The sequence below is a fragment of the Chromatium okenii genome (assembly GCF_016583745.1).
GTDB lineage: Bacteria > Pseudomonadota > Gammaproteobacteria > Chromatiales > Chromatiaceae > Chromatium > Chromatium okenii.
On sequence record NZ_NRRQ01000004.1, the window covers coordinates 1 to 57671 of the forward strand.

Below are 57671 nucleotides of genomic sequence, written 5' to 3' on the forward strand. Positions count from 1 at the left end.
CCCTCTCGCCCCGCCACCCCGCCGACGCCCAGCCCCTGCCGCTGCCCGAGCGTGTAAAACGCCAGCCCCTGATGTTCGCCCAGCGGCAACCCCTCCGGCGTTTCAATCGGCCCCGGAGTCATCGGCAGATACGCCGCGAGAAACTCCCGAAACCGCCGCTCCCCGATGAAACAAATACCGGTACTGTCTTTTTTAGCCGCCGGCTGCAATCCCAACTGCCGCGCCAGCGCCCGCACCTCCGGCTTCGTCAGCGCCGCCAGCGGAAACAGCGCCCGCCCCAGTTGCGCCTGATTCAGCAGATGCAGGAAATACGTCTGATCTTTCGCCGCATCGGCCGCCAGACGCAGGTGAAAACCGCTCGCATCGTGGGTGATCCGCGCATAGTGACCGGTCGCCATCGCGTCCGCGCCCAGCGCCAGCGCATGGTCAAGAAAGGCAGAAAACTTAATCTCACGATTGCACAACACATCCGGGTTAGGCGTCCGCAACGCCTTGTATTCTTGAAGAAAATTTTCAAACACCCGCTCCCAGTATTCGCTGGAAAAATTCACCGTATGCAGCCGAATGCCCAGCCGATCCGCCACCGCCTGCGCGTCCGCCAAATCCTCCGCCGCCGCGCAATAGCCAGCGCGATCATCCTCCTCCCAATTTTTCATAAACAGCGCCTCCACCTGCAGACCCTGCTCCAGCAACAGATGCGCCGCCACCGCCGAATCCACCCCACCCGACAGCCCCACCATCACCCGCTGCGGCGCGTCAACCAAAGGAGAAAGACCGCCCTGCGCGGCGGTGAAAGTCGATGTTAGGATGTTCACTTTAATGATGATTTCCGAGAAAAAGAGCCAATGAGCGACGACAAAATCCAACTACCCAGCAGCGGCGAACCCATTCAAGTCAACGCCGACTACACACTTAACGTACCCGATCAGCCGATTATTCCCTACATTGAAGGCGACGGCATTGGCATCGACATCACCCCCGTCATGCGCCGCGTCGTTGACGCCGCCGTCGCCAAGGCTTACGGCACCCGCCAGATTCAATGGCTAGAAGTCTATGCCGGCGAAAAAGCCACCCAAGTGTACGGCCCCGACGTCTGGCTGCCGCCTGAGACCATGACCGCCCTGCGCGACTACGTCGTCTCCATCAAAGGCCCCTTAACCACCCCGATAGGCGGCGGCATCCGCTCCCTCAACGTCGCCCTCCGCCAAGAGCTTGATTTATACGTCTGTCTGCGCCCCGTGCGCTATTTCAGCGGCACCCCCAGCCCGCTCAAAGAACCGCAACACACCGACATGGTCATCTTCCGTGAAAACTCCGAAGACATTTATGCCGGCATTGAATGGGCAGCCGAAACGCCCGAAGCGCAACGTGTCATTGCATTTTTACGCGAAGAAATGGGCGTCACCAAAATTCGCTTCCCCGCCACCTCCGGCATCGGCATCAAACCCGTCTCCCGCGACGGCACCGAACGTCTCGTCCGCAAAGCCATTCAATACGCCATTGACAACCACCGCTCCTCAGTAACGCTGGTACACAAAGGCAACATCATGAAATTCACCGAAGGCGCATTTAAGCAATGGGGCTACGACCTTGCGAAAAAAGAATTCGGCGCAATTGAAATTGGCGGCGGCCCTTGGTGCAGCTTCAAACACCCGCAGACCGGAGCCGAGATCATCATTAAAGACGTGATTGCCGACGCCTTTTTGCAACAAATTTTACTGCGTCCCACAGATTACTCCGTGATCGCCACCTTAAATCTCAACGGCGATTACATTTCCGACGCCTTAGCCGCACAAGTTGGCGGCATTGGCATGGCACCCGGCGCAAACTTATCCGACTCCATCGCCATGTTTGAAGCCACGCACGGCACCGCGCCTAAATATGCCGGCAAAGATCAAGTCAACCCCAGCTCCTTGATTTTATCGGCAGAAATGATGCTACGGCATTTAGGTTGGACAGAAGCAGCCGACCTGATTATTAAAGGCGTCGAAGGCGCAATTAACGCCAAAACCGTCACCTACGATTTAGCGCGAATGTTAGACGGAGCCACCAAAGTCAGTTGTTCCGGCTTTGGCACAGCAATCATCAACCACATGTAATCCGCGCTGGCGGAGCGCATATTTTGAAGAGTGACGCAGTAATAAAAGCAGCGCCTACTGGCGTAATCAGATGACACACATCTTCATCACTGCCAACTGTTTTTAACCGCGTCACTCCCAATAACTTTAACGCAGTGCGCCACTGATTTTTTAGGAAAACCGGATGAGTCACCACCATAAAGATGAACCTGATTCCGGGGTAGCCGTGCAAACCGCCCGCCCGCAATTACGGCGCCCGCCCTTATTTAAGGTGCTGTTATTAAATGACGACTACACCCCAATGGATTTCGTCGTATTGATTTTGCAGAAATTTTTTGGAATGCCGATGGAAACCGCCACACAAATCATGCTTCACATTCATACACGAGGCGTAGGTGTCTGCGGTGTATTTCCCAAAGACATCGCCGAAACCAAGGTCGCCCGCGTCAACGATTACGCCCGCAGCCACCACCACCCGCTGCTGTGTACGATGGAAGAAATGTGAGCGCATTTAACCGCCACTCGTGATTTTTTTAACTCTTCGCCGGGGACAGGCTGATGTTGAACAAAGAACTTGAGCTATCGCTAAATAACACTTTCAAAGAGGCTCGCGCCAAAAAATATGAATACATCACTGTCGAGCACATGCTGTTATCTTTGCTCGACAATTCCAGCGCATTCAAAGTACTTCGCGCCTGCGGCGTTGATGCTGACCGGCTGCGCCGCGAAGTCACCACCTTCATTGACGAAACCACCCCGCGCTTAACTCCCAGCGACGAACGCGAAACGCAACCCACGCTCGGTTTTCAACGCGTGCTGCAACGCGCCGTCTTTCATGTGCAATCCGCTGGGCGCAAAGAAGTCAGCGGCGCCAACGTACTGGTCGCGTTATTTAGCGAACAGGATTCGCAAGCAGTGTTTTTATTAAATCAACAAAATATCACCCGGCTAGATGTCATTAACTACATGTCGCACGGCATTTCTAAAGTGCCCGGCGAAACACTAGATGATGACGCGCAGGGTGACGGCGACGACGCCCGCGCCGATGAAAAAGACGGCGCAACGCCCAGCCCGCTGGATCGGTTTACCTCCAATCTCAACGAATTAGCGCGACAGGGACGAATTGATCCGTTGATTGGACGCACCGCCGAAGTGGAACGCACCCTGCAAATTTTGTGTCGCCGCCGTAAAAATAACCCGCTATATGTTGGCGAGGCTGGCGTTGGTAAAACCGCAATTGCAGAAGGGTTAGCGCGGATGATCGTCGCTGGACAAGTTCCAGAAGTATTGAGCGATGCCGTGATTTACGCGCTTGATCTCGGCGGCTTAGTAGCCGGCACCAAATATCGCGGCGATTTTGAAAAGCGCCTAAAAATGGTTTTAGCGCAATTAAAACGCCAGCCGCACGCGATTTTATTTATTGATGAAATCCACACGATTATTGGCGCGGGTTCAGCATCAGGTGGCGTCATGGATGTATCCAACCTGATTAAACCCGTGTTGGCGTCGGGTGATTTACGCTGCATTGGTTCAACCACATATCAGGAATATCGCGGTATTTTTGAGAAAGATCGGGCACTGGCACGGCGTTTCCAAAAAATCGACGTGGAAGCGCCATCGGTAGAAGAAACGGTTGAGATTCTTAAAGGCTTGAAATCGCGCTTTGAACAGCATCATCAAGTCAGTTACACCAATCCAGCACTCCGCGCTGCTGCCGAATTATCCAACCGTTATATCAATGATCGTCATTTGCCCGACAAAGCGATTGACGTGATTGATGAAGCCGGGGCGCATGTGCAATTAAAAAGTGCGTCGAAACGTAAAAAGCGGATTGATGTCGCTGATGTGGAAGCAATTGTAGCGAAGATGGCGCGGATTCCATCCAAGCGCGTCTCCGTTTCAGATACCGAATCACTCAAAAATTTGGATCGTGATCTCAAATTAGTGGTTTATGGACAAGATACCGCAATTGATGCGCTCACTGCCGCAATTCGGATGAATCGCTCTGGGCTGGGCAATGACGGTAAACCGATTGGCTCCTTTTTATTTACAGGCCCGACCGGCGTCGGTAAAACCGAAGTCACGCGCCAACTCGCCCGCATTCTCGGCATGGAATTACTGCGCTTTGACATGTCCGAATATATGGAACGCCACACCGTTTCGCGGTTAATTGGTGCGCCGCCCGGATATGTTGGTTTTGACCAAGGCGGATTATTGACCGAACAAATCAATAAACATCCGCACTCGGTGTTATTACTGGACGAGATTGAAAAAGCGCATCCCGATGTTTTTAATTTGCTGTTGCAAGTGATGGATCACGGCACGCTAACGGATAACAACGGGCGCAAAGCAGATTTTCGCAGCGTGGTGTTAGTAATGACAACGAATGCAGGCGCAGAAGAAACAGCGCGGCGTTCCATTGGATTTACAGAACAGGATCACGCAACTGATGGTTTAGAGGCGCTGAAGCGTTATTTTTCGCCAGAATTCCGCAATCGTTTAGATGTGGTGGTGCAATTCGGGGCGCTTGATGCCGATACGATTCGCAGCGTGGTGGATAAATTCGTCTTTGAATTGGAACAGCAATTGGAGGAGAAAAAGGTCAGCTTGAGTATTGATGCCGCAGTGCGAGAATGGCTGGCGCTGAAAGGCTACGATCCCAAAATGGGTGCGCGTCCGATGGCGCGGGTGATTCAAAATCACATTAAAAAGCCGCTGGCAAATGAATTGCTATTTGGTGAATTAGTTGGCGGCGGCTCGGTGCAAATCACGGTTGAAAATGACGCGCTGGCGTTTGCAATTAACGGACAACCGTTGGTTTAATCCCTGATGTCGTAAATCCCCAACCCTTCCTGATTTCATAAATCCCCCCAACCCCCCTTTTGCAAAGGGGGGCTTTTGAATGAGATTGTTATGACCGCACAACTTCTTGATGGCAAAACCATTGCCGCAACGATTCGTCTCGATATTAAAGAAAAGATCGCCAATCGCCGCGCTGCCGGTGAACGTGCGCCGGGTTTGGCGGTGATTATGGTTGGCGATAATCCCGCCTCAGAGGTTTATGTGCGTAATAAACAAATGGCTTGCGCGGAAGTCGGTTTTCATTCCGAGTTATATGCACTGCCGGCTACCACTGCGCAAAGCGATTTATTAGCGTTGATTGATCATCTCAATACTGATCCATTGCTGGACGGGATTTTGGTGCAATTGCCGCTGCCGCCGCAGATGGATGAAGAAGCGGTAATTGAACGCATCGCGCCCACCAAAGATGTCGATGGCTTTCATCCGTATAACGTGGGGCGATTGGTGCTGCGGATGCCGCTGCTGCGCCCGTGTACGCCGAAAGGCGTGATGACGCTGCTGGCGCACACCGGGCGCGATCTGAGCGGTTTAGATGCGGTGGTGATTGGACAATCCAACATCGTCGGGCGTCCGATGGCGCTGGAATTGCTGGCGGCGCGTTGCACCGTGACCATTTGCCACAGCCGCACCAAAGACTTAGCGGCAAAGGTGCAAGCGGCAGATGTGCTGGTGGCGGCGGTGGGGCGAGCGCAATTTGTGCCGGGCGCGTGGATCAAACCCGGGGCGCTGGTGATTGATGTCGGCATCAATCGCGGCGCGGATGGCAAGTTGGTTGGCGATGTCGATTTTGCAAGCTGCGCGGAGCGGGCGGCGTGGATCACGCCGGTGCCGGGCGGAGTCGGGCCGATGACGATTGCGAGTTTATTAGAAAATACCTTGCAAGCCGCAGAATTACACGCGCAACACTAATCACCGAGCGCAGAAATGGTTAATAAAAAAGCGGCTGATATGAGCCGCTTTTTTTCATTCATTCGTTTGTCAAAAAGAATACAGTTGCCGGTGAATCATTTAATGGTTTTGAATTCAACTGCCAACTGACAACGCGATTCAAACCACCGTCAACCATTCTGGATGCGTGTCCCGCCGCCCGTGTACCTGATCGAAATACAACGTCTGCAACCGTTCGGTAATTGGGCCGCGAGTGCCGCTGCCAATAGCGCGTCCGTCCACCTCGCGGATCGGCGTCACCTCCGCCGCAGTGCCGGTGAAAAACGCCTCATCAGCGATATACACCTCATCGCGGGTGATGCGCTTCTCGACCACCGCCAAACCCAATTCCGCGCACAAGCCAATCACGGTGCGGCGCGTGATCCCGTCAAGCGCCGAGGTCAAATCGGGCGTGTATAAAACGCCATCGCGGACGATGAAGATATTTTCGCCGCTGCCTTCCATCACGTAGCCAGACGCATCCAACAACAGCGCCTCGTCATACCCATCGCGCAGCGCCTCTTGCAGCGCCAGCATCGAATTCATGTAGTTACCGTTCGCCTTAGCGCGGCACATGGTGATATTGACGTGATGACGGGTGAACGAGGAGACGCGGATGCGAATCCCGTTGCGCATATTCTCCTCACCGAGATACGCGCCCCACGCCCACGCCGCCACCATGCAATGCACCTGCAAATTGTCCGCTCGCAGCCCCATTCCTTCCGCGCCGTAAAAACACATCGGGCGGATATAAGCGGAATCCAGCTTGTTCTCGCGCACCACCGCGCAGTGCGCCGCATTGAGCGTCGCCTGATCCCAAGGAATGCTCATGCCCAAAATGTGCGCGGAGTTAAACAGGCGCTGCGTGTGCTCGGCCAAGCGGAAAATCGCCGCACCTTGCGCCGTCTGATATGCCCGCACCCCTTCAAACACGCCCATGCCGTAATGCAGCGTGTGGGTGAGGACGTGCGTTTTCGCCTCGCGCCAAGGCACCATTGCGCCATCTAACCAAATCAGACCGTCGCGGTCTTCCATCGTCGCCATCGTTCAACTCCGCAAGAAAATCAATGATCTAATGATCGCCATCCAGCAATGCTCGCCACAGTTCCCGCACCTGCTCGCGTTCGACCAGCAGGTGATCGGCAGCAATCAGTTGTGGCTGTTGCGCCAACGTGTGGCGATGGTAAACCGCCCGCAGTGTTTTATAAGCCTCAGCAAGTTGATGCGCCGTCTGCCCCGGCAACAGCCCCAACGCCGCCAACGTGTCCAGCAGCCGAATGTTGTCCGTCCACGCCGTCAACTCTGGATAATCCGCCGCCCAGCGCAAGACCGCGTATTGAACCATGAACTCAATATCGGCAATACCGCCCACACCCTGCTTGAGATCAAACGCTTGCGCGGTGCTTTTATCCAAAGTGCTGCGCATTTTCTCGCGCATCTCGCGCACCGCCCGCTGCAATTGCTCAGGATCGCGCCGCCGCTGTAACACCGCGTGACGAATTGCCGCGAACTGCTGCGCCAGCACCGGATCACCCGCCACCGGACGCGCTCGCACCAACGCCTGATGTTCCCAAGTCCACGCCTCCTGCTCCTGATATGCCGCAAAAGCAGTCAGCGAGCGCACCAGCAGCCCTTTATTTCCGTCCGGGCGCAGCCGCGTGTCGATGTCATACAGCGCCCCCGACAAGGTGCGCGTGGTTAGCATGTGAATCATCCGCTGCCCCAGTCGCGCATAAAACTGCACATTGCTCACCGACTTCGCACCGTCCGTCAGCGCCAGCACGTCCGCACTGCCGTGTACAAACACCAAGTCCAAATCCGAGCCATAGCCCAATTCAATCCCGCCGAGCTTGCCGTAACCGATCACCAAAAACCCGCTATCCGCGCCGCTGATCGCCGTCGGTCGCCCGTGTTGCTGATACAGATGCGCGGCTGCCACCCGCAGCACTCGCGCCAGCGCCACCTCCGCAATCTCAGTCAGATAATCACTGACCACCATCAGCGGAATCACCGCCGTCAAATCCGCCGCCGCCACCCGCAGCACATTGCCCTGCACGAATTGATGCAGCCGCGCCATCTGCTGCTCCAAATCTTCCACCGCCACCGGCTGCAACAGCGCATCCAATTCGGCTTCCAATTCCTCCCGCCGCAGCGGTGCATATAACCGGCGCGGATCAATCAACTCATCCAGCAACAGCGGCTGCCGCCCAATTTGATCGGTAAACCACGCGCTCATCGCCGCCAGTCGCACCAGTTGCGCCAAAATCTCCGGCGCTTCCAGCAACATCGCCAAATACGCAGTGCGCTGCGCGATGGTTTCCAACACCCGCAACACTCGCGTCAACGTCAGCAACGGCGCGGCAGTGCTGGCGCTGAGGCGCACCGCCAGCGGCAACACCTGCGCCAAACGGTCGCGCCCTTTTTCGCTCAAACCTTTACGCGCCGTCGCGTCGCGGAATTGCGCCAGCACCGTGCGCACCGCCTCCGCCTCGGCAAAACCGAGTTGCGCCAACGTCGCCACTTCCTGCGCGGCATCCGCAGCGCCCAATCCCAGCAACTGCGCCCCGTCATCGCCCGTTGCTGGCGCTTCGGACAAAGCAAACACCTGATCGAAATGCTGCTGCACCCGCTGGCGATGCGCATTTAACGCGGCAGAGAAGCTGTCCCAATCAGCGCAGTTCATCGCCCGCGCCAGCCGCTCGCGTCCGGCGTCATCATCGGGCAACAGATGGGTTTGTTTATCGCGGTAAGCCTGCAAACGGTTTTCCACCAAACGCAAAAATTCATACGCCGCATCCAGTTCCGCCACCGCCGCCGCTGGCAACAACTGTTTCCGCGCCAATTGCGCCAATACCTGCCGAATGGGGCGCACCTGCAATTCAGGATCACGCCCACCGCGTACCAATTGAAAAGCCTGCCCGATGAATTCAATTTCACGAATACCGCCGGGCCCCAATTTGATATTGGCATCCATGCCACGCCGATATAATTCTTTGGCAATCATCCGTTTTAATTCACGCAATGAATCAAATGCGCCAAAGTCCAAATAACGCCGATACACAAATGGCCGCAGCATCGCCATCAATTGCGCGATGTCAGCGGGATCGCCCGTGACCGGACGCGCTTTAATCATCGCGTAGCGTTCCCATTCCCGCGCTTGTGATTGGTAATACGCCTCAAGTGCTTGAAAATTCATCGCCAACGGGCCCGCTTCGCCAAACGGACGCAGCCGCGTATCGACCCGAAACACAAAGCCGTCGGCGGTTTGATTGGCGAGCGTTTGCACCAGCCGCCGCGCCAGCCGCACAAAAAATTGCTCATGCGTCAGCGGACGGCTGCCGCCCGTCACCTCGCCGGCCTGCGGAAAGGCAAAAATCAAATCAATATCGGAGCTGAGATTGAGTTCTCGCGCCCCCAATTTACCCATCGCCAGCACGATCATCTGCATCTCGCGCTCGGCGCTGGCGCGAGGCGTACCGAATTCGGCGCACGTCCAACCGTGAAGTAAATCAAGGGCTTGGCAAATGCAGACATCCGCCAGCTCCGACAACTCCTCCAGCGTTTCTGGCAACGTCGCCCAGCCCGCCAGATCGCGCCAAATAATTCGCACCATTTCGCGGCGCCGGAACTGGCGCAGCGCCCGCTGCAAACTCGCGTCATCGCTGACGGTAGCGAGCGCAGCAGCGAGCCGCTGCGCCAATTCAGCGGCTTGATACGGTCGCATCAGCACTGCGTCGGCGACTAATTCAGCAAATTCAAGCGGATGCCGCGCTACCGAGGTGGCGACGAATTCACTTGCCGCCCACACTCGCGCCCGCGCTTCCGCAAAGGCGGTGGTCGCCGGCACAGTCACTGCGTGTGCCGCCGCCCATTGCAACCACTCATCCCACAACACTTCGTGCAATTGTGCAGTTTGCGCGGATTGACCACCGCCATTTGCTGAATTCATGGCGCGAGCAACTCAATACGATATTCTGCGCCAATGTGCGCTTCTGCTTGCGGTAAAATCTCAATCACTTCTGACGCAGTGTTGACCGTTTCGACACAAATAAACCGCAAATAATCACGATCATCTAAATCATCCATCGCGTGCGCCGTCTCTACCCAAGGATTCCAAACCACGCAAGTATTGCTATGCGCACCATCAATAATAATGCGGCGATTTAATACTGGGTCTTCAAGCTGCAATTGCGCCGGCACCTGTTCATAAATGCGATTGACTTCACCAGCGACCGTCACTGCGCCCTGTTGCAGAATAGGTGCCTCTTTTGCGCCTACCGCTTTATCAAGATAATGACAGCCATCTAATCCCACGACGCGCACCTGTGTTGCATCACCGACTTTGAAATAAGTATGCAATCCTTGGGTGATTTGCAGTGGTTCCGTACTCAAATTGCGTGTGGTGAGCGTCACTGCCAACGTCGCGCCCACTGTGATTTCCAACGTCAAATCAAATGCCGCTGGCCAAATTGCGCGGCTCTCATCGTCATCCGTTAAACCAAGCGTGATGCGCGATGCGCCATGCGGCAGCGTCTCACAATTGCGCACCGCCCACGCCCAAGCGCGGACAAAACCATGTCCACCGCGCCCTTTTTTCTCTGGATCAGCACCAAACCACGGCCAACAAATTGGAATTCCGCCTTTAATTGCTTTACCTGCTGTGTAATACGCCCGCTCACTCACAAATAGCAATTCATCGGGAGCATTGTGCGGACGATACGCCAATACTTGTCCGGCATACGGTGAAATGGTCGCCGTTGCCAAGTCATTATGAATTTCAATCATCATCAGCCCGCCGCGTCCCTCGCTGAATTGCACACTGCCGGGGACGCCAAACCGAGCGTTAATTGCTGCAATATCCATACTTCATGCCTCTTTGTGGGTGGTTAAACTGCGGTGAAAATTAGGGAATCCCTAATAATTTATGCGTTTGTAAACTTAACCGCCATTGCGGATGTGCTTGGCAATATGCAATCGCTTGCGCAGTGTGGGCGGCGCAATTGACATCAGCTAACGGTTGCAATGAAAAATGTTGAAACGGTAAATGAGAAAACTGTTCTGGCGGTGCGCCCACTTGCGGATAAACCAATTTCAATTCATCGCCGCTGGTTTGGCGCAGCGGTGCGCCAGCTTTGGGGCTGACGCAAAGCCAATCCAATCCAGCCGGCGCGGGCAAGGTGCCGTTGGTTTCGACGGCGACGGCGCAGCCGCGCTGCTGCAATGCCGCAATCAATGCCGCGTCCAGTTGCAGCAAGGGTTCGCCACCGGTACACACGACCCACGGCCGCACTGCCGGTGCTGGCCATAACGCGCTGATTTGGTTCACTAACGCGCTGGCGCTGGAATACCGTCCGCCGCCGCTGCCGTTGGTGCCGCGAAAATCAGTGTCGCAAAAACGGCAGCGAGCGTGAGCGCGGTCAACGTCGCGCCCCGACCATAAATTGCAGCCCGTAAAGCGGCAAAAGATCGCGGGGCGACCGCTGTGAACGCCCTCGCCTTGTAAGCTATAAAAGAGTTCTTTAATGTAATAAGTCATTGCTGATTGTGCGCCAAATGAATAGCATCTAGCTGTATTAAATACGCGCTTGATATTGGAGTAAATGCTCTGTTACAGCATCATTGCGATGTTGTCATTTAATCTATTCAATGTGGAATTCAAACCAAGTTGGTGAGTTGGCGTATTGCGTCCAGCCAGTCGCTATTGTCGTGCAATTGCTGCCAATTCAATGCGCCAGCGCGTCCGTGCAATGCGATGGTGCGGGGGATGGCGGGGTGCGCATTGAACGCGGCGACGATCTGCGCGGCAGCGGGACGATTGTTGCAAATTAAGAGCAGATCGCAACCGGCAGCCGCTGCCGCTTGCGCCCGTGCGACATAATCACCGCCGGCGCTGGCGGCCGCCATGTTGAGATCATCGCTAAAAATGATCCCTTTGAAATTCAACTGGTTGCGTAAAATCTCGCGCAGCCAGATTGCCGAAAAACCAGCGGGCTGCGCGTCGATTTGCGGGTACACGACATGCGCGGGCATCACCGCTTCTAGCCCGTGCGCGATCAGGTGTTGAAACGGGAGCAGATCGTGCTGCGCCAGCGCCAGCAGCGGGCGGTCGTCAATGGGCAGCGCGAGATGCGAATCGGCGGCGACGCTGCCATGTCCGGGAAAATGTTTGCCCACTGCGATCATGCCGGCTCGCTGCACGCCGCGCCGCCATGCCATTGCTAACGCGCTCACCGCCGTCGGATGGTCTGCGAAACCGCGATCACCGATCACTTGGCTGATGCCGCACTCCACGTCGAGCACCGGCGCAAAGCTGAAATCAACGCCGACTGCGCGTAATTCGGCTGCCATCACCCAGCCGGCACTCTCGCACTGCGCCAGCGCGGCTTGCGGATCGTGAGCATAAATCTGACCGAAGTGGGCGGCGGCAGGCAGGCGGGTGAAGCCGTCACGACAGCGTTGCACCCGTCCGCCTTCTTGATCGACTGCGATCAATAACGGCGGTTCGCGCAGCGCGGCTATCTCTGCCGTCAGCGCGGCGAGTTGCGCGGGATCGGCGTAATTGCGGGCAAATAAAATTACCCCGGCGACGGCGGGCTGGCGCAGCAAGTCGCGGTCTTCAGCGGTCAACGCCGTTCCCGCACAATCAACCATGATGGAACCGAGAGACATCAGCAGGTGCCGTTCAATTAAGGTTCAAAACAGGCGCAAGGATAACGGGTTTGCTGCAATCAGCGCGGCGCTATTGCACTGACCGCCCGTAATGCCAATCTCCGGTACACTCAACCCGGTAAGCCAAATTCTTGGCTGTTTGCTTGGTTCTGACGCGCTCCCGCGTCGTTTCAATTGATGAGTCACGAGGCCCGTTTGCGGTATGAATTCTAAAATTTTGCAAGTTTTTCTGTGGGTTGGCGTCAGCATCTGGCTGGCGATGACGGTCAATAATTTATTTTTCGCCAACAAGCTCGACATCCGGCCGCTGAGTTACAGCCAGTTTTTGCGCGAAATCAACGACGGCGCGATTCAGGAGGTGACGATTCAGGATCAAACCGTGCTGGGCGTGCGTACCGACGGCTCGCGCTTTGAAACCTATGATCCGGGCGATCCGGGCTTGGTCAGCGACCTGCTCAAGCACGGCGTCACCATCCGCGCCGAGCCACCTGCCGAGCCGGGCGTGATCATGCAACTGCTCGCCGCGTGGCTGCCGTTCATCGTGTTGGCGGGAGTGTGGATTTGGCTGCTGCGGCGCGGCGGTGGCGCGGGTGGCAGCGGCGGGCTGTTTAATTTCGGCAAAAGTCGCGCCCGTCAACACGCGGAAGGTGATGTCAAGGTGACGCTGCGCGATGTCGCCGGCGTGGACGAGGCGAAGGAGGAAGTCGGCGAATTGGTTGATTTTCTGCGCAGCCCGCAAAAATTCACCAATCTCGGCGGGCGCATTCCGCGTGGCGTGTTGATGGTGGGGCCGCCCGGCACGGGTAAAACGCTGCTGGCGCGAGCGATTGCGGGCGAGGCGAAGGTGCCGTTTTTCAGCATTTCTGGCTCTGATTTCGTGGAAATGTTTGTCGGCGTGGGCGCGTCACGGGTGCGCGATCTGTTTGAACAAGCGAAGAAAAGTGCGCCGTGCATCATTTTTATTGATGAGATCGACGCGGTCGGGCGCAAACGCGGTGCCGGTCTCGGCGGCGGTCACGATGAACGCGAGCAGACCTTGAATCAGTTGCTGGTGGAAATGGACGGCTTTACTGGCAACGAGGGCGTGATCGTGATTGCGGCGACAAATCGCTCCGATGTGCTTGATCCGGCGCTGCTGCGGCCGGGACGTTTTGATCGGCAGGTGGTGGTGGGCTTGCCGGATTTGGCGGGGCGGGCGGCAATTCTGGAAGTTCACATGCGCAAGGTGCCGCTGGCAGCGGATGTGGATGCCAAGACGATTGCGCGGGGAACGCCGGGCTTTTCGGGCGCTGATCTCGCCAATTTAGTCAATGAAGCGGCGCTGTTTGCGGCACGAAGTGATGAGTCAGAAGTGTCGATGGCGTTGTTTGAAAAGGCAAAAGACAAAATTATGATGGGCGCGGAGCGGCGCAGTCTGGTGATGTCGGAAGCGGAGCGCAAGCTGACTGCGTATCACGAAGCCGGGCATGTGATCGTCGGGCGCTCGGTGCCGGAACACGATCCGGTGCATAAAGTCAGCATCATTCCGCGTGGGCGGGCGCTGGGGGTGACGTTGTTTTTGCCGGAGCGTGATCGTTACAGCATGAGCAAGCGCCAGCTCGAAAGTCAGATTTCCAGCTTATTTGGCGGGCGGTTGGCGGAAGAGATGATTTTTGGGGTGGAGCAGGTCACGACGGGCGCATCCAATGACATCGAGCGGGCAACGGAAATCGCTCGCAATATGGTGACGCGCTTTGGCTTGTCGGATGGGCTGGGGCCGTTGGCGTATGCCGAGGATGAAGGCGAGGTGTTTTTGGGACGCTCGGTGACGCAGCATCGACATGTGTCGCCGGAAACGGCGCTGACGATTGACAAGGAAGTGCGGATCATCATTGATCGTAACTATCAGCGGGCACAGCACATTTTGGAAGAACATCTCGACAAGCTGCACGTCATGGCTGAGGCGCTGCTGCGATTTGAGACCATCGCCCGCGATCAAATCGACGACATCATGGCGGGGCGACCGATGCGCGAACCAGAAGATGCGTTTGGAGTGGTGCCGCCAAAGTCGGGTGGCGCGGCGCTGGTCAGTGCTGGCGCGGCGGTGGCGACAGATGGAATCACGACATGACCAAACGGGTGCTGATTTTGGGGGGCACAACTGAGGCCTACGCGCTGGCAGCGGCACTTGTGCCGCGTGTTGGTTTGCAGGTCATCACGTCGTTGGCGGGGCGCACTGCCGCGCCGCGCCAGCCAGCGGGAGAGCTGCGGGTGGGCGGCTTTGGTGGCGTGCCGGGACTCGTCAGCTATCTCATTGAAAAACAAATTGATGCGGTGATTGATGCCACGCATCCGTTCGCAGCGGGCATGGCGTGGAATGCGGAGGCGGCGTGCCGGGAGACGATGTTGCCGCTGCTGCGGTTGGAGCGCCCGGCGTGGACGCCGGAGCCAGAAGATCGCTGGGAATTCGTGGAGCATTGGGAGCAGGCGCTGGCGGCGTTGGTGCGCGATGGGGCGCAGCGGGTTTTTCTGGCAATGGGGCGACAGGAATTAGCGCCTTTTGCGGGGATTGAACGGCTGTGGTTTTTAATTCGCGTCGTCACCGCACCGGAGCCGACGTTGCATTTTCCGGCGTCACAACTGCTGCTGGCGCGGGGGCCGTTTGATCTCGCCAGTGAGCGGGCGTTGTTGGCGGAACATGCGATTGACACCATCGTCTGTAAAAACAGCGGCGGGACGGCAACCGCCGCCAAGTTGATTGCAGCGCGTGAGCGCGGGATTCGCGTCATTTTGCGCCAGCGCCCGCTGCGACCGACGGTGCCGCTGGCAATTACGCTGGCGGAAGCGGTGGCGTGGAGTGATGAATTGTTGGCGACGGCTTGATGCGTGACGAATTGCGCCAAGGGACGTTGTTTTCGCGGCTCGAACCGGCGCAATTGACGCGGATCAGTCGTCATGCCAGCCGCGTGACGCTGGCTGCCGAGCAGTTGTTATTCAGTCAGGGCGAGGCGGCGACGCGGTTTTATTTGCTGCTCGCCGGGCAGATGCGGCTCTTTCGCCTGTCTGCCGATGGCGCAGAAAAGGTGATTGAGATCGTCAATCCGGGGCAAACGTTCGCCGAGGCGCTGGTATTTCTCAACGCTCCGCGCTATCCGGTCTGCGCCGCTGCGTTGGTGCCATCGCGCTTGATCGCCATTGATGGCGCGGATTTTGCGCAGATGCTGCGCGAGTCGGTGGACACCTGTTTTCAACTGCTCGGCGTGTTGAGCCAGCGCCTGCGCGGGTTGATCGGCGAGATTGACGAGTTGACGCTGCACACCGCGACCAGCCGCGTGGCGCGGTATCTGGTCAGCAAACGGACGCTGCCGCAGATGGTGATCGATTTGGAAGTGCGGAAAGCGGTGCTGGCCTCGCGGCTGTCGGTGCAGCCGGAGACGCTGTCACGCGTGATGAAAGCGTTGAGCGAGCAGGGCGTGATTCAAGTGCAGGGAACGCAGGTGCAGGTGCTTGATATAAAACAGTTATTGGAACTCGCAGAATTAGACCCGCCGCTGACCACTTAAATAGCCCGCCCCCACACTGCATAAATTGGATCCGACAACGCCATTTGCCCCGCATATTTATCATCATCTGGACGCAGCAGCCCGCGCAAACTGTAGGTTTCCAATTCAGTAAAACCACCAGCGGCGAGAAAATACTCCAGCACCAAACCCGGGCGCTCGAATTCGTGAATGCCCTCCCACAATTGAATGGTTTTGGTGGGAAACCAGCGATTAGAAAATCCAATCACGCACAACCCACCCGCTTTCAGAACTCGCGCCACTTCGCGCAATACCGCAATTGGTTCAACCAGATATTCAATTGACAAACTGCAAATCACCGCATCAAATTGTCCATCTGCAAATGGCAATTGCGGCACCGCATTAAGATCATGCACCACGCGCTCAGTTAAACGCGGATTGGCGTCCAATTCGACCTGATTTAATCCCAATCCCACCAGCGCCGCCACTTCCAATTCAGCCGGCAGATGCGTCTGCCAACTGCTCATTAAATCAAGCACTTGACTCCCTGATGCGAGCAATTGTCCGTGCAACGCCGCCAATTCATCCTGCGCCGTTTGATCGAGATGCGCGATCAAGCGCGGCTGCTCATAAAACGCCAGATCAGAGCGACAATCGCGGCGCACAAACGGCATATCTGACCAAAAATCAGTCGCTTGCTCGCGCCAGCGGGTCTGCATTCCCGGACCGTTGTCAGTCAACAACGCCGCGACATCCTGACTGCGCCCGCCGCGCTGCTCGCCTTGCTCCCACAAGCCGGTAATTGTCACTTGCAAATCAAGGGGATAGCTTGCCAGCGGATGATTCAAATCGGCATAAAATTTCGTTTTTGTATCCGCATCCGCAATTAAACGAAACGGATGGCGATCTTCCGCAAAAATCGTGGACAATTCCTGCAACATGCCGCGTGGATAAAAACGTCCATTGCGTTTTTCAATCCAATTCTTATTATCAAAGCGGTGATTAAATTGATGCGATTTCAAACGAAAACACTTGCGCTCATCCCGCGCTTCCAATAATTCACCGGCTGCAAAGGAATAATGCCGCGTGTCATGTAACGAGCGTCCATCTAAATCACTTTCTAGCGCCTGCGGAAAAAAATCGCGCCATAAATTGAGTCGCGCCGTGCTAAAACAATCACAGTGTTTTGCAATCGCGCTGCGCCACCGCAATTCACAACGCAACCGCGCCAAGGTTTTCTGATTCATTTGCACCATATCAAACCTCTCACTCAGCGCCGGCATCAATTGCGGTGGTGAATTCAATTGTTTTGCCTTTCAAAATACGCTCCACCGTTGCGGCATTGCGCACTAAATAAAAAGTGAGTTCGTCCATGCCGGTCTCCGATAGTTCTCGCGCAATCCCTTCAGCGCGGAGCAATTGCGCCAGCCGTTCGGCATTTTCCAACATGCGATCAAACGCATCAGCAGCTTTTTTATCTTGAGTGCGCAAGCGTTCCGCTCCGTGATGATCTTTCACAATATATTCAATTTCAATCATGTGATGCGTCTTTTAAGTGGTCAGTTGACAATGGCGCGGCGGGCGCTAATAACGCCAGATCGCGGACGTTCTTTTGTACCGCAACCGCAGCAAATAGGCTTAATACAAACGACATGGCATAGAAGCCTTTTTCACTTGCTGCCAGCGTTGCATTCCATAACCCAACGGCTAATAACAAAATCGACATTCCCAATGATAGCCAACATAAACCGAAATATAAGCCGGTGACGGGAATGCCTTCGAGCCGGTCGCGTACTGATTTTTGTAAAGAGACAGCGGCAAATAAACCATATAACAATAACGTGAGATAATAGCCTTTTTCATTCAGTGGCATTGCCGCATTCCACAATCCCGCCAGATAAGTCAATGCGCCAATGAATAGCGCCAGCCACGATGCGCCAATAAAAGCGCCAGTCGGTCGTGCAGTTGCTGTTGGTAGGTTCATTGCGCCAGCTCCGCGTCACACTGCAATTGACAGTGTGACGTTTAGAAATTGCCGTTAATGCGGGGTTTGATCGTCGTTCGCAACGCCGTTGGCGCATTGTTCTGATTCGTACCACATGACGTTAATGATGCCGAATGCCAGCGCCAATAACACGCCTAATAACCAAGCGAAATACCACATTGTTTGCTTCCTCTTTGTTGCGCTGAATGCGTTTCGACGCTAAAACGCAATTAGTGTCTTGCGGCACCAATTGCGCTTTTTTTAATACGCGAGATGATCCTGTGCTTGGATTTCTTCCACTGTGACGCGCCGCCACATCATTACATAAGTCCAGGTGGTATACAGTAAAATCAACGGAATGAAGATCACCGCTGCCCAAAACATCACGCTCAGGGTTAAATGACTGGATACAGCATCCCATGCAATTAAACTGCTATTCGGATGCGTCGTTGAGGGCATAATGAACGGAAACATCGCTGCGCCCGCTGTCATAATAATCCCAGTTAATCCCAAACTACTGGCAACTAACCCCCAACCCGGGCGGTCATTTAATGAACCGACAATGCTTAATCCTAAACCCGCAAATCCCAATAATGGGAATAGCAGCGTTAATGGATAAGTGCCATAGTTTGATAACCACGCATGAGCTTCTTGTATCACTTCTTTGGTTAAAGGATTGGGCGTGGCATTCGGAATGTGCTCGGATACAACGCGGAATCCGTCAATACCAGTCGCTAACCAGATGCCAGCCAATGCGAATGCGGCGATGGTGGCTAATCCAATCTGTTTGGTGACTGCTTTTGCGCGTTCGGCAATTGGTTCAGCGGTGCGTAATTGCAGCCAAATTGCGCCGTGCAAAGTCAACATTCCCAAGCTGATAAAGCCAGCCAGCAGCGCAAATGGATTGAGTAAGCCTAAAAAGCTGCCGCTGTAATACGGACGCAGGAAATCATCGAGATGAAACGGGACGCCTTGCAATAAATTGCCGAATGCAATCCCGAATACGAGCGCGGGCACTGCGCCGCCGATGAATAAGCCCCAATCCCACGCATTGCGCCAATGTTTATTGGCGATTTTGCTGCGATAATCAAATCCGACCGGGCGGAAAAATAACCCGAATAACGCCAATAACATGGCGAAATAAAAGCCGGAAAATGCTGCGGCATAAACCAGCGGCCACGCTGCGAAAATCGCGCCGCCAGCAGTAATTAACCACACCTGATTACCGTCCCAATGCGGGCCAATGGTGTTAATGATGACGCGGCGTTCGTCGTCGGTTTTGCCCAAAAATGGCAGCAAGGTGCCGACGCCCATGTCCATTCCGTCGGTGACGGCAAAGCCAATCAGCAGGATGCCGACTAAAAGCCACCACACCACTTTCAGCGTTTCATAATCAAGAATCATCGTTGCTACTCCGGCTATTCGACTGGTTTTTGCGGCGCGGTGGCTGGCGTCATCCCGCCGGCGTGACCGCTCTGTTCGTGATGGTAGCGCCCGGTGTGGAGCGAACTCGGCCCCAGCCGCGCAAACTTCACCATCAGGAACATTTCGATCATAAACAACGTGGTATAGAAGATCAGGAACCCGGATATGCTGATGATGAGATCGTTCGCAGTCAGGCTAGAAGCGGCGATGCTGGTCGGCAGCACTTCACCAATCGCCCACGGTTGGCGACCGAATTCCGCGACAAACCAGCCGGTTTCCACTGCAATCCAAGGCATCGGAATGCTGAATAAAAACAGCCACAGCAGCCAGCGTTGCTGTTGAATCACGCGCTTGGCGTTGAAATAAAATCCCAGCACCAGCAGCAGCAACATCCACACACCCGCGCCCACCATCACGCGAAATGCCCAGAAAATCGGCGCGACTTCGGGAATCGAATCCTTGACCGCCAGTTGGATTTGCTCCTCGCTGGCTTGTGCGGGATTCTCGACATAGGTTTTGAGCAGTAGCCCGTAGCCTAAATCCGCCTTGTGCTTTTCAAATGCGGTGCGATTCTCCGGCGTGTCCGCGCCGCCGCGCAGCAATTCCAAATACTCGTACGCAATCATGCCGTTACGAATCCGCACCTCGTGCTCCGCCATCAAATCTTTCAAACCTTTGACTTCGGTGTCGAGCGAGCGGGTGGCGATCAAACCCAGCAGCCACGGGATTTTGATCGCGTCGTGGGTTTCGCGGTCGTCGTTATTGGGATTGCCGTACACGGTGAACGCCGCTGGTGCGGGTTCGGTTTCCCATTCCGCTTCAATCGCCGCCAATTTCACCCGTTGAATGTCGCCGACCTCATAACCGGATTCATCGCCGAGCAAAATCACCGACAAAATCGACGCCATGCCAAAGCCGACGGCGACGGAAAACGAGCGTTTGGCAAAGGCGAGATCGCGCCCTTTCAACATGTACCACGCGCTGATGCCGAGCACGAACATCGACGCAGTGACATAACCGGCAGCGACGGTGTGGACGAATTTGACCTGCGCGACCGGATTCGTGACCAATTCGGCAAAGCTGGTCATTTCCATGCGCATGGTTTCAAAGCTGAATTCTGCGCCGACCGGATTTTGCATCCAGCCGTTGGCGATCAAAATCCACAGCGCCGACAGGTTGGAGCCGAACGCCATTAAAAAGGTGACGCCCAGATGCTGGCGCTTGCTCAGGCGTTCCCAGCCGAGGAAAAACAAGCCAATGAAGGTCGATTCCAAAAAGAACGCCATCAAGCCTTCAATTGCCAAGGGAGCGCCAAACACGTCGCCAACATAATGGCTGTAATACGCCCAATTGGTGCCGAATTGGAATTCCATCGTTAAGCCGGTGGTGACACCGAGCGCGAAGTTAATTCCGAATAATTTGCCCCAAAACTTGACCATATCGCGGTAAATCTCGCGCCCAGTCATCACATACACGCTTTCCATGATGACCAAAATCCACGACAAACCGAGCGTCAACGGAACAAACAAAAAGTGATACAGCGCCGTGCTGGCAAACTGCCAGCGCGAGAGTTCAATCATGGAGCTATCGAGCATGAGCCAGTCTCCTCATTTGCAATGAAATCAAGCAATACACGCACTTCTTAGCTGACGGCAGCGGACGCGATGGAGCTGGAACGCTCGTCAACTGTGACGCAGATTGGTGCGACAGATCAGCGATGAAAGGGATCGTGCTGCTGTCTGGGGCAATCATATCAGGAAGGGCTGCGCCCCCGCGCCGGTCGCTCGCGCCCGCCAAAAAGCTGCCAGACCCCAGAAGCAGACTGCAAAAAAATACTGATTTTTATCACATAATTGACAAATGACCGATAAAGTCAACAGTCGCACCCTTACACTCACGGGAATAAAATCAGCGCCAATTTACCGCTGCACCCGTTGTTTTAGCGAAAACTGATAAACTAATGAACTGCACGATCCGCTAACCACCGCGCTGAAAGTGCTTTTTTTAATGTTTACCCTCATTAAAACTCACCACTTTATCGTGATTCAATCTATTGTACTTGCCTTTTAGCAGCAAGGTTTTATATGGAGCATTACATGAAGAATATGCGTTTGAGCGTCAAGTTAATCGTCAGTTTTTTATCAGTAGCAATGATCGTATTGGTCGTCGGTTTAATTGGAATAAAAGGCGAAATAGATATGCGCAATCATATCGAAATGATCGGACAAACGCGCTTACCTGCAATTATTGAATTAGATCGGATGAACATCGAACGCTTACAGGTTCGCACCCAAACCCGTACCATCATGGCGCATGTGAATTGGACTGCCGAAACAGCGGCAGCATTAGAGTTGATTTCTCGGCAACGCTTGGCATCGTGGAAAATTGTTGAAGACGCTATTGCAGCGTATGAAAAATTACCAAAAAGTAGCGATGAAAAAGCGGTCAATCAGGTGTTTAAGACCGAATATTCAGCATGGCGAGCAAACTATATTCCCGTCGATCAACTGCTCTTGAAAATGGCACAAGCGCCAACTGCGGAATCCTACGCACCATTGTATGAAGAATTTATTAGCTTAGTGAAAAAAATGACGCAGGTATCCGACCGAGTTGGCGTACTCATTGATACAATGATTGCATTTAATAATCAAAGCACTCACGCCGCCGTTGAGCTGGCATTAAAAGAATCTGGACAAATGTTTCAATGGATGAGCGTTGGCATTGTATTCGCGTTGAGTTTAGCGGTTGGTTTAGGCTTATTTATTACCCGCGACACCTTGCGACATATTGGCGGCGAGCCAGCGGTGGTAGTCAATATCGTCAATCGCGTTACTGCCGGTGATTTCACCACACCAATTGCATTACGCCCTGATGATACCGATAGTTTATTAGCCGCTTTTGCGCACATGGTGACAAATATGCGGCGCGTATTAAATGAAGTGACGACAGCCAGTGTGCAGGTTGCCGCAGCAGCAGAACAATTGTCAGCAACCAGTGAACAAATGCGCGAACAAGTGCGTTTAGAACAATCTGAAACCGATCAAGTCGTCACTGCCATGAATGAAATGAGTACGACGGTAGAAGAAGTTGCGCGTCATGCTGCTGCTGCCGCAACTGCTGCGCGTGAAACGGATCAAGAAACCGAAGCCGGCAGCAAGGTTGTGATGCGAACGGTTGCCGCTATTGAAGCATTAGCGCAAGAAGTGGAAGCCGCCGGCGCAGTGATTGCGCAATTGTCCGTTGATAGTACTGAAATTGGTGCGGTATTAGATGTCATTCGTGGCGTAGCAGAACAAACCAATTTATTAGCATTGAATGCCGCAATTGAAGCGGCGCGAGCGGGTGAACAAGGACGCGGATTTGCGGTAGTTGCAGCAGAAGTACGCACGCTGGCAAGTCGCACACAATCATCAATTTTAGATATTCAAGCGAAAATTGAACGGGTGCAAAATAGTTCAGCCGGTGCTGTACAGGTGATGGAAAAAGGGCAAGTGAAAGCGCGAGAAAGTGTCGCTCAAGCGCGACAAGCTGGCGAATCATTACATGTGATTAGCGTGTCAATTACGAGCATCAATGATATGAACCGCCAAATTGCTAGTGCGGCGGAAGAACAAAGCGCCGTTGCAGAAGAAATCAATCGCAATATCCATACGATTTCTGGCACGGTGGATCAAACGGCTACTGGTTCAGCGCATATTGCAACGGCAAGTGAAGAATTGGCACGCTTGGCTGCGCAATTACAAGAGCGGCTGGCGCAATTTAATATCTAAATGATTGCTCACGATCTGAATATAGAGATTTCCAATGCGTATCATTGTAATTGAAGATGATGCCTCAACTGGCGCACTTTTGGTGCAATTGGTAAAACGATTATGGACAAACACCAGTGTTTATTTAGCGTCTGATGCTGCTTCCGGTTTGGAGCAATGGCGCGATCATGGCGCTGATCTCATTCTCTTAGATTGGGCTTTGCCGGGCATGAGCGGCATTGAGATTTTGAAGCAAATCAGACGCGCTGATACGACAGTAAAATGCGTGATGATTTCTGGTCACGCCGAGCGCGATGTCATTCTGTCAGCTCGCGCTTATCAAGTCGATGCGTTTATTGTAAAACCGTTTAATGCCAAGCAAGTGATGGCACGACTTGGCGAAATAATGGCGCTGCCGGAACCATCTTCACCTTCACCCGCTACCGGTCATTTTGAAAGTTTTGAGGATTTTATTCATTTTCAGATGAATAAAGGCACGCTAGGATTGCCAATTGATCCGGCATTGGTGAATTCGATTGAAGGAATGCGCACCGCTACGGCTGGAGAGCGTGTGCGGGTTTTGCGGCGCTGCCAATTTCATCCCGCGTTGGTGTTTCGGCTATTAAGTTTAGCGAATAGCGGTCAATACGTTCAAGGCATGGAATCAGTTGAAACTTTTGAAAACGCAATTCAAGCTGTCGGTTTAGATGGATTTATTAATTTGGCAGTGGAAATGTCGTTGCATCCCGGTAGTCATTTGCGCCAAGAGTTTCTCATTGCCCACCAGAATAAATATCAACGCGACGGCTTGGCATTAGCAGAAGTGATTATGAAATTGTCGGCAACGTTGAGTTTCAGTTTTAATGCGGCGCGTTCGGCGTGTATGTTGTATCGGGTGGGCGAATTGTCGTTATTGCAAGTGATGCAGGCGTGGCTTGATTTGGGTTATTCATTGAGTGAAGAAGATTGCACCGCAACTCTGAAAGCCTATTCTGCTGCCACTGGAAATCGGATTAAAACGCAATGGAATATCCCCAATACTATTCGCGGGCGCATCGGTGCCGCTCATTTATTGCCGTCGGGTACGGTAAAAATTGATGCGCTGGTGATGCGCATTGCGCACCTGTTATTAACCAATGATACTCAACACGAATTGCCGCGTTTAGTAGCGCGGGTCGGTTTAACTGAAACGCAATTGGATCAGTACCGCCCCAACGCTATTAAAGATGAACGCCTCAATGAAGCGGTTGTGGATGATGAATCAAGCGCGGAGTGATGACGCGCTAATCGCTCAATGCGAGGTCTGCACCGGGGCGGACAAATTCAGCAATCAATGTTTCTAGTTGTGCCGCTGCCATTGGTTTGCCAATTAAATACCCTTGAATTTCATGAACACCCAACGCTTCAATAAAATCACATTGCCGCAGCGTTTCGACGCCTTCTGCAATCACGCTTAATCCCATTGTTTGCCCAATTGCGGTCACGGCTCGCACGATCACGCGGTCGGCTTGGGCGTGAGTGATATTGGTGACAAAGGTGCGATCAATTTTAATGGTATCAATGGGAAAGCGAAGTAAGTATTCCAGCGAGGAGTGACCAATGCCAAAATCATCAATAGCAATCTTTAATCCAATAGCGCGGAGGCGTCCTAATAATGCAATGGCGCTGGTGGGGTCTTGCATTGCTAAACTTTCAGTGATTTCTAGTTCTAAATGCGCTGGCTGTACTCCAGTTTTGGCAATGACCTGTTGAATGGTGGCGAATAAATTAGGCTCCAAAAATTGGCGCGGCGATAAGTTAATTCCGACGCGCAAATTCAATCCGGCGCTTTCCCAGCGTTGCGCTTGCCGACAGGCTTCTTCTAAAACCCATTGTCCAACTGTGGCAATTAAACCGAGATTTTCTAATAACGGGATGAACCGCACCGGCGACACCATTCCTAACGTGGGATGTTGCCAGCGCAGCAGCGCCTCCGCGCCGACGATGGTGCCGGTGCGCAGTTCCATTTGCGGTTGATATACGAGAAAAAATTCGTCGCGTTCGAGCGCCGTGTGCAGCGCCCGTTCCACTGCCAAGGTTTCGGTGAAGCGTGATTGCGAGGGCGGCAGCGGCGTGGCAACCAGCACGGCTCGCGCTTGACTCCGCGCCAGCCGTTGCGCGTCCTGCGCGAGCATGAGCAGTTGATTGGGGTCGGTGCCGTGTTCTGGTGCGACTGCGACGCCGACGCTGAACGTCAAAATGGTTTCGTCAGCGGCGAGATGAAGATGAAAAGGACGTCGCAGTTGCACCAAGATTGATTCGAGTCGATCCAAACCGGCGGCGAGCGTGGCGGCGCGGATCAACAGGGCAAATTCATCGCCGCCAACTCGTGCCAAGGCGTCCTGCACCACCACTAAACGGCGCAGGCGTCGTGCCAGTCGTGTCAACAGCAGATCGCCGCCAGCTTCGCCGAGGGCTTCGTTGTGGCGATGAAAGCGGGCGATGTCGAGCCAGATAATCAGCAGCACTTCGTCATCATCCAAATCAAGCGTGCTCAACACTTCGGCGCTGCGGCGCAGGAAGAGCCGTCGATTGGGGAGGTCGGTGAGATCGTCGTGCAGGGCGAGATAATCGACCAGCGCCTCGGTTTGGCGCAGCGCGGTGACATCTTGCACGGCACCAAACACGACGGCTTGATCTGCGCCTTGCACGCCGCGTTCGCCCACCAAGCGCACCAAACGTTCGATGCCGGCGGTGTGGACGCGCAGCTCCAGTTCCAACGGCGTATTGGCTTGGCGGGTCAAGGTCAATAAGCGTTGGGCGCGGGTGCGGTCGTCAGGATGAACCAGCGCCAGCAGTTCTCCCAGCCAGCCCACCGCCGGGCTGGCCACGCCGAGCACAGCGTGGAGATCGTCTGACCAATGGAGGGAATCGTCACTCAAGCGCCATTCCCAAAAAGCGAGCTTGGCGATGCGACAGGCGGAGAGTTGACGCAAATGGCTGCGGCGCACTTCGCGCCCCAATTGCCCGCTGCGCAGGGCGTAGCGCACCCGCTGCGTTAGCAACGTCCAGTTAATTGGCTTGGTAATAAAATCAGTGGCACCGGCGCTAAACGCATGATCAATCGCTTTCAAATCATTGGCACCGGTCAACATGATCAGCGGGGTGCCGGCATCTTGATCAAGCGCACGCATTTGTACGCAGGTGGCAAAACCATCAAGCACTGGCATCATCACATCTAATAACACCAGCGCCGGGTGATGTTGTGCGAACAGCGCCACCGCTTCCATTCCATCGCTGGCTTCAATCACCACAAAACCTTGACGACTCAACACGCCGCGTAACAACAAGCGCGTCGGTGTGTCATCATCAACGATCAACAACACTTCACCGGTTGGCAATAATTCGGCAGGCGCAGATGGAACTGGGGACATTGTATTCAGCGGAGGCGGCGGATCAGATTGCACGGTTATGACTCACTATTATTCGAGACCGCAGTGGACAATGGTGACCACTGTATTAAAAAGAAACATCAGATATAAAGGAGACACGCGGCATGATGTATTTAGATGATGAAGTGCTCAATGAATTGTTAGAGATTTTAGGCGAAGAGGATTTATGTGCCATTACGACCAGTTTTGTTGAACAATTGACGCAACAATTGACCGATTTGGCGACGTATTGCGCCCAAGCCGAACTCGCAGAAACTGCCCGCATTGCCCATTCTCTCAAAGGTGGGGCTGGCAATCTGGGAGCCAATGCGCTGTCTGATGCGGCGGCGGTATTGGAGCGGCAGGCACGGGCGGGAGCGGCAGAACAGGTGCTGGCGGCGATGCAGGCGTTGCCCGATGTTGCTCACCAAACGGTCGCTGCGCTGCGCGAGCGTGGTTATTTACCACCGGATTCTGCTGCCTGAGTCGGGTCATTTTGAAGTTGTCAGTTGTCAGTTGACAAATGAATTTAACAACATCAATTACTTAAATTTTTCACTGCGTCGTGCCTTCCCAGACTCAGTTGGATTTACTGCTCATCACCATCTGACCACTCACAACAAACCCATGACCATTCACACAGCCCCCACACACGACCGCTCACACATTGTGCTTGGCATTGGCGGCGGTATCTCCGCGTACAAATCCGTTGATCTCGTGCGGCGTTTGAAAGAACGCGGCTTTGAGGTGCGCGTCGTGATGACGCAAGCCGCCACTGCGTTAGTGACGCCGCTGACATTTCAAGCTGTGTCCGGGCATCCGGTGCGCACGAGCCTGCTTGATCCCGGCGCTGAGGCGGGCATGAATCATATCGAGCTGGCGCGGTGGGCAGATTGGCTGCTGATTGCGCCAGCGACAGCGGATTTGATGGCGCGTCTCGCCGCTGGCATTGCCGATGATCTGCTGACGACGCTGGCGCTGGCGACTAACGCGCCACTGTGTCTCGCGCCGGCGATGAATCAACACATGTGGCGACATCCGGCGACGCAGGAAAATCTGCAAACGTTGCGCGAGCGCGGGGCGCGGATTCTCGGCCCGGCGGAAGGCGATCAGGCCTGCGGGGACAGCGGGCCGGGGCGGATGCTGGAGCCAGCCGAGTTGGCGGAGGCGATGCGTCCACAAGCGGAACGGCGTTTGATCGGCGTGCGGACGGTGCTCACTGCCGGCCCGACGCGAGAACCGTTGGACCCGGTGCGTTATCTCAGCAATCGCAGTTCGGGGCGGATGGGTTATGCGCTGGCGGCGGCGCTGACGCATCGCGGGGCGCAGGTGACGCTCATCACTGGACCGTCGGCGCTGCCGGTGCCGACGGTGGCGGAGGTGGTGCAGGTGGAAACGGCGCTGGAGATGCACGCAGCGGTGCTGGCGCGAATGGCTGACTGTGAGTTGTTTGTGGCGACGGCGGCGGTCGCGGATTATCGCCCGCTGGAGTGCGCGGCGCAGAAGCGCAAAAAGGATGCCGAGCTGCTGACGCTGCAATTGGTGCGTAATCCCGACATTCTCGCGGAGGTGGCAGCGCGGGAGTCGCCGCCGTTCACGGTCGGATTTGCGGCGGAGACGGAGCAACTTGAAATCCATGCGCGGGCGAAGTTGGCGCATAAAAAAGTCAACCTGATTGCTGCCAATCAGGTCGGCGGGGCGGTTGGTGGTTTTGACCGTGAAGACAACGCGCTGACGGTGTTTTGGGAGGGCGGCAGCCGGGCGTTGCCGTTGATGTCAAAACCCAGTTTGGCGCGAGAACTGGCTGATTTAATTGCAGAACATTATCGAGGTGCGGATGCTACAGCAACTTGAGGTCAAAATTCTCGATGCCCGTTTGGGCTGTGATTTTCCGTTGCCGCATTACGCGACCACCGGATCGGCGGGGCTGGATTTGCGGGCGATGTTGGATGCGCCGTTGGATTTGCAGCCCGGCGAGTGTGAGCTGGTGCCGACGGGGTTGGCGATTCATATCGGCACGCAAGGCGTGGCGGGGTTGGTGATGCCGCGCTCCGGGCTGGGACATCGTCACGGCATCGTGCTCGGCAATCTGGTGGGCTTGATTGACTCTGACTATCAAGGGCCGTTGCTGGTGTCGTGTTGGAACCGCAGCGACACCGCATTTCGGATCACGGTGGGCGAGTGGATTGCGCAATTGGTGCTGGTGCCGGTGCTGATGGCGAAACTGGTGGTGGTTGATGCGTTTCCACCGTCCGAGCGCGGCGCGGGTGGCTTTGGACATACGGGGCTGGGACTGCCGACGCCGCCGCCGCGTTGAGGGTGTCAGTTGTCAGTTGAAAAGCTAAAAAAGTTGGTTATTTGTTGTCAATCTTTTTTAATCAGCGGATTAAAAAAGATTGACAACTCAATAAAAAACTGCTCACAACATTGGGTTTTCCCATGTCAATTCCATCTCTTGCCGCATTCCGCGATCCGACGCTGGCGCGACGTTTAGCAGCAACCATTGCCGCCACAATTGATCCCACCCGCAAATATCGGTTCATGGAATTTTGTGGCGGTCATACCCACGCCATTTTTCGCTATGGTCTCGCTCAACTCCTGCCGCCACAAGTGCAATTCATTCACGGGCCCGGCTGTCCAATTTGCGTATTACCCATTAGCCGTTTAGATCATGCCATCGCTTTAGCAACGCAACACGAGATCACGCTGTGCAGCTACGGCGATGCGCTGCGCGTGCCCGCCAGTCACCGCCGCAGTTTATTGACCGCCAAAGCAGACGGCGCGGACATCCGCGTCATCTATTCCACGCAAGATGCCGTGCAACTGGCGCGAACCCAGCCAGAACGTCATATCGTATTGTTTGCAATCGGTTTTGAAACCACCACGCCCCCGACGGCAGTCGCGCTGCATCTGGCTCGCGCCGAACATCTGCACAACTTTTCCGTCTTTTCCAATCACGTTCTCACCCCGGCGGCGCTGCGCTGTATTCTCAGCGCCCCCGCGCCCCAACGCCTTGAATTAGATGGCATTCTGGCGCCTTCGCACGTCAGCACCATCATTGGCACGCAACCCTATACCTTTGTTGCTGAAGAATTCCAAATACCAATTGTCGTCGCCGGATTTGAACCATTAGATGTGCTGCAATCCGTATTGCGTTTAGTACAACAATGCAATCGCGGAATATGCGCAGTTGACAATCAATACACTCGCGCCGTGACCGCAGCGGGTAATCGTAAAGCACAAGCATTGATGGCGAGTGCATTTGCGATTCGCCCCACCTTTGAATGGCGCGGGCTGGGGCAATTGCCGCAGAGTGGATTAAAAATAGCAGCAGAATTCGCCGAGTTTGATGCAGAATTGCGTTTTTCAGTCACACTGAACGCCACCAAAGAAGTCAGCGGTTGTGCGTGTCCCGACATTTTGCGCGGAATAAAACAACCGCCAGAATGCCAATTATTTGGCAAGCCATGTTGTCCAGAAAATCCGTTAGGTGCCTGCATGGTATCCGCCGAAGGTGCTTGTGCCGCGTATTGGCAATACCGCACCGCAACACGGACAACTTCATTAAAATAATGTGATCTTTAACACTAACAATTAGAGAAAAACGCCATGTTCTTAAAGCACATATTCCAACTGCAATGCTGGATGGTTTGCGTGTGTTGCCTGCTTGATTTATCTATCGGTGCTGCGTACAGCCAAACAATTGATACGATCCAGTACACGCCTGCCGACAGCGTAACTGATGTTGATACCACCGCTTCTGAAAGCGTGTTGCCAACGGGCAATGATGATTCTGTATTAAACCGCTGTTGGACGCCAACACAATTACAGAGCACCGCCAAAGAACGTGTTATTCATCTGCAAAAACCAGCCGATCACAGTCCGCCCCAAGGAAATAGTGACGTTGATTTAGATAACACACAAAACCGCGCTTTTTCCACTGCAATTGCTGCGCGTTCCATTCGCTCAGTCATTCCCGCGCATGGTGAAAAAATCATCGCGCTTACTTTTGATTTGTGTGAACAAGCAGATGAAATTGCCGGTTATGATGGCGCAATTGTTGACTTATTGCGAGCTGAAAAAGTGAATGCGACTTTTTATGCTGGCGGTAAATGGATGCGTTCACATCCTGAACGCACGTTGCAATTGATGGCAGACCCATTATTTGAAGTGGGCAATCATGCGTGGACACATGGCAATTTGCGCGTTTTGCGCGGCGTGGAATTAACCGCACAAATTCTCTGGCCGCAAATACAGTATCAACAATTAAAAGAACAGCTCAACTCGCGCTCATGTGCCGCATCAATACCGGATTCTATTCCAGATCAACCCACAACTTTTCGGTTTCCGTATGGCACCTGTGATGCAGTTGCATTACAAGAAGTTGCTGCTGCCGGTTTATATCCAGTGCAATGGGATATTGTCACTGGCGATCCAAGTAAAAAACAAACGGCACAACACATTATTGATACGGTATTAAAACAGATTCATCCCGGCGCAATTATTATCGCACACGGCAACGGACGCGGTTGGCACACCCATGAAGCCTTAAAAACACTGATTCCTGCATTAAAAAAACAGGGCTATCAATTCGTGACAGTCACCACCTTACTTCAATCTGGAAAACACGTTACTACGGCGAATTGTTATGAAACAAAACCAAATGACAATCTCCGTTATGACAAATTGTTTGGACGCGGAACCGAATGAGCAGCCACCAGCCACCATTGACGCAGACGCATTATCAATTAACGCCAACAGTGAGTTTACAGTTATTGCTGCCAGAAGCAGCGCCGCCGCTTGCGGCACAATTGATAATGATGGAGCCTTGGCAATCATTAGAGTTTACGCTGCCGCAACTAATCAAGTATCTCACTCGTGCTGACCCTTGCCTGCATCGCTTTCAATGCTGTTATCAACAGCAGAATGCGGGCATTATTGCTGTGCGTGAACCTTGGCTGCGCGGTGTTTTTTTGGAATTATTGGCGGTGTTTACGTCCCAACAGCGGCAAGGCATTGGCGAGCACATCATGCGCTGGTTAATTCAAGAAACGACGTTGTGCAGCAACAATCTGTGGACAACGGTATCTGATTTTAATACCAGCGCCCAACACTTCTATGCTCGTCATGAATTCACACCAATTGGCAGAATTCCTGATCTGATTCAAGTGGGACATGAAGAAATTTTATTGCGTCGCCGTCTCAACTGAAGAATGCTTTTCTCGCAACAAAATATGAGCCAGCAGTTATTGGAAACGCGCTTGGAGAATTTGTGAGCACTGCTGAGACGTAGATAATGCCGTCTCAGCATGAATCACGAGAATTACACTTGCAATAACAAACGCGCTGGGTCTTCCAACGCATCTTTAATAGCCACTAAAAACTGCACCGCGTCGCGCCCGTCAATAATGCGATGATCGTAAGTCAGGGCTAAATACATCATCGGTGCAATCACGATCTGACCATTTTCTACAATCGGGCGCTCTTGGATTTTGTGCATTCCTAAAATGGCGCTTTGCGGTGGATTGAGAATTGGCGTTGATAAAAGTGAGCCAAAAACACCGCCGTTGGTGATTGAAAAGGTGCCGCCCGTGAGTTCTTCAAAACTCAAACTGCCGTCTTTTGCTTTCTGACCAAATTGTGCAATACCGCGCTCAATATCTGCCATGTTTAATTGCTGGCAATTGCGCAGAATGGGCACCACTAATCCTCGCGGGGAACTCACGGCAATACCAAGATCGCAATAGTCGTGATAAATGATGTCATCGCCATCGACGCTGGCATTGAGAATTGGAAACTGTTGTAACGCGGCAACCGCTGCGGTAACAAAAAACGACATAAATCCTAAACGCGCTCCATGCCGCGCTTCAAATTGCGTTTTATAGCGTTCGCGCAACGTCATTACCGCCCGCAAATTCACTTCATTAAACGTGGTTAATAATGCAGCTTGCTGTTGCGCCGCTACCAGCCGCTCGGCAATTCGCGCCCGCAGCCGCGTCATCGGCACGCGCTGTTCAGAACGATCCGCCTCGCCACTGCGCTCCGGCGCAGCCGCTTCCGGCAGCGGCTCCGTCAAGGTCAGCGCGTCAGGATCGCGTTCCGGCGCAGCGCGTTCGCGTTGGTCGAGCCACGCGACAACATCCGCTTTGTGAATCCGCCCATCTTTGCCGCTGCCGCGAATGTGCTGCGGATCAAGGTTCATTTCTGCGATGAGGCGGCGGGCAGCGGGCGCGAGCAAGTTGGCAGGCGAGTTGTCAGTTGGCGGTTGAGTGGTTGGCGACGCAGCGGCAGTTGTTTCACTGCTAACTGCCAACTTCTCCCCCTCCACCAACTCCTCAATCCGCGCCAGCACCGCCTCCGCCTGCACCACGTCGCCAATCTGGGCGAGCTGCGCGGCGAGAATCCCCGCTGCCGGTGCGGGCACCTCTAAAATGACTTTATCTGTTTCTAAATCAACGAGATTGTCACCTTTTTGCACCATCTCGCCGGGCTGCTTGTGCCATGCCGCGACGGTGGCGTCAGCAACCGATTCGGGCAAAATGGGAACGCGGACATCGTGACTCATTGCGGTGGAATCCTTTTATTCATCATAGGGTTAAAGTGGCCAGTCAGCGCCTCGGCGAGAAGACGCTCCTGTTGTTCAAGATGGGTGCTGCGATGCCCAACCGCTGGCGCAGCGGCCGCCGGTCGTCCGACGTAATGCGGGCGCTTGCCAGCTTGGATGAGATAGTGAAAGCGATGTTTGATCTGATCCCAAGCGCCTTGATTTTGCGCCTCTTCTTGGCACCAGATCACGTCGTGGGTCGCAGCGTACTGGTCGATCACCGCCGCAAATGCCGCTTTCGGGAACGGATATAACTGCTCAATGCGCACGATGGCGACGTTGGTCAGACCTTGCGCCCGTCGCGCTTCCAGCAACTCGAAATACACCTTGCCGGAACAAAAAATCAGCCGCTCAATGCCCGCCGGATCAAGCGCATCAACTTCTGGCAGCAGCGGCTGAAATTGCCACTGCGCCAGCGCGTCCAGCGCCGATACCGCCAACGGATGCCGCAGCAAACTTTTGGGCGTCATCACAATCAAGGGCTTGCGATAATCGCGCAGCACTTGTCGGCGCAGCAGATGAAACAGTTGCGCCGGCGTGGTCGGCGCACAGACTTGAATGTTGTGCTCGGCGCACAATTGCAAAAACCGCTCCAGCCGCGCCGATGAATGCTCCGCGCCCTGCCCTTCCAAACCGTGCGGCAACAGCAGCACCAGCCCGCAATCCAAGCCCCATTTGCTGCCGCCGGAGGTGATGAATTGGTCAATCACCACCTGCGCTCCGTTGGCAAAATCGCCAAATTGCGCTTCCCACAACGTCAGCGCGTGCGGCTCGGCAGTGGCAAATCCGTACTCATAACCGAGCACCGCCTCCTCCGACAAAATCGAATCAATGGCGATAAACGCGCCCTGTTGCGGATGTAACCGTTGCAGGGGCGTGAGCGCAGTGCCGGTGCGTTGATCGTGAATTTTGGCGTGGCGATGCGAAAAAGTGCTGCGCCCCGCATCTTGTCCCGACAGCCGCACTGCGATTCCGCTATCCAACAAACTGGCGTAGGCAAGCGTTTCCGCCATGCCCCAATTGAGCGGTTGCTCACCCAGCCCCATGCGCCGCCGTTCTTGCCAGAGCTTTTCAACTCGCGGATGCAGCTCAAACGCGGGTGGCAACCGCAGCAGCGCCTCGGTCAACTGGTGCAGCTTGGTGAGCGGCACTCCGGTCGGCGCGTCTTGATCCCAATGGGTGCCGCGACAAAAGTCCCAACTGGCGCGATGCGGTTGATTCAGCCCGCACAGCACCGGTCGCGCAATCACCACACCTTGGGCGATGGCGTCGCGGTAAGCCGTCAACAGCGCGTCTGCCGCCTCGCGCTCGATCACACCAGCAGCAATCAGGCGCTCGGCGTACACGGTGCGCGGCGTCGGATGATTGCGGATTTTTTGATACATCAACGGCTGCGTCACTGCCGGTTCATCGGCTTCGTTGTGACCGAGGCGGCGATAGCAGACCAGATCAATAATCACGTCTTTATGAAACTGGTTGCGGAAATCCAACGCCATCCGCGTCACAAAAATCACCGCTTCGGGATCATCGCCGTTGACGTGAAACACCGGCGCAGCCACCAATTTGCCCACGTCGCTGCAATAGGCGCTGGATCGCGCATCCAGCGGATGGCTGGTGGTGAAGCCGATTTGATTGTTGATGATGATGTGAACGGTGCCGCCGGTGTTGTAACTGCGGGTTTGCGACAGTTGCAGCGTTTCCATCACCACGCCCTGACCGGCAAATGCCGCATCGCCGTGAATCAACACCGGCAGCACCTGCTCACCGTTGCGATCACCGCGCCGCCGCTGCCGCGCCCGCACCGAGCCTTCAATCACCGGATTGATGATTTCGAGATGGGACGGATTGAAGCCGAGCGCCAGATGCACCGCGCCGCCCGGGGTGTCCAGATCAGTGGCAAAACCCATGTGATATTTCACATCGCCTGCCAAGGTTTGACAGGCGCTGGCGCGAGTCACGCGCCCCTCAAATTCATCAAATATCTCCTGCGGTGGTTTGCCGAAGATGTTGGTGAGCACGTTGAGACGGCCGCGATGCGCCATGCCGATGACGATTTCCTGCTGACCTTTGCGCCCAGCGCGTTGAATCAGCTCATCAAGCAGCGGAATCAACGCATCGCCGCCTTCCAGCGAAAAGCGTTTTTGCCCCACGAAACGCTGGTGCAAGTAGGTTTCAAAGCCTTCGGCAGCACTCAACAATTTCAGCAGCCAGTGCCGATCAGCGGTTTCCAGCTCCGGCGTGGCGCGATAGCCCTCCAGCCGCTTCTGAATCCAGCGCCGTTCCAGCGTGTTGGTGATGTGGAGATATTCGGAGCCGACGGTGCCGCAATAGGTTTGCGCGACGATGGCGATGATCTCGCGCAGCGGCAGGCGGTCGGGCGCATACAGCGAGCCGGTATGAAACACGCGGTCAAGATCAGCCGGTTCTAAACCGTGATAAGCGGGATCGAGATCGACGATGTCTGGCGTGTCGCGCAATTTGATCGGATCAAGATTGGCGACCTGATGCCCGCGATAGCGATAGCCGGTGATCAGCGCGAGCACGGCGGATTGTTTTTCGGCGGCGCGAGCGGCGGCGGGGAAGTTGTCAGTTGGCGGTTGCGGCGCGAGACGGGCAGCAACTGCTGGCGCGGGGTGCGGCGCGTGAGTTGATGCGCCAGCACCACCTGCCAACTGCTCACTCAACTCGTCAAAGCGCCGCCGCCACAGCGGATCAATGCTGGCGGGATCAAGAAGATAACGCTCATAAATGTCTTCAATAAATGCGGCGTTGTCGCCGTGCAGCACTTCGGAAAGCGAGATAACATTCATATTGGTTTCTTTTTTTTCAATCCTTATTGGTTTGTTGTTTGTTTATTTATTTCAATCCTTGTTGTAGTGGATCAATAAATGCGCCGTTTCCAATGCCGGGTTTCAATCCTTGTTGTATTGGATTAATAATTGCTGCGCCGTCCCCAATGCCGGTAAATAATCATAATTGTGCAGTTGTTTTTCCAGCCGCAGCGCGGCATCGCCAAACGCTGCGACTAAAAGATCGCGCTCGTTTTCAAACACCGTATTGGCATCGGTGTCGTCGCGGGCGAGTAAATGCACCAATTCCAGCACCACCGCCTGCACCCGTTCCCAATCAATCTGTGGTGTGACAACCGGCGCTTCGGCAAGCGTCAATAACGGCGTCGCAGTGTGCGCAAACTCCGCCAGCGCGACTGCTAATTGATTGATGTGATGGGTTAAATTGTCGCCCCCACTCTTTGGAAAAGGCACACCTTCATCTCCCCCCTTTGGAAAAGGGGGGCAGGGGGGGATTGGTGAGATCGGGCTTGTTGCATCAAATCCCCCCAACCCCCCTTTTCCAAAGGGGGGCTCAGGGGCGTTGAGATGTTTTGCGCCGCGCTCCACCGCCGCCGCTAAATCCGCCAAGTGCGTCAAGCCCAGCGTTGCTGCCGCGCCTTTCAACGCATGAGCACGCAAGCGCACCGCGCCCAGCTCGTGCGCCGCCAACTGCGCGGCGAGTTGTTGCCCATCGGCTGCATGATTGTCGATAAATTGCCCCAGCAACCGCCGCAAGCGCGGCACATCACCGCGCACACTGCGCAGACCTTGCGCCACATTCAGCCCGGCGATGTATTCTAAATCCGGCACTCGCGGCACCGGCTGCGGCGCAACGGTGCTGACGATTGGCAAAAATTCTGGCTCAAACTGCCGCACCGCCGTCGTCGGATCAATCTGCGTCGGCGCCAGCCAGCGCACCAAACTTTGATACAAGCGCGTCGGCTCCAACGGTTTGGCGACGTGATCGTTCATGCCCACCTGCAAACAGCGATGCCGATCTTCATCAAACGCATTTGCCGTCATCGCCAAAATCGGCACATCGCTATACGCGGGCAATTGTCGAATCGCCTGCGTCGCCGCCAGCCCGTCCATCACCGGCATTTGAATATCCATTAAAATCAAATCGTAGCGCGTCACCTGCGCCATGTGCAGCGCGATCAAACCGTTATCCGCCAAACTGACCTGCATCCCGACCGCTTCCAGCAATTGACACGTCACTTCTTGATTGATCGCGTTGTCTTCAACCAGCAGCAACAGTGCGCCTTGTCGCCGCTCCAACTCCCGCGCCAGCGTGATCGGCACCACCGGCGGCTCGCCGCTGGTGTGACGCTGCAACGCCGCCGCCAGCGCATCGTGCAGCACCGACGGCGTGACGGGTTTGGTGAGAATGTGGGAAATGCCGGCGCGTGCGGCTTCATCGTGCGGCAGATGATCGCCGTAAGCCGTAACCATCAAAAACTCCGGTGGCGCAGTGAGCGCCAAGGCTTGCAGCTTGAGCGCCGTGTCGATGCCGTCCACGCTCGGCATCTTCCAATCAATCATCAGCAGTCGGAACGGATCACCAGCGCGGTCGGCCGCCAACACTGCCGCCAATCCCGCCTCGCCGGATGCGGCGGCGTCCACCCGCATTCCCAATTCCTGCAACAAGCTGGCGAGAATATCGCGGGCGTCGGCGTGGTCATCAATCACCAACACGCGCATTCCACGAAAGGGCGCGAGCGTGAGCTGGCGCTGGGCGGCGTTGTGGGCGGCGATCACAAAGGGAATTTCTAACCAAAACAGGCTGCCTTGCCCGGGTTGACTGATTGCGCCGAGCTGTCCGCCCATCAATTCGGTTAAACGTTTGCTGATGGCCAAGCCCAAGCCGGTGCCACCGAAACGGCGGGTGGTGGATTCGTCGGCTTGTTCAAAGGCACGAAACAGGCGCTGCATCTGCGCGTCGGTGATGCCGATGCCGGAATCTTGGACTTCAATGCGGAGAGTGAACGGGGCTGAGTTGTCAGTGGGATTTACCGCCCGCGCCCGAATCGCAATCCGCCCCGTCTCGGTGAATTTCACTGCGTTGCTGACCAGATTGAGCAAAATCTGCCCCAGCCGATTGCCATCGCCCCGCAGCAGCAGCGGCACCTGCTCCAAGTCCACCAGCACATCTAAATTCTTGTTGGCAATGTGATCCGCCAGCAGTTGGCACACATGATCAATCACCCGCGCCAGCTCAAAATCCTGCGCCTCCAGCGTCATCTTGCTGGCTTCGATTTTCGATAAGTCCAAAATATCGTTGATAATTTGCAGCAGATGCCGCGCTGAAGTGGTGAGCTTGTCGAGCTGATCGTGCTGGCGCGGCGTCAACGGATCGCGCCGCAGCAAATGCGCATAACCGATCACCGCATTCATCGGCGTGCGAATTTCGTGGCTCATATTCGACAAAAAGGCGCTTTTTGCCTGATTCGCCGCTTCCGCTGCCGCCTTCGCCATTTCCAACTCAGCGGTGCGCGACGCCACCAAATCCTCTAAATGCAGCCGGTGGTCTTCCAACTCGCGGGCAGTCGTCACCCGCTCGGTGATGTCCTGCACAATGCCCATCCCAAACAGCGGACGACCATTGCCATCAAATTCAATTTCCGCCCGCTCCTCAACCCAGCGCACGGTCTCACCCACCATAATTCGATGCGTCACCCGATACGGCTGACCCAGCAACGCCTGATCCCAAGCGACCAGCACTGCCGGTCGATCATCGGGATGGACGCAGTTCATAAACACCTCCAGCGTCAACGACGGATTCCGCGTCAAACCAAAGATGCGATAGGTTTCATCCGACCACAGCAGCCGATCTTGCAAAATATCAAGCCGCCAATGTCCGGTCTGCGACACCGCCTGCGCCCGATTCAAAAACAGCTCGCTCTCACGCAGCGCCCGCACCACCTCCAACCGTTCCCGATGCAGCAATGCCATTCCCACTTGATCGGCAATCTGGCACCCAAACACCACCTCATCCTCACACCAGTGATGCGCGTGCCCCACTTGCTCAAAACACACCACCCCGCGTGGCAGCCCACCCGACATCACGCAGCAATCCAGCATCGACACGATGCCCAGCGGCTGCAAATACGCCTCCGCATAACCGGCAGTGCGCGGATCAGTCAGCGCGTCGCTGGCGTCTACATAACGATGCGCGATCAACCAATCCAGCTCAAAACGATACGCAGCAAACGCCATCTGCATTCCTGCCGTGTGGCTTTCGCGCGTTAATTCATATAAATCAATGCACTCCAACTGCGTCAGCGCCGCATCAAACAGCCACACCGACATCCGCGCCACCCGCAGCATTCGGCTTAAACACGCGGTGATCTCACGCGCAAACGCCACCACGTCGCCGTTGATGCCAGAATCTAAATGGCTGATTTCGTGAATTAAATGGGTATGCAATTCCAGCCGCGCCGTCCGCGCCAGATGTTCGCGCTCGCGCAGCTTTTGCTCATCAATGTTGCGCCACACCGCCGACACCAACGGCTGCCCGTCGTGATAAAGCGTGCGAAAAGTGATCGCAACTTCTTGAATGGTGCCGTTTTTTGCGCGATGGCGGGTTTCAAAACCCGTGATCGCGCCAGTAAAAATCGCGTTGGTATTCATGGCGATTTGTTCTGGCGAATGCTCGGCTTGAATATCTGGCACTGACAGCGCCGCAAATTCCTCGCGGGTATATCCCAAACCTTCGTGCGCCGCCGTGTTGAATTGAATGAAGCACTGCGTGATCGGATTCAATAACAAAATCGCATCGGTCGTCTGGCTAAACATCGTCTCCACCAACGTCTCGTGTTCATGCAGCACTCGCGCCGCCTGCCGCCGATTGAGCACTTCCACAAGGCGATACAACACCGCCTGCACCAAGCGCACCTTTTCCGGCACAAAACTCGGCGCTCCGAATGCACGCGGCGGCGCGGAGCGATACGCCAACGTCAATCGCAACGGCTCGTCTAACTTGGTGCGCTCCTCCATCGCCAGCACCCAATCCGTCAGCGCAAAGCCGGGCGTGAGATAATGATTGCCACCCCAATCGAGCCGCGCCGTCGCCAACTCCGGGTCTTGCAGCCCGGTCAACATCTCCGCCACCACCTGCTGCAACAGCGTCGTGAGCGGCAACGCCAAATCTTCCGACAAGCGAAAGACTTCGTATAAACACCGCTGTTCTTTCACCCGCTCCGCGAGCAATTGCTGCTCACGGCGCAACTGCGTTTCCGCCTGTTTTCGCGCCGTGATGTCCCGCACGATGACGATGCAGCCTTGCCCAGCCGGTAGTCGCCGCAGCCGCGCATCAAAATAACCCTCGCCCAGCGGCAGCGGCAGGTGGTACTCAAACACCACCAATTCATCCGTGCCCAGCGCCAGCGCCAACTGGTGATTGAATTGCGCGGCGATCTCCGGCGGCAACACCTCATCAAAGTGGCGTCCGAGAAAAAACGCGGGCGGCACATACAGCGTCGAATGCTCACGAGCGCGGTAATCCAGCAGCGTCCCGTCGGCATCCACCAAAAAATACAGATCGGGAATCGTCAGGCTGACGTCCATCACCAGCGGCTGCAACGCAGCGCGACGACTGGCGAGATGCGCAAGATCAACGTCCGATAACGCCGCAAGATCAGTCATTTAGGTGCTGCTCACGCCGGATCACTGAACCGCTGCGCCACGTCAGCAAATTCGGCTTCAATGGCACTAAACGCCGTCACCAGCAACGGATCAAAATGTCGTCCCGCTTGTTCGCGGATGTAATGCGCGGCCGCACTGGGCGTCCACGGTTCCTTGTAAACCCGTCGCATCGTCAGCGCGTCATACACATCCGCCAGCGCCATCAATCGCGCCGCCAGCGGAATCGCATCGCCCGCCAAGCCTTGCGGATAACCGCTGCCATCCCATTTTTCGTGATGACTCGCGGCAATCGCCTGCGCCACCTCCAGAATCGCCAACGCTTCCGGGCACGCATCGGCGGCAGTGCGTTGATTTAATTGCAGAGATTTTTCAATCGCCCGCCGCAGCGCGTCCGCACCGAGCTGGCTGTGGGTCTGCATAATTGCCCACTCCGAAGCGTCGAGCTTGCCGGGTTTAAGCAAAATGCAGTCGGGAATCCCGATTTTGCCGATGTCGTGCAGCGGAGCCGCCTTCACGACCCGCGATAAGCGCGGCTCCGCCAACAGCGCCGCCAATTGCGGTTGATGCTGCTGCAATTGCCGTCCGAGCAGCTCAACATAAGTTTGGGTGCGCAAAATGTGATTGCCGGTTTCATTGTCGCGGGTTTCCGCCAATTCCAGCACCACGCTGAGGCTCACATCCTGAATTAACAGCGTTTCGCGGGTGCGCCGCGCCACTTCTAATTCCAGCCAATCGTTTTGCTGCGCCAGCCGATCTCGCGCCTGCTTGATTTCCAAATGACTGCGCACCCGCGCCAACATGATCGCCGGTCGCACCGGCTTGACCAGATAATCCACCGCGCCGAGCGCCAGCCCCTTTTCTTCATCAAGATCGTCACTCAACGCCGTGACAAAAATCACCGGAATATCCCGCGTCGCCGCATCCTCGCGCAGCCGGGTCAACACCTCATAACCATCCATGCCCGGCATCATCACATCCAATAAAATTAAATCCGGGCGCGGTGCAGAATGCGCCGCCAGCAAGGCTTGCGCCCCCGTTTTGCAGGCACGCACCTGATAGTTTGGACTGAGCAATTTGACAAAAATCGACAAATTGCTTGGCTCGTCATCAACGATTAGCAGGGTAAACGTTCGCATCGTAGGTTCAGCAAGTCTCATCGCAGCACGAATTGTCATAGCATAGGATTGGCGCGACGGCGCTGGACGTCAAACTGGATACTGGTGCTGCCACGCCGCCTGAGCCGCACGAGCCGTCCGCGCTAATTGCGACAACTCCGCCAAAGTCGGGCGTTCATTCTGCGCCAATCGTTGCTCCCAACTCTGGAGTTCCAACGCCAAAAACTCCAACAATTTTAACGCGCACTGCTGACAATCGCCGCTGCACTCCAGCGCCGGCGGTGCATCCAATGGGATGGCAGCACGAATATCTGCAATCAATATCCGCATTGCAGTCGCGCTATCGGGTTTACGCGCTGATGAATGAGATTGTGTCACCATATGATGCACTCTGAAATCAATAACCAATACAGCGATGCCGACCAGAAAACCTGTCATGCCGTCGGATCAACAACGCAATCACTCTCGCGCACATTCCATTTTTACTGATGGACGATCATGTTAAACAAACTCAATATCAAAACAAAACTATTTCTATTGGTAGGCATCCCCAGTTTAGCACTGGCGTGCATGATGCTGTTTTTAATTCTGCAAATGGTGCGGGATTTATACAGCATTCAACACGGGCAAGCACTGGGGCAATTAGTGGTCGCGCTGGGCGAAGTCGCCCACGAATTACAAAAAGAACGCGGCATGAGCGCCGGTTTTCTATCGAGTAAAGGGAGCAAATTTGCAGATCGCCTGCCACCGCAACGCCAAGCCAGCGACGTTGCCATTGCCCAATTAGAACACGCAATCACACAAGTTGATCTCAATACTTTAGAAGCAGATTATCGCCAACGCCTTGAAGAATTACCAAATTCAGTGCTGACGTTACACAATTGGCGCACGATTGTCAGCGACTTAAAAGCCAATCCGCCCAGCTCCTTTCGGATGTATAGCGACTTAATTGGCAATTTATTAGAAATTGCCGCTCGCACCAGCAATCAATTACACGATGCACAACTGTCACGCCTCACCAATGCTAAAAGCGCATTATTATTTTTGAAAGAACGCAACGGACAAGAACGCGCCTTATTATCCGGTGCGTTCAGTGCTGGACGCATCACCGCTGGTGATTATGATGTGTTTCAAGGGTTGTTAATTGACCAATCCAATTATTTACGCACGACAAACGCTTTCGCCACCACCGCGCAAATGGCGCTGCTGAATGACAAACTCAGCCAGCCGATTAACCAAGATATCTCCGCCATTGAAAGTATGGTGAAAACAAAAGGCGTGGGTGCAGAATTAAACTATCCGCCCGTGACTTGGTTCGATCAAATCACCGCCAAAATTGATTTATTGCGCGAAGTCGAACAGCAATTTTCTGCCGATATTATTGCCGCAAATCATACCCAATTGCATACCGCGCAAACCGCATTGCTGTTCTATTCAATCGTGCTGGGATTGACGCTCTTTTTAACGCTGCTGCTGGCGTTAGGAATCGTGCGCAGTGTGGTCAGTCAAATTGGTGGTGAACCCGCCAACGCCGCTAAAATTGCTCACGCGATTGCTGGCGGCAAACTAGACAACATCATTCCATTACGCGCTGGCGATCAAACCAGTTTGCTGGCATCAATGCTCAATATGCAGAATCAGTTGCGAGAACAGATTGCTGCTGATCGCCACATTGCTACCGAAAGTTTACGCATTAAAAACGCCCTTGATAAAGCCTCCACCAATGTCATGGTTGCTGACAATGACGGCAACATCATTTATATGAATGTGGCAATGACCAAAATGATGCACTCCTGCGAAGCCGCATTGCAGCGCGTGTTGTCAGACTTTAATGCCGATTATTTAATTGGCAAAAATTTTGATGATTTTCACCGTAATCCGCTGCGGCAGCGTAATTTTTTAGCGGAAATGAACGCTGAGTATATTTCAGAATTAACGGTTGCTGGATATACCTTTCGCCTGATTTTTAATCCGGTGATTAACGCGCAAGGTGAGCGCATCGGTTCGGTTGTAGAATGGACAGATCGCACCAATGAAGCCAGCGTGCAACGTGAATTATCAACGCTGTTAGATGCGGCAGTCTATGGCGATTTTTCCCAGCGGTTAGATTTAACCGGCAAGGATGGTTTCTTAAAACAAATGAGCCAAGGCATGAATCAATTGGTGGAGATTGTGTCCACCGGACTTGCCGATATTGCGCGGGTTCTCAATAGCATTGCGCAAGGCGATTTAACCCAACAAATTACTGCGGATTACAGCGGCACCTTTGGGCAATTGAAACTGGACACCAATACTACAGTTGCGCAATTACGCGAAGTGGTCGGACGCATTCAAGCGGTGACGTTGGCAATCAATGATACTGTAGATGAAATTGCCGCTGGCAATACCGATTTATCCAGCCGCACAAAAGCACAAGCCAATGCACTTGAAAAAACCGCTGGCACGATGGAAGAACTCAATGCTACGGTACAAAAAAATGCGCACAATGCGAGTCAAGCCAATCAATTGGCAAGCACTGCTCATGTCACCATTCAACGCGGCGGTGATACCGTAAAAGCAGTCACCACCACCATGAATGCAATTCAAACTGCGAGTAGTAAAATTGCAGATATTATTAGCGTGATTGATGGCATTGCATTTCAAACAAATATCTTGGCACTCAATGCGGCGGTGGAGGCAGCGCGGGCGGGTGAGCAAGGGCGCGGCTTTGCGGTGGTTGCTGCTGAGGTGCGGACGTTGGCGCAGCGCAGTGCGCAAGCAGCCAAGGAAATCAAAGGGTTAATCGCTGATTCCATGACGACAGTGGATCGCGGTGCTGCCCTCGCGCAGCAGGCGGGCGCGGCGATGACGGAGGTGGTGGTGAGTTTTCAGCAGGTGGCGACGTTGGTGGCGGGAATTGCTGACGCCAGTCGGGAACAATCATTGGGAATTGCACAAGTTGCACGCGCAGTAACTGAGATTGATACCATGACGCAACAGAATGCGGCATTAGTTGATGCAGCAACTGCCGCGACTGACAATTTAGAAAATCAGGCGCGGGATTTGGTGCAAGCCGTTTCTGTATTCAGCGATACTGGAAATGTGGTTGTCTTTAATAGCGAGAGTTAATTCTAATGAAACAATTGAATTTGCGTGGGTTATTGTGGGTAATGATGGCACTGTTGCCATTGATGTGGTGGTCGCCGGCGCAGGCAAGCAGTGGCGGAAGTAAAGATGATGCCGCTGCTTATCCGGGTTATATGGCATTGGAACCGGCATTGGTGGTGAATTTAGCGAGTGATCGGCGGACGCGCTATTTGAAATTAGACATCCAGTTTTATTTGAATAGCAGCCATGATGCGGAATTGGTGAAAACGCACATGCCGCTCATTCGAGATCGGATGATTACCTTGCTGGGTGGACGGCAACCAGATCAAGTCAGTTCTATGGAGGCGCGGGAACAATTGCGGGTGGAATTGTTAGAACAACTGCGGGAAACGATGACGCATCAAACTGGCGAGCCGGCAATTCATGCGATTTATTTTACAGGCTTTATTGTGCAATAACTGATAGTGCTTAATACAGGGTTGATGATGTAATCCCCTCGTTGCGATGCAGCGAGGGGTATTTTATTGGTGCTATTCCCAACTGCGAATATCAGTGTTTTCACCTTCGCCGCCATCACGATGATCGGCACCGAGTGACCACAGATCAACGCTGCCATGTTCACCGGGCGCACGATATTCGTATTCAAAGCCCCAAGGGTCTTTGGGAACATCGCCCTTTTTAAGATAGGGGCCATTCCAATTCGGTGCATTGCCGGGTTTTTCTACCAAGGCGCGTAATTCAGCCGGATATTGTCCCAACTCAAGCCGATATAAATCCAGCGTTGCGCTTAATTCTTCGATTTGCAATTTTGCGGTTTTGGTTTTAGAACTGCCGAGAAATTTCATCACCTGTGGCCCGACTAAACCCGCTAATAACCCTAAAATTGCGAGCACGACCAACAATTCGACTAGCGTAAAACCACGCATCAGTTTGATAGAACGCATTTCAACACTCTCCGCAATGACACTGCATTTCAGTTTGATTAAAAAACCAATTCGTTGGCACCCAAAATTGCCATTAAAATGGACATGATGATGCCAGCAACGATGACGCCTAAACCCACAATTAAAATGGGTTCTAATAACGTCAGCAACCGTTGGACGCTGGTGCGCGTTTCCCGGTCATAAATGGTGGCGATCTTCGTCAACATGGCGTCTAAACTGCCAGATTCTTCGCCGACGCGGATCATTTGCAGCGCCAACTCCGGCAGCGCCTGCACCCGCACCAGCGGTTCAGCCAGCCCGCGCCCGTGTTTGAGATCGTCGCCCACTTCGCGCAGCAAGATGGCGAGGTGGTGGTTGCTGACCACTTCTCGCGCCAGCGTCAGCGCCGTCAACAGCGGCAGCCCGTTGGTCAACAGCGTGGCGAGGGTGTGGCACAGCCGCGCTGTTTCCAATTTCCACAGCAAATCGCCGAGCAGCGGCACGGTCAGTACGCGCCGATCAACGTACATCCGCACCGCTGGACGTTGCAGGCTGTGTTCAATCAACACGGCAGCGAGCGCGATGCCGCACAGCAGCGCCCACCAATAATTGCGAAACAATTCTCCCGCCGCCACGACGATCTGAGTCGGCAGCGGCAAGGCTGCACCCATGTCGTCAAATAAAACCGTGAATTGTGGCACCACGAACACCAGCAGCAAGATGACCGACAAGGCGGCGACAACCAGCAAAATCAGGGGATAAACGAGCGCGGAGGTGACGGTTTGGCGCAGTTCGGCGACGCGCTCCAAATAATCGGCCAGGCGGTTAAGCACCTGATCCAACGCCCCGCCCGCTTCACCGGCTTTAATCATGTTGATGTAAAGACGCGGAAATTGCCCATCTTGCGCTTCCAGCGCCCGCGAAAAAGTCGCCCCACCGCGCACCTGTTGCTGCACAGCGGTCAACACCCGCACGAGCTGTTCGGCACTGCTGAGATCAAGCAGGATGTGCAGCGAGCGATCCAGCGTCATGCCCGCTTCCAACAGCGTGGCCAATTCACGGGTCAAGATATTGATTTCTTTCGGTGTCAGACGCCGCTGCCGCCCTAAAGTCAGGCGCAACGTTTTTGACGTGCGGGCTTCAATCAGAATCACGCCCTCGCGCTGTAATTGCCGGCGCAGCGTGTCCTCATCTGCCGCCTCAATTTCACCCGCAACGGTTTCGCCGTCGAGCTTGACTGCTTGATAGAAAAATTTGGGCACACGCGCTGTCCTGAGAAAATGATCGCTGCTGGCGCAAAAGATCGCGGATTAACGGAGTTTGGCGTGGGAAATCGCGGTGGTGGGACTTGATAACGAATACTTGCGGAAATGACTTCGAGAGGGTGGTGGCGCGCCCGACAGGATTCGAACCTGTGACCCCAGCCTTCGGAGGGCTGTACTCTATCCATCTGAGCTACGGGCGCAAGCCGCACATTATGGCGAGTGCCGCCCCTCACGTCAAAGCCGATTCATCATCTGCCGGGGCTGGAGATGACCGCCAATACCCGCCACAACTAACTTTTTACTTTACGCTGCCGCTTCTTTTTAATTGGAGTTTTAACAACTTCAACAGTCGCATTGCATTCAGCAGCATCAAAAAACGTTTTCACATCTTCAATGACTCGCGTCCGCGCCATCGGCGGCAAACTCGCTAAAAACGTGTGACCATACGATTTTGCTAATAAACGCGGATCGCACACCACCAACACCCCACGATCATGCTGATCTCGAATTAACCGTCCCGCGCCTTGTTTTAAGGCAATCACGGCCTGCGGCAATTGATAGTCTTGAAAAGGATTGCCACCGCGCTGCCGCAACGCATCAATGCGAGCGGCTAAAACCGGATCGCCCGGTGAAGCAAACGGTAACCGATCAATCAATACGCACGACAGCGCCTCACCGCGCACATCAACGCCTTCCCAAAAACTCGCCGTCCCCAGCAACACTGCATTGCCCAATTCACGAAATCGCGCTAATAATTCCGCTCGCGGTGCCGTGCCTTGAATTAACAACGGATAATCCAATTGACCATTTAATCCCGCCGCAGTTTCGTGCAATGCGCGATAACTGGTGAATAATAAAAAAGCGCGACCGCGACTATATCCAATCACTTCTCGCGCCAGCGCAATCACATGTTGATTGTATTCCGGTGCCGAAGGCTGCGGTAAACCACGCGGCACAAACCACAAGGCTTGTTTGGCATAATCAAATGGACTTTCCCAACGCGCAGTTTGCGCATTTTCAATGCCGAGTTGTTGCGCAAAATGTTCAAACCGTTCGCCAACTGCCAGCGTCGCCGAAGTGAAAATCCATGCTGTCCCCGCTTGCCCAACATGTTTCCGAAACACGTCCGCCACCGATAACGGCGTCTGATGCAGCCGAAAGCCGCGTCCGTTGGTTTCAAACCAGCGCACCGCCTCCGGCGGTTCCGGCGCCAGCAACGTGTGCAGCCGCGCCAGCAAGGTCGCCGCCCGCGCTTGACAGGCATCCAGATTTTTCCCGTGCCCCTGCAACGCTTTGAGCGCCAGCGCCAACGCCTGAAGTTTTTGCTCCAGCTCCGCCAGCGTCCGCTGCACCTCCGCGTTGTCCGCCAAGTCTCGCCACGGCGCTCGGCGATCCGTCTCACCACCCAAACTGATGCGCACCTCGGCAGTGGCGCGTTGCACCATTTTGACCCGGCGCGGCAACTCCACCACACCTTGTGCCTCGCTGTAGGCGGCGATCTCCGTATCCGTTGCTAAATCATGCAGTTGCCGACTGCTAAATGAAATTCCAAAAAAGCTCGACGCCGTGTCAGGAAGCTGATGCGCCTCATCAATCACAAAACAATCCGCCCCCGGCAACAGCTCGCCCAAACCCTCATCGCGCAACGCTAAATCCGCGCAGAGGAGGTGGTGATTGACCACCACCACTTCCGCTGCCTGCGCCTCGCGCCGCGCTGTCACCAAATGGCAGCGTTGAAATTCCGCGCATTCCTGACCAAGACAGTTATCCACCGTCGAGGTGATTTCCGCCCAAATCGGCGCATCTTCTGGCAGCGGCAACTCCGCGATGTCGCCGGCTTGCGTGGTCTGCGCCCAATCGCGCACCAGCGCCAACTGCTGTTGCAGCTCAGGTGTCAAATGCACCACCTCTTCTTGCAGCAGCGCCAGCCGATGTCGACACAAATAATTGGCGCGTCCTTTGAGCAACGCGCTGGAAACCGGAATCCCCAGCGCCGTGCGCATCAGCGGCAAATCGCGGTGAAAGAGTTGATCTTGCAAATTGCGGGTGCCGGTCGAAATCAAGACCTTGCGCCGCGATAACAGCGCCGGCACCAGATACGCAAAGGTTTTGCCGGTGCCCGTGCCCGCCTCACAAATCAGCACCCCGCCAGTCCGCATCACTGCCGCGATGCGTTCTGCCATCGCCTGCTGCTGCTCGCGGTGCTGAAAATTGGGCAATCGCGCTGCCAGTCGCCCGCTTTTACCAAAAATTGCTGCTAAATCAGTCGTCATCTTCTGAAGTGCCGTCAATGACTACCAGCGCGACGTTCGGCCGCCTCAGCCGCGTCTTCATCGCCAGCGGAGCGTTTGGAGTGCGCGATGATCCGCCAGTTGTCCTGCTTCACAGCGGCATTTTGATTGGATAAATCATTGGCACGCGATGCCAGATTGCCAGCCTGATGCACCTGCCCCTGTTCCATCCGCACTCGCGCCAGCCGATTCCACAAATACGGCTCTCGCGGCGCGATCCGCAGCGAGCGTTCCAATGACGCCGCCGCGCCGGTGTAATCACCAGCTTTGCGTTGCTGTTCGGCTTGACTGGCGAGCGATTGCGCCGCTGGCGGTAATGGCGGAGCTGCCAACGGCGGTGCCGGAGGTGGCGCAGGTTTGGGTTTCGGTTTGGGAGGTGGCGGCGGCGGAGGTGGCTCCACCTTGGCAACAGTCACTGGCGCTGCCGGCGCGGGAGCGGATGCCGGAGCTGCGGGCGTGACCTGAAGTGCTGGCGCGACAACCGCCGCTGGTGCGGCAGCAGCAACGGGCGGAGCTGCCGGTTTTTTCTTGGGCAATACCACTGACGGGGTGCGCGTTTGCGCTGTCGCCACCGTCACCGGCGCTGCGGCTCGCGGCGCAGCAACCGGTGGCGGCACCGGAAGCGCGGCAGTGTCAGCGCCAGCATCAAATTCAGCTTCAGCATCAGCAACGGGTTCTGACGTGGGCACGGGCGCTGCGTCAGCATCGCGGTAGGTGTAAACCTTCGCTTTGGGTGCCGCAGCAGTCGCAGGACGCGCCGCTGCACTGCGGGCAGTGGCGCTGCGTTCGGCAGCAGCGGCAGTGGTTTTCGCAGCGGCTGACCGCTGCCGCGGTGCCGCTTGCTGGCGCGATGGTGTCAATTGCACCACCGGCGCTGGTGGCCCGTCGCGAGGTGCGAGGGCAACGCAGGCGTTCAGACTGATGACGGCGATCACGCTCATCGACACACGAAATGGGAACAGTGGGGACATGGATGTGCCTAAAAATCGCTCATAAACGTGTTGTTTTCATCCGCCGGTTGCGGCTTCGGTTTGGGTTTTGGTGCTGGTGGCGGTGGCGCAGCCGGTTCTGGCTCTGCTGCCACTTCATCGTCCGCTGCCGGACGTTCAGAACGTGGTGCGGCACGATCACCGCTATCGCGTGGTGGTGCACGTTTTTTGGCTGGCGCGTCATCATCACGATCATCACCACCGCCACAATTTTGCGCTCGCGGAGCACTGCCGATATACGGCGTTCGCCCCCGCCCGCAGGCATCGGCGATCACCACGCCTTCTGGCGGCAATTCCAAAATCGGCTCATTTGCCAGCGCCAGCATGAATTCTGCCCACACGCGCAACGCGCCGGTGCCGCCAGTCAATCCCATCGGGAGATAATCGTCGCGCCCCAGCCACACCACCGCGACCTTGTCGCCGCTAAAGCCGGCAAACCAACTGTCGCGCATGTCATCGGTGGTGCCGGTTTTGCCAGCCATCGTCATGCCTTCTGGCAACTGTTCACCGAGCCATTTGGCGGTGCCGTGCGTCACCACCCGCTGGAGCGCCCACGCCGTGAGATACGCTGCTTTGGTGTCCACCACCGCCTCAATGGCCAGCGGATAGCGATTGAGCGGTTGCCCCTGCGCGTCCACCACTTCCCGAATGGCTCGCAGCGGGGCGCGATACCCGTTGGCGGCGATGGCTTGATACATCTGCGCCACCTCCAGCGGCGACATCGCCACCGAACCCAGCAACAGCGAGGGCACCACGCGCATTTTGCGCTGCACACCGAGCTGGCGCAGGGTTTCAGCCACGTTTTTGATGCCGATGCTCAGACCAATGTTGACCGTCGCCAAATTCAGCGACCGCGCCAGCGCCTCACTCAAGCGCACGGTGCCATGCACGCGGCGGTCGTAATTCTTTGGCTCCCAGCGTTGATCGCCATCCGGCAGGCTGACGGGCGTATCGGGAATGCCGCTGGTGAGGGTGTAACGCTGCGGCTGCGCCAGCGCGGTGAGATAAACCGCTGGTTTCACCAGTGAGCCGATGGAGCGCACGCTGTCGAGCGCCCGATTAAAGCCGGCATAACCCGATTTGCGTCCGCCCGCCAGCGCCAGCACTTCGCCTTGGTCGATGGAGGTGACGACGGCGGCAGTTTCGAGCGTGCCGCGTTTCATGTGATTGTTTTTTTCCAAGGCTGCCAATTGCTTCGGCAGCGCCTGCTCCACCGTTGCCTGCACCAGCGGATCAAGCGTGGTGAAGATGTTCAAGCCTTCCGAGCGCAAATCCTCGTCGCGGTAATCGCGCTGCAATTGGCGACGCACCAGCGAGATGAAATCGGGATAACTGCCGACCGGTCGCCCGCCGCCATCTGCCAAACCGAGCGGCGCGGTTTTGGCTTTCGCCGCCGCGGCAGCGGAGATCACGCCGTCGCGCACCATCAAATCTAAAACGAGATTGCGGCGCGTGGTGGCGGCTTCGGGGTGACGACGCGGATCAAGATTGGACGGCGCTTGCACCATGCCAATCAGCAGCGCGGTTTCAGGAATGCCGATTTCACTCAATGATTTATTGAAGAAGAAGCTGCTGGCGAGCGCGAAGCCGTGAATAGCGCGGCGTCCGTCCTGACCGAGGTAAATCTCGTTGGCGTAGGCTTCGAGAATCTCGTCTTTGCTGTAGCGCAGTTCCAACAGCAGCGACATATACGCTTCTTTCAATTTGCGTTGAAAGGTGCGGTCGGCGTTGAGGTAGAAATTCTTGACCAACTGTTGCGTAAGAGTACTGGCACCTTCGACAACGGCTCCCGCTTGAAAATTGCTGTACGCGGCGCGGGCGATGCCACGCGGATCGACGCCCAGATGATTCTGAAAATTGCGATCTTCGACTGCAATCAAGGTTTTCACTAATAAATCAGGCAGTTCGTCGCGGCGCACCAGCAGCCGATCTTCGTTATGGGTGGGATAAATGCTGGCGATCAGCATCGGATCAAATCGCACCAGCGCCGGATCAGTACCGCCGTCGGCAGCAATCAAGTTGGTGACGTGGTGGTCGGTGATGTCGAGTTCGAGATGATGTCCCGGCTCCTGTCCGTCCCAAAAACGAAACGGGCGGGTTTTGATGACGAAATGATCGCCAACGCGCTGATAAGTGCCAGAACTGCTCAAGTCGGCGGTGGCGGCGTGGCGATAGTTGAGGCGATCTAATTCGGCTTGCAATTGATCGGGATCAATAACGCGATTGGCGTATAGCTCCAGCGGGCGGGCATAGACTCGCGCCGGCAGCGCCCAGCGTTGTCCTTCAAATTTGCCTTGCACGACGCGATCTAAATGTGCGCCATAAAACGCGCCAGCGACGCCTACTCCGGCGCTGAGGATGAGCAGGCTGCGCATGATAAAGCCGCCCATCTGCACGGCGGGGCGCTGGCGCTGGGCGAGGCTTGTCATTGTGGTCATGTGCGAATACCGAACGGGCGCAAGGGCGCATCAATGTGGAGCAAAGTTGTCTTAAATCGTCCCATTTACAGCGAGTTGAGACAACCAATCGCCACAAGGTGCGCCATTATCAATGATGCTCAGGCGTTGTGCGGAAAATCTTCAATAAATTCCAACGCATTCCCGTCAGGATCGCGGCAAAACAGCGCCGCCCGCCCGGAGCGGCTGAAGGTGTAGGGCACCTCAGCGGCATCTAAACGCACAATTAAATCCCGCAGTGAGGAGACGCGCAGGGCGAGATGGCGGTCGCGTCCACCGTGCGCGGGGCGATTGGTCGTCGGATCGGGATTGGGTAATTCCAGCAGATGAATTTGCAAGGTGCCAACCGCGAGCCACGCGCCAGCAAAGCCCAACGCGGGGCGATTGGTGAGCATTTTTAACCCCAATACCCCGGCATAGAATTCCAAGGCGACGGCGGTATCGGCGACGATCAAACTGACGTGATGAATTTCACGAATGAGGGGCATTATTGCGTTCCAAAATTCTATTGAGATGAAAATCAGTTTACTATCATGCAGCCGTTATTTTCAGCAAGATCAGTTGGGTTAATCAATTTGACGGCGTCAGTATACATCATCAATGCTTCACCGTGTTTTTAGTTAAAATCACAATCCTAATTGTTAGGATTCTTTTCGAGGAGAAAAGCGATCATGGCTGTTAAAAAAGCAACGTCAGCCGCTGATAAAATCAACGGCTCCAATGGCAACGATACCATCAACGGATTGGGCGGTGATGATACCCTCAGTGGCGCGGTTGGCAATGATTCACTGTTAGGCGGAATCGGTAAAGATAAACTCGATGGTGGAACGGGAAATGATACGCTGCTCGGTGGCATTGGCAATGATAATCTGCTGGGCGGTTCTGGTGATGACAAATTAAATGGTGAGGCGGGTAACGATACGCTGGAAGGGAACACTGGCAAAGATATTTTGGATGGCGGCACTGGTGACGATCGTTTAGTCGGTGGCGCGGGCAATGATATTTACAAAGTGGATAGCATCCGCGATAAAGTTGTTGAAACCGATAAAAGCAACAGCGTTGACACGGTACAAAGTTTGGTGAATTACACGCTGCCGGAGCTGCTGGAACATCTTGAATTGCTGGGCATGAGCAATGTTAAAGGCAGCGGTAATGCGTTGAATAATCGCATCACTGGTAATGCTGGTGATAACGCGCTTGATGGTCTCGCCGGACAAGATACGCTTAATGGTGGTGATGGTGCTGATACTTTGAATGGCGGCGCGGGTAATGATTCGCTCAGTGGCGGTGCGGGCGATGATATTTATATCGTGGGCAGCAGCGGTGATCGCGTATTTGAAAAAGCCGATGAAGGTGAGGATGAGATTCAAAGTAGTGTGAGTTTTACACTCGCAGATGCAGTGGAAATGTTGACGCTAACTGGCAGTAAAGCCGTAAATGGAATTGGTAACGAACTGGACAACTTGCTCAACGGCAATGCGTTAGCAAATCAACTCAGCGGTGAAGAAGGGAATGATACGCTGGTTGGCAATGCGGGCAATGATACGCTGACCGGCGGTGCTGGCGATGATCAGTTAGACGGCGGCGCTGGAAATGATACGGTTATTTATGCCGGTAATTATGCAGAGTATCAATTTACGCGTGATGAAGAAGGCGATAGCTGGACAATTCAAGCGATTGATAATGATGAGGGTAGTGATAGTGTAACGGCAGTGGAATTGATTAAATTCGCAGACGTGACAAAAAATGCGAATGAATTGGATATTGAGGACGGCGCAGAACATGACGCTCCCGTATTTATTTCTGCCAGCGTGAATGCCAATATGTTGCTGCTGAATTATGTCGATGAAGATGCGCTGGATACAGTACATCTGCCCGCTGCTGGCGCGTTTCAGGTGACGACAAATGGGGTTGCAAATGCGGTGACGGCAGTTGCGATTAACGCCAATACCGTCGCACTGACGTTGGCAAAATCGGTTACTGCCGAGCAAGTGGTGACGTTCACTTATAACGATCCAACGGTGGCTGATGATGTTAACGCGATTCAAGATGAATTCGGCAATGACGCGGTGAGTTTGGTTGCCGTACTCGCCGTGAATGAAACTGCGCCAATTGCGCCGACCGTTCCCGTTCCAACTTATTCAATCACCGCTCCAGCAACGGCTGCGGAAGGTGCGACGGCGAATTTCACCGTTGCCACAACGAATGTCGCCAACGGCACGGCGCTGGCTTACACACTGAGCGGTGTTAATGCTGCGGATGTTATTGGCGGCTTGACTGGTGTTGCGGTGGTTAATGGCAACGCAGCGACAATTGCAGTGGCGCTGGTAAATGATGCGCTCTTTAGTGAGAGCGACGTTTTAAGAGTGACGCTTGCTGCCGATTCAACGAAAACTGCGAGCGTCTTCGTGACTGATACTACGCTGCCGCCGGTTCCAACTTATTCAATCACTGCTCCAGCAACGGCAGCAGAAGGCGCAACGGCAAATTTCACCGTTGCCACAACTAACGTCGCCAACGGCACCGCGCTGGCTTATAGCTTGGGCGGTGTTGATGCGGCAGATATCAGCGGCGGCTTGTTGACTGGTTTTGCGGTGGTTAATGGCGGCGCAGCGACAATTCCGGTGGCGCTGGCAAATGATGCGCTCTTTGGTGAGAGCGACGTTTTAAGAGTGACGCTTGCTGCCGATTCAACGAAAACTGCGAGCGTTGCTGTTGTCGATACCACGCTGCCGATTTCGACCTTTACCTTGACTTCAAATGCAATCACAGGAACGCCCACCCAAGAAGGTAACGTCATTACCTTCACGGTGATGCCCACCAGCGTAGTAGCCACTCCCACGACGATGATGCTGAATTTAACTGCGCCCGCCACCCCTGTAGCCGTCCTGAGTTCGGCATCTCCAGCAGACTTTACGCCCAGTGCAACAACCGTGACCTTTGCAGCAGGCGATACGGCAGCAAAGACGGTGAACGTGACTGTTGTCGCCGATTCGTGGTCTGAAGGGCTGGAAGCCTATGAGGTGAATTTGCTGAAAGTAGATAGCAGCGCATTGTCTTCAGCGGGCAAGGTCAGCGGTCTGATCAATGATCCAGTGCCGGCGCTGACCCTGACTGCCGATAAAACTGCGGTCGATGAAGGCGGCAGTGTGACTTACACCATTACTTCGACGCTGGCAGCACCAGTTGGTGGTATTACTGTCCCTTACACATTGGCGGGTACCGCATTTGCTGGTACTGATTACAGCGGCACCGCAACTGGCAGTATTGTGATCGCGGCGGGTTCTAAAACCGGTTCGTTGACAGTGAATACCATTGCCGATCACGTCGTTGACTTTGCCGATACGCTGATCGTAAATCTGGGTGCGTTTTCTAATGGCATGATCACCAGCGGTACAGTGGTGACGACTATTAACGATACAAGTGTAATGCTCTGGCCTGTAGTAGTTGATATTAAAGAGGCTAATTACACTCCTTTCGATGCAGCAACTGACCCCTTTAAATTCGTGTTTTCTGCCGGCAACTACACCTATAACATCGTGAATTTTGGTAACGATGACCAACTTTATTTTGCGGATTTTCTAGGTGATAAAGTTTCAGTGAGTAATGTCAGCTTCCGAGATGGCTTTATAGACTTATCACAGACAAACGTATTCTCAATGTTTTCATCATCAATAAATGTTGTGACTGTTCACCTAACCGGTCTCACCACTGCTCAAGATTCACAACTGTTTTCAGTTGAATCTTTCAACTCAGTATTTGGCGCAGAATCGCTGATTTGGTTTTAATCATTCAGCAATTTACTGACGTGATCCAGATAGTTGTTAATAAATCTGCGTCACGTCAGCATTAAAATGCCGCACTTAAATAATCAGAATAGAGTGCGGCATTTTTACCTTGATCTCACCCGTCTACAATCCTATCCGTTTGAAAAAAACGCGGTGGTCAACTCAACAGTCCCAAATGAACAAAAATAGCTTTCTCAACTGCGAGCAGGTCAGTTGTTGATAACTTACCTAATCGTTTTTTCAAGCGCATCTTATCTGCTGCCATAATTTGATCCGCCATTGCTTTATTATAATGATGGCGTATCGAGCAACAATTTCATTTCTCGCACTCCGGTTTCAGACAATCAAATAAATCATCAAGTGGCTTATCGAAATCATCAGCCATCCACCATTCTTGACCTTTCATACTACCCGGCGGTGCAATTGTATTGCGTGGTGGTTGGTAAGCAGACAGCAGTGCAATCGGTTGACCAGCGCGGGCAATGATAATGTCTTCGCCGTGTTCAACCGCTTCTAATAAGCGCGATAAATGGGTTTTTGCTTCGTGAATGTTGACAGTTTGCATAATATTGCTCCAGTTGACTAATGATTAGTTTAGCAGGATGCGGCAGAATACTGCAATCTCAAAGAGAAAACTTTTGGTAAGGAAAAAACAGCAATAATCTAGCAAATAAATAACAAATCTGCGTCACGTCAATCACTCAAAACATCAACATTGAGAGCAGAATTTTTTAATATAGAGCCAGCGCCAGCCTTGTTTTATACTAACGCGCTTTATTTGCCAAGCAGTGCCAGCCCCGATGAACCCCGATCTCGACCAGTTGCAGTCTTATCCCTTTGAAAAGCTCGCGGCGCTCAAAGCCGACCTCACTCCGCCGCCCGACCGCACTCCGCTTGCGCTCTACATCGGCGAACCCAAACATCCGACTCCCGCCTTGATTACTGACGCGCTGACCGCGTCTTTGCACCAGTTGGCGGTGTATCCGACCACGCGAGGAACGCCGGAACTGCGCACCGCAATTGCCGGTTGGTTGAGTCGGCGCTTTCAGTTGGGCAACGGCGCTCAACTCGGCA

General features: G+C 54.7%; 45 protein-coding genes and 1 tRNA gene (1 of these 46 running past the window's edge). 19 read left to right on the forward strand and 27 right to left on the reverse strand.

Going from position 1 to position 57671, the window contains the following annotated elements:
• The coding region (gene mnmA / locus CKO12_RS02125; RefSeq protein ID WP_200153192.1) for a tRNA 2-thiouridine(34) synthase MnmA at window positions 1-740 on the reverse strand (740 nt) is incomplete at its 3' end.
• A gap of 105 nt (window positions 741-845) precedes the next feature.
• Here mnmA and icd point away from each other — a divergent pair.
• The 4 genes from icd (at window position 846) to folD (ending at window position 5849) form a co-directional block, all read left to right on the forward strand.
• A complete protein-coding gene (gene icd / locus CKO12_RS02130; protein ID WP_200153085.1) occupies window positions 846-2099 on the forward strand; it encodes an NADP-dependent isocitrate dehydrogenase in 1254 nt (417 codons plus the stop codon).
• Between the two features lie 163 nt (window positions 2100-2262).
• Window positions 2263-2583: an ATP-dependent Clp protease adapter ClpS gene (clpS, locus tag CKO12_RS02135; protein WP_200153086.1), complete on the forward strand. Its 321-nt coding sequence runs from the start codon at window positions 2263-2265 to the stop codon at window positions 2581-2583.
• Between the two features lie 53 nt (window positions 2584-2636).
• On the forward strand, window positions 2637-4901 hold the full coding sequence (gene clpA, locus CKO12_RS02140) for an ATP-dependent Clp protease ATP-binding subunit ClpA (protein WP_200153087.1): 2265 nt from the start codon (window positions 2637-2639) through the stop codon (window positions 4899-4901).
• Window positions 4902-4991: 90 nt separating this feature from the next.
• Window positions 4992-5849: a bifunctional methylenetetrahydrofolate dehydrogenase/methenyltetrahydrofolate cyclohydrolase FolD gene (folD, locus tag CKO12_RS02145; protein ID WP_200153088.1), complete on the forward strand. Its 858-nt coding sequence runs from the start codon at window positions 4992-4994 to the stop codon at window positions 5847-5849.
• A 138-nt stretch (window positions 5850-5987) separates the two neighbouring features.
• Here folD and CKO12_RS02150 read toward each other — a convergent pair whose 3' ends face one another.
• From CKO12_RS02150 to nagZ, 5 genes are all read right to left on the reverse strand, one after another.
• Window positions 5988-6911, reverse strand: coding sequence for a branched-chain amino acid transaminase (locus CKO12_RS02150; protein ID WP_200153089.1), 924 nt, complete (start codon window positions 6909-6911; stop codon window positions 5988-5990).
• A gap of 28 nt (window positions 6912-6939) precedes the next feature.
• Window positions 6940-9816 (reverse strand): bifunctional [glutamate--ammonia ligase]-adenylyl-L-tyrosine phosphorylase/[glutamate--ammonia-ligase] adenylyltransferase, encoded by a 2877-nt coding sequence (gene glnE, locus CKO12_RS02155; RefSeq protein ID WP_200153090.1) that lies wholly within the window; start codon window positions 9814-9816, stop codon window positions 6940-6942.
• Window positions 9813-10730 carry a D-hexose-6-phosphate mutarotase gene (locus CKO12_RS02160; RefSeq protein ID WP_200153091.1) on the reverse strand — a complete coding sequence of 306 codons (918 nt, stop codon included), beginning with the start codon at window positions 10728-10730 and terminating at the stop codon, window positions 9813-9815. The genes glnE and CKO12_RS02160 overlap by 4 nt, the downstream gene beginning before the upstream one ends.
• Window positions 10731-10770: 40 nt before the next feature.
• Window positions 10771-11403 (reverse strand): 7-carboxy-7-deazaguanine synthase, encoded by a 633-nt coding sequence (gene queE, locus CKO12_RS02165; protein ID WP_200153092.1) that lies wholly within the window; start codon window positions 11401-11403, stop codon window positions 10771-10773.
• Window positions 11404-11522: 119 nt separating this feature from the next.
• Window positions 11523-12536 carry a beta-N-acetylhexosaminidase gene (gene nagZ / locus CKO12_RS02170; RefSeq protein ID WP_200153093.1) on the reverse strand — a complete coding sequence of 338 codons (1014 nt, stop codon included), beginning with the start codon at window positions 12534-12536 and terminating at the stop codon, window positions 11523-11525.
• 202 nt (window positions 12537-12738) lie between these two features.
• On the opposite strand from nagZ, the gene ftsH reads away from it, so the two are divergent.
• From ftsH to CKO12_RS02185, 3 genes are read left to right on the forward strand one after another with little or no spacing between them, the layout of a single operon-like run.
• Window positions 12739-14646 carry an ATP-dependent zinc metalloprotease FtsH gene (gene ftsH / locus CKO12_RS02175; RefSeq protein ID WP_200153094.1) on the forward strand — a complete coding sequence of 636 codons (1908 nt, stop codon included), beginning with the start codon at window positions 12739-12741 and terminating at the stop codon, window positions 14644-14646.
• A complete protein-coding gene (locus tag CKO12_RS02180) occupies window positions 14643-15398 on the forward strand; it encodes a cobalt-precorrin-6A reductase (RefSeq protein ID WP_200153095.1) in 756 nt (251 codons plus the stop codon). Before ftsH ends, CKO12_RS02180 begins: the two co-directional genes overlap by 4 nt.
• Complete coding sequence (locus tag CKO12_RS02185; protein WP_200153096.1) at window positions 15398-16078, forward strand: Crp/Fnr family transcriptional regulator; 681 nt, start codon at window positions 15398-15400, stop codon at window positions 16076-16078. Before CKO12_RS02180 ends, CKO12_RS02185 begins: the two co-directional genes overlap by 1 nt.
• Here CKO12_RS02185 and CKO12_RS02190 read toward each other — a convergent pair.
• The 6 genes from CKO12_RS02190 to CKO12_RS02215 form a co-directional block, all read right to left on the reverse strand.
• A complete protein-coding gene (locus CKO12_RS02190) occupies window positions 16075-17283 on the reverse strand; it encodes a class I SAM-dependent methyltransferase (protein ID WP_242466162.1) in 1209 nt (402 codons plus the stop codon). The two genes, CKO12_RS02185 and CKO12_RS02190, sit on opposite strands and share 4 nt — an antisense overlap.
• Window positions 17284-17302: 19 nt before the next feature.
• Window positions 17303-17575, reverse strand: a complete 273-nt coding sequence (locus CKO12_RS02195) for a YebG family protein (RefSeq protein ID WP_200153097.1) — start codon at window positions 17573-17575, stop codon at window positions 17303-17305.
• On the reverse strand, window positions 17568-18020 hold the full coding sequence (yiaA, locus tag CKO12_RS02200) for an inner membrane protein YiaA (RefSeq protein WP_200153098.1): 453 nt from the start codon (window positions 18018-18020) through the stop codon (window positions 17568-17570). Before yiaA ends, CKO12_RS02195 begins: the two co-directional genes overlap by 8 nt.
• Before the next feature lie 54 nt (window positions 18021-18074).
• Window positions 18075-18200: a cytochrome bd-I oxidase subunit CydX gene (cydX, locus tag CKO12_RS02205; RefSeq protein WP_200153099.1), complete on the reverse strand. Its 126-nt coding sequence runs from the start codon at window positions 18198-18200 to the stop codon at window positions 18075-18077.
• An 81-nt stretch (window positions 18201-18281) separates the two neighbouring features.
• A complete protein-coding gene (gene cydB, locus CKO12_RS02210; protein WP_207146228.1) occupies window positions 18282-19424 on the reverse strand; it encodes a cytochrome d ubiquinol oxidase subunit II in 1143 nt (380 codons plus the stop codon).
• 14 nt (window positions 19425-19438) lie between these two features.
• Complete coding sequence (locus CKO12_RS02215; protein WP_200153100.1) at window positions 19439-21040, reverse strand: cytochrome ubiquinol oxidase subunit I; 1602 nt, start codon at window positions 21038-21040, stop codon at window positions 19439-19441.
• Window positions 21041-21541: 501 nt separating this feature from the next.
• Here CKO12_RS02215 and CKO12_RS02220 point away from each other — a divergent pair.
• On the forward strand, window positions 21542-23215 hold the full coding sequence (locus CKO12_RS02220; RefSeq protein ID WP_200153101.1) for a methyl-accepting chemotaxis protein: 1674 nt from the start codon (window positions 21542-21544) through the stop codon (window positions 23213-23215).
• A gap of 34 nt (window positions 23216-23249) precedes the next feature.
• Entirely contained in the window at window positions 23250-24470 is a 1221-nt protein-coding gene (locus CKO12_RS02225) for a response regulator (protein WP_207146229.1), read from the forward strand.
• Between the two features lie 7 nt (window positions 24471-24477).
• Here the strand turns inward: CKO12_RS02225 and CKO12_RS02230 are convergent, their stop codons facing one another.
• Window positions 24478-26607, reverse strand: a complete 2130-nt coding sequence (locus CKO12_RS02230) for a putative bifunctional diguanylate cyclase/phosphodiesterase (RefSeq protein ID WP_200153102.1) — start codon at window positions 26605-26607, stop codon at window positions 24478-24480.
• Between the two features lie 122 nt (window positions 26608-26729).
• On the opposite strand from CKO12_RS02230, the gene CKO12_RS02235 reads away from it, so the two are divergent.
• The 6 genes from CKO12_RS02235 (at window position 26730) to CKO12_RS02260 (ending at window position 31814) form a co-directional block, all read left to right on the forward strand.
• Complete coding sequence (locus tag CKO12_RS02235) at window positions 26730-27089, forward strand: Hpt domain-containing protein (protein WP_200153103.1); 360 nt, start codon at window positions 26730-26732, stop codon at window positions 27087-27089.
• 142 nt (window positions 27090-27231) lie between these two features.
• Window positions 27232-28458, forward strand: coding sequence for a bifunctional phosphopantothenoylcysteine decarboxylase/phosphopantothenate--cysteine ligase CoaBC (gene coaBC / locus CKO12_RS02240; protein ID WP_200153104.1), 1227 nt, complete (start codon window positions 27232-27234; stop codon window positions 28456-28458).
• On the forward strand, window positions 28442-28921 hold the full coding sequence (gene dut / locus CKO12_RS02245) for a dUTP diphosphatase (RefSeq protein ID WP_200153105.1): 480 nt from the start codon (window positions 28442-28444) through the stop codon (window positions 28919-28921). Before coaBC ends, dut begins: the two co-directional genes overlap by 17 nt.
• 122 nt (window positions 28922-29043) lie before the next feature.
• On the forward strand, window positions 29044-30177 hold the full coding sequence (gene hypD / locus CKO12_RS02250) for a hydrogenase formation protein HypD (RefSeq protein WP_200153106.1): 1134 nt from the start codon (window positions 29044-29046) through the stop codon (window positions 30175-30177).
• Between the two features lie 81 nt (window positions 30178-30258).
• Entirely contained in the window at window positions 30259-31314 is a 1056-nt protein-coding gene (locus CKO12_RS02255) for a polysaccharide deacetylase family protein (RefSeq protein ID WP_207146230.1), read from the forward strand.
• The gene (locus CKO12_RS02260) at window positions 31311-31814 is read left to right on the forward strand and encodes a GNAT family N-acetyltransferase (protein WP_200153108.1); all 504 of its coding nucleotides are present in this window, start codon (window positions 31311-31313) and stop codon (window positions 31812-31814) included. Before CKO12_RS02255 ends, CKO12_RS02260 begins: the two co-directional genes overlap by 4 nt.
• 113 nt (window positions 31815-31927) lie before the next feature.
• Here CKO12_RS02260 and odhB read toward each other — a convergent pair whose 3' ends face one another.
• The 5 genes from odhB to CKO12_RS02285 all read right to left on the reverse strand — a co-directional run bounded on the left by odhB (window position 31928) and on the right by CKO12_RS02285 (window position 42179).
• Window positions 31928-33169 carry a 2-oxoglutarate dehydrogenase complex dihydrolipoyllysine-residue succinyltransferase gene (gene odhB / locus CKO12_RS02265; RefSeq protein WP_200153109.1) on the reverse strand — a complete coding sequence of 414 codons (1242 nt, stop codon included), beginning with the start codon at window positions 33167-33169 and terminating at the stop codon, window positions 31928-31930.
• Window positions 33166-36018: a 2-oxoglutarate dehydrogenase E1 component gene (locus tag CKO12_RS02270; protein ID WP_200153110.1), complete on the reverse strand. Its 2853-nt coding sequence runs from the start codon at window positions 36016-36018 to the stop codon at window positions 33166-33168. Before CKO12_RS02270 ends, odhB begins: the two co-directional genes overlap by 4 nt.
• Window positions 36019-36120: 102 nt before the next feature.
• Entirely contained in the window at window positions 36121-40683 is a 4563-nt protein-coding gene (locus CKO12_RS02275) for a response regulator (protein WP_200153111.1), read from the reverse strand.
• 11 nt (window positions 40684-40694) lie between these two features.
• On the reverse strand, window positions 40695-41819 hold the full coding sequence (locus tag CKO12_RS02280; protein ID WP_200153112.1) for a response regulator: 1125 nt from the start codon (window positions 41817-41819) through the stop codon (window positions 40695-40697).
• A 69-nt stretch (window positions 41820-41888) separates the two neighbouring features.
• A complete protein-coding gene (locus CKO12_RS02285; protein WP_242466163.1) occupies window positions 41889-42179 on the reverse strand; it encodes a hypothetical protein in 291 nt (96 codons plus the stop codon).
• A gap of 117 nt (window positions 42180-42296) precedes the next feature.
• Here CKO12_RS02285 and CKO12_RS02290 point away from each other — a divergent pair, with 117 nt between their 5' ends.
• On the forward strand, window positions 42297-44906 hold the full coding sequence (locus CKO12_RS02290) for a nitrate- and nitrite sensing domain-containing protein (protein WP_200153113.1): 2610 nt from the start codon (window positions 42297-42299) through the stop codon (window positions 44904-44906).
• Window positions 44907-44911: 5 nt separating this feature from the next.
• Window positions 44912-45343, forward strand: a complete 432-nt coding sequence (locus CKO12_RS02295) for a flagellar basal body-associated FliL family protein (protein WP_242466164.1) — start codon at window positions 44912-44914, stop codon at window positions 45341-45343.
• Between the two features lie 72 nt (window positions 45344-45415).
• On the opposite strand, the gene gspG is transcribed toward CKO12_RS02295, so the two are convergent.
• The 7 genes from gspG to CKO12_RS02330 form a co-directional block, all read right to left on the reverse strand.
• Window positions 45416-45829 (reverse strand): type II secretion system major pseudopilin GspG, encoded by a 414-nt coding sequence (gene gspG, locus CKO12_RS02300; protein WP_200153114.1) that lies wholly within the window; start codon window positions 45827-45829, stop codon window positions 45416-45418.
• 38 nt (window positions 45830-45867) lie between these two features.
• Complete coding sequence (locus CKO12_RS02305) at window positions 45868-47070, reverse strand: type II secretion system F family protein (protein ID WP_200153115.1); 1203 nt, start codon at window positions 47068-47070, stop codon at window positions 45868-45870.
• 126 nt (window positions 47071-47196) lie between these two features.
• Window positions 47197-47273: transfer RNA gene (locus tag CKO12_RS02310), tRNA-Arg, on the reverse strand.
• Between the two features lie 90 nt (window positions 47274-47363).
• A complete protein-coding gene (locus CKO12_RS02315) occupies window positions 47364-49346 on the reverse strand; it encodes a DNA repair helicase YoaA (RefSeq protein WP_200153116.1) in 1983 nt (660 codons plus the stop codon).
• A gap of 14 nt (window positions 49347-49360) precedes the next feature.
• A complete protein-coding gene (locus tag CKO12_RS02320; protein ID WP_200153117.1) occupies window positions 49361-50335 on the reverse strand; it encodes a tetratricopeptide repeat protein in 975 nt (324 codons plus the stop codon).
• Window positions 50336-50343: 8 nt separating this feature from the next.
• Complete coding sequence (gene mrcB / locus CKO12_RS02325) at window positions 50344-52791, reverse strand: penicillin-binding protein 1B (RefSeq protein ID WP_242466165.1); 2448 nt, start codon at window positions 52789-52791, stop codon at window positions 50344-50346.
• A 119-nt stretch (window positions 52792-52910) separates the two neighbouring features.
• Complete coding sequence (locus CKO12_RS02330; RefSeq protein WP_200153118.1) at window positions 52911-53297, reverse strand: VOC family protein; 387 nt, start codon at window positions 53295-53297, stop codon at window positions 52911-52913.
• 183 nt (window positions 53298-53480) lie between these two features.
• Between CKO12_RS02330 and CKO12_RS02335 the strand changes: the two genes are divergently transcribed.
• The gene (locus tag CKO12_RS02335; protein WP_200153119.1) at window positions 53481-56597 is read left to right on the forward strand and encodes a beta strand repeat-containing protein; all 3117 of its coding nucleotides are present in this window, start codon (window positions 53481-53483) and stop codon (window positions 56595-56597) included.
• 157 nt (window positions 56598-56754) lie between these two features.
• Here the strand turns inward: CKO12_RS02335 and CKO12_RS02340 are convergent, their stop codons facing one another.
• A complete protein-coding gene (locus tag CKO12_RS02340; protein WP_200153120.1) occupies window positions 56755-56877 on the reverse strand; it encodes a hypothetical protein in 123 nt (40 codons plus the stop codon).
• A 36-nt stretch (window positions 56878-56913) separates the two neighbouring features.
• Window positions 56914-57162: a type II toxin-antitoxin system Phd/YefM family antitoxin gene (locus CKO12_RS02345; RefSeq protein WP_200153121.1), complete on the reverse strand. Its 249-nt coding sequence runs from the start codon at window positions 57160-57162 to the stop codon at window positions 56914-56916.
• Window positions 57163-57397: 235 nt separating this feature from the next.
• Between CKO12_RS02345 and dapC the strand changes: the two genes are divergently transcribed.
• Window positions 57398-57671, forward strand: the beginning of a protein-coding gene (gene dapC / locus CKO12_RS02350) for a succinyldiaminopimelate transaminase (RefSeq protein WP_200153122.1). 938 nt of this gene lie beyond the right edge of the window; only the first 274 of its 1212 coding nucleotides appear in the window; it begins with the start codon at window positions 57398-57400; its stop codon lies off the right edge, out of view.

Coding starts and splice junctions, on each gene's coding strand:
- icd (WP_200153085.1), top strand. CDS start 846: ATGAGCGACGACAAAATCCAACTACCCAGCAGCGGCGAACCCATTCAA.
- clpS (WP_200153086.1), top strand. CDS start 2,263: ATGAGTCACCACCATAAAGATGAACCTGATTCCGGGGTAGCCGTGCAA.
- clpA (WP_200153087.1), top strand. CDS start 2,637: ATGTTGAACAAAGAACTTGAGCTATCGCTAAATAACACTTTCAAAGAG.
- folD (WP_200153088.1), top strand. CDS start 4,992: ATGACCGCACAACTTCTTGATGGCAAAACCATTGCCGCAACGATTCGT.
- CKO12_RS02150 (WP_200153089.1), bottom strand. CDS start 6,911: ATGGCGACGATGGAAGACCGCGACGGTCTGATTTGGTTAGATGGCGCA.
- glnE (WP_200153090.1), bottom strand. CDS start 9,816: ATGAATTCAGCAAATGGCGGTGGTCAATCCGCGCAAACTGCACAATTG.
- CKO12_RS02160 (WP_200153091.1), bottom strand. CDS start 10,730: ATGGATATTGCAGCAATTAACGCTCGGTTTGGCGTCCCCGGCAGTGTG.
- queE (WP_200153092.1), bottom strand. CDS start 11,403: ATGACTTATTACATTAAAGAACTCTTTTATAGCTTACAAGGCGAGGGC.
- nagZ (WP_200153093.1), bottom strand. CDS start 12,536: ATGTCTCTCGGTTCCATCATGGTTGATTGTGCGGGAACGGCGTTGACC.
- ftsH (WP_200153094.1), top strand. CDS start 12,739: ATGAATTCTAAAATTTTGCAAGTTTTTCTGTGGGTTGGCGTCAGCATC.
- CKO12_RS02180 (WP_200153095.1), top strand. CDS start 14,643: ATGACCAAACGGGTGCTGATTTTGGGGGGCACAACTGAGGCCTACGCG.
- CKO12_RS02185 (WP_200153096.1), top strand. CDS start 15,398: ATGCGTGACGAATTGCGCCAAGGGACGTTGTTTTCGCGGCTCGAACCG.
- CKO12_RS02190 (WP_242466162.1), bottom strand. CDS start 17,283: ATGAATCAGAAAACCTTGGCGCGGTTGCGTTGTGAATTGCGGTGGCGC.
- CKO12_RS02195 (WP_200153097.1), bottom strand. CDS start 17,575: ATGATTGAAATTGAATATATTGTGAAAGATCATCACGGAGCGGAACGC.
- yiaA (WP_200153098.1), bottom strand. CDS start 18,020: ATGAACCTACCAACAGCAACTGCACGACCGACTGGCGCTTTTATTGGC.
- cydX (WP_200153099.1), bottom strand. CDS start 18,200: ATGTGGTATTTCGCTTGGTTATTAGGCGTGTTATTGGCGCTGGCATTC.
- cydB (WP_207146228.1), bottom strand. CDS start 19,424: ATGATTCTTGATTATGAAACGCTGAAAGTGGTGTGGTGGCTTTTAGTC.
- CKO12_RS02215 (WP_200153100.1), bottom strand. CDS start 21,040: ATGCTCGATAGCTCCATGATTGAACTCTCGCGCTGGCAGTTTGCCAGC.
- CKO12_RS02220 (WP_200153101.1), top strand. CDS start 21,542: ATGAAGAATATGCGTTTGAGCGTCAAGTTAATCGTCAGTTTTTTATCA.
- CKO12_RS02225 (WP_207146229.1), top strand. CDS start 23,250: ATGCGTATCATTGTAATTGAAGATGATGCCTCAACTGGCGCACTTTTG.
- CKO12_RS02230 (WP_200153102.1), bottom strand. CDS start 26,607: ATGTCCCCAGTTCCATCTGCGCCTGCCGAATTATTGCCAACCGGTGAA.
- CKO12_RS02235 (WP_200153103.1), top strand. CDS start 26,730: ATGATGTATTTAGATGATGAAGTGCTCAATGAATTGTTAGAGATTTTA.
- coaBC (WP_200153104.1), top strand. CDS start 27,232: ATGACCATTCACACAGCCCCCACACACGACCGCTCACACATTGTGCTT.
- dut (WP_200153105.1), top strand. CDS start 28,442: ATGCTACAGCAACTTGAGGTCAAAATTCTCGATGCCCGTTTGGGCTGT.
- hypD (WP_200153106.1), top strand. CDS start 29,044: ATGTCAATTCCATCTCTTGCCGCATTCCGCGATCCGACGCTGGCGCGA.
- CKO12_RS02260 (WP_200153108.1), top strand. CDS start 31,311: ATGAGCAGCCACCAGCCACCATTGACGCAGACGCATTATCAATTAACG.
- odhB (WP_200153109.1), bottom strand. CDS start 33,169: ATGAGTCACGATGTCCGCGTTCCCATTTTGCCCGAATCGGTTGCTGAC.
- CKO12_RS02270 (WP_200153110.1), bottom strand. CDS start 36,018: ATGAATGTTATCTCGCTTTCCGAAGTGCTGCACGGCGACAACGCCGCA.
- CKO12_RS02275 (WP_200153111.1), bottom strand. CDS start 40,683: ATGACTGATCTTGCGGCGTTATCGGACGTTGATCTTGCGCATCTCGCC.
- CKO12_RS02280 (WP_200153112.1), bottom strand. CDS start 41,819: ATGCGAACGTTTACCCTGCTAATCGTTGATGACGAGCCAAGCAATTTG.
- CKO12_RS02285 (WP_242466163.1), bottom strand. CDS start 42,179: ATGGTGACACAATCTCATTCATCAGCGCGTAAACCCGATAGCGCGACT.
- CKO12_RS02290 (WP_200153113.1), top strand. CDS start 42,297: ATGTTAAACAAACTCAATATCAAAACAAAACTATTTCTATTGGTAGGC.
- CKO12_RS02295 (WP_242466164.1), top strand. CDS start 44,912: ATGAAACAATTGAATTTGCGTGGGTTATTGTGGGTAATGATGGCACTG.
- gspG (WP_200153114.1), bottom strand. CDS start 45,829: ATGCGTTCTATCAAACTGATGCGTGGTTTTACGCTAGTCGAATTGTTG.
- CKO12_RS02315 (WP_200153116.1), bottom strand. CDS start 49,346: ATGACGACTGATTTAGCAGCAATTTTTGGTAAAAGCGGGCGACTGGCA.
- CKO12_RS02320 (WP_200153117.1), bottom strand. CDS start 50,335: ATGTCCCCACTGTTCCCATTTCGTGTGTCGATGAGCGTGATCGCCGTC.
- mrcB (WP_242466165.1), bottom strand. CDS start 52,791: ATGACCACAATGACAAGCCTCGCCCAGCGCCAGCGCCCCGCCGTGCAG.
- CKO12_RS02330 (WP_200153118.1), bottom strand. CDS start 53,297: ATGCCCCTCATTCGTGAAATTCATCACGTCAGTTTGATCGTCGCCGAT.
- CKO12_RS02335 (WP_200153119.1), top strand. CDS start 53,481: ATGGCTGTTAAAAAAGCAACGTCAGCCGCTGATAAAATCAACGGCTCC.
- CKO12_RS02340 (WP_200153120.1), bottom strand. CDS start 56,877: ATGGCGGATCAAATTATGGCAGCAGATAAGATGCGCTTGAAAAAACGA.
- CKO12_RS02345 (WP_200153121.1), bottom strand. CDS start 57,162: ATGCAAACTGTCAACATTCACGAAGCAAAAACCCATTTATCGCGCTTA.